Below are 57,671 nucleotides of genomic sequence, written 5' to 3'. Positions count from 1 at the left end.
CGGATACCCAGTTCTGTATGTCGTATACGGATGAAGAGATTGCTTTTGTACTGGAAAACCGGAATATTCCACGCGAGCAGATGCCTGCTCTTATTCATCGATACCTGGAAAAGATCGGGTTATGCTTTGAGCATAATCGCACACTCATTCAATCCATGTCACAGGGTATGAAGCAGCGTCTTGCGATGGCCTCGATTCTGGCCATGGAGCCAGACGTACTCTTTTTGGATGAACCAACGGCACTGCTGGATGACGAAGGAACCTCTCAGGTGTGGGATACGGTGAAACAGATTGCACAGGACAAAACACTTATTATCGTGGAACATAAAATTAATGAAATCGTCGAGTGGGTGGACCGAATCATCGTATTGTCGCCTGAAGGAAAGATTGTGGCAGATGGTCCGGCGAATCAGGTGTTTACAGATGAGCGGAATATGCTCAGGGAATACGGAATCTGGTATCCAGGGGTTTGGGAAGAACGAGGGCAGACGAAAGCACAGACGTTGGTCACAGGAGAGTTTATTCGTTATGGGGCAACAGAAACTGAAAGTATAGATTATAAGGAGAGGGAAACCTCTGCGCTGCCCCAACCAGCACTGGAAATGCAGCAATTCACCGGATGGCGCGGGAAAACGCCATTCATTCAGGTGGAGCAGGCCAAGGTATGGCACGGAGATTGGGTGGGGATTGTCGGGGCTAACGGGGCAGGTAAAAGTTCATTATTGCTGTCCATGATGAATATTCTAAAAACGACAGGTCATTATGGTGTGGAAGGACAATCGGCCGGAAAAACCGAGCAACTTGCAGATCGTATTGCCTTTGTATTCCAGAATCCTGAATTCCAATTCGTGACGAATACGGTTCGGGATGAAGTGGGATTCTCCTTGCTGAGGGGTAAGTTAACTGCCGCAGAAAGAGGTATTCGAACCGATCACATGCTGGAGCAATTCGGACTGACTGAGCTGTCGGGGAGACATCCATATCAATTGTCGATGGGACAGAAACGACGGCTGAGTGTAGCATCAGCGCTGGTACGGGAACAGCGTATTTTGTTACTGGATGAACCTACCTTTGGACAGGATGCGCGGAATACCTTTGCCATGTTATCACAGCTGGAGCGGCTGCGGCGTGAAGGGACAGCCATCGTGATGGTTACGCATGATCATGAAATCGTAAAACGTTATTGCAACCGAATCTGGAAGGTGGATGAGGGGAGGTTAACGGATGCAGCTCTCGTTTCCTCATCGTGAGACCTGGCTTCACGCGGTGAATCCGGGGTTGAAAATGATTTTCCTGACATTGCTGTTTGTCTTCGTCATCCTTGTTCACAACCTGAATGTAATGGCTAATGTGGCAGTTGTCATGCTGTTACTGCTGGGCTGGACGGGTCACCCATGGCCCAGATTATTGCTGTATGCGTCCCCGTTCATTTTGGTATTTATATCAACTTCCACAGGTATGATCATGTTTGGTAAAGGCGAGACCACCTGGTTTCAGTGGGGATTGATTCATATTACCGAAGAGAGCTTCTATCGCGGGTTGCATCTGGGATTTCGTTCCCTAAGTATGGCGGCAGCTGGATTGTTGTTCGGCCTGACCACGAAGCCTGTGCGTCTCTTTTATTCCCTCATGCAGCAGTGGAGGCTCCCACCCAAGTATGCTTATAGCTTTCTGGCGGCGATGCGCATGATTCCGATTTTGCTGGATGAATTCCAGACGTTGCGGTATGCCATCCGCATTCGGGGAACGAGGCAGCGCGGCTCCCGTTGGAATGTGTACGGCATATTGAAACGATATGCGATTCCACTACTTGCACAGAGTATTCGACGTGCGCAGCGTATGGCGGTGGCGATGGAAGCAAAAGGATTCAAGGAAGGTGGGAGCCGAACCTATTACGTTCAGATCGGATATTCCCAAGCGGATGTATGGTTTGTGGGATATTTTATCATCATGTTAACCGCTGCTTATATATTGGGAACCACATTTCCTTATAATTCAACCCTATTGGATGTAAGGTGAGACCTGTAATTATTTGCACCTTGTAAATATATTTGGGAGTAACAGTAACTTTTCCTTGTTCAAAACGTCTTTAATGGAAATAACTTCAAATAGATGAGGTGAACGAGTGTGAAGACAGGGTCGAAGTGGCAAAAGACGGGGTACCTATGGATCACTGTAAGCGGAATATCGGCCGTGCTGTTTACAGGATTCATGCTGATGGATACGAATACGGAAATACAGGCAGGACAGGGCTCTGGTTCGACAACTCAATCCTTATCTGCGCAAACGAAAACGACCTATAAACCGGGTGATACATTGAACTTGGAGGCAGGTATACCCCTATACACCCAAGTTATAGGTAACAAAATGCCCGTTGATTTGATGGGAATACAGTACTACACTTCCAGCAACGAGAAAATCAAAGTACAAGCCGTTCGCGGCGAATGGATCCAATTCCAGGATTACAACAGAGGTGAACTCTGGATTCCCGGCTGGTATGCATCCAAGGAAAGCCGAAGCCTGAAGCCTGTAACTCCCCAGACGTTCAGTCTTCGTCCCGGAAGTAAGCTGTATCTGGCTCCTGGAAGTTCGACAAGTTGGACTCCAAGTCCAACGCTGACAGACCAGGCTTTGATTGTTGCAGCGACGAAAGATTGGTATGGCGTTTCTATTGCCCCGCGCGTCTGGAATAAGGAATCATTCACCTATCGTCCTGCATTGCTGTGGGTTAAAGCACAGGCTGTAGAGCAGCAAGCCATTGTAGCGGATGGTTGGTTTCAAAAGGATGCATCGCAGTCCGCTTTGGCTGTACGTCATTTGACGGATATCACGTTGAACAAAAAAACAACCTCCAAACAAGTCAAACAATGGCTCGGCGAACCGGATTGGAAAGAGAATTCGGCCAATTTGAATGACACCGGTTATACGATGAGTATTGGACAGACTTGGCGATATGAGCGAGCAGACGCGCAATTTTTGGTGACATTCAATAAGAACGGCAAACTTGCCAGAACACGCTGGAATATACCGCAAGATGATCGGAACAATGTGGTGACGGATTGGAGCTTCAGTCGTTCGGATGAATATGAGTTCACAACCAAAATCACAGGCAAGTCATTGCCGATAACGCTACCTTGGAAACCAATATGGACAAATCAAGGCGATATCAACTATACCTTTTTGAAAGCAGCGACAGATGATGTGCTCCTGATGAAAGGGGATGACGGTGGATTCAGTGGTTTTCATTATGAGAGTTCAATGTATGCTCTTGACCGACATTCCGGTAAGAAATTATGGGGGATCAATGGTGGGTTTGGAAGACAGCAGGTAGAAGTGGATGCAGGACGCCAATACGTTACAATGTATACAGACTATGACCCTGACAAGAAAAAATACGTGGATCGTATACGCCACCTCCAATTGGTGAGCGGTGATGTCGTATGGGAGTATGCTCCCAAGCAAAAATTCAGATTGAACGGCATCACTGCCGCAAAGAATGTAGTTGTTGTGAGTAGTCCAGTTGTCGAAGGCTCAAGTAATAGCTGGTTAACCGTGTTGGACAGTGCAAATGGAAAAACATTATGGACAAGAAAACTTAGTACAGGATATCAACTGTTAAACAAAGGTTCAGATGACCCTTATGTGATGTATTGGGAGAAAAACCAACTGGTCGCAGCGGACCCTCTGTCTGGCCGAACCGTATGGAGCATTAAGGTTGGTAAACCGACTGTGGATCATCCTGAGAACAATTCATACTTTGATGGAATATACCGTCTTGATCCCTTTGCGTCAACTCAGCCAGAACGCTGGATGTTGTTGAGAGATCAGTGGGCGTTGCTTGATCTGAATACTGGCAAGAAGCTTGCACAATTCCCTGCTCGGAATGGACAGCAATTTGAGGTGCTGAGCGACGGCAAGCTGCTCATTCGTGAAAACAAGAAAGGGGATATATACGGCGATTACGCAGATTTCACAACCACTCTGTACGATGCCAAGAGCGGCACAAAACGTTGGACGCAAAAGGGCAAGATCGAACGAGGATTTGTGGAGGACGATCAATTATATGTAGTCAAAAACGGTTATCCGGCAGCCCTTGCATATGATACAGGAGAGACACGTTGGAATACACAAAACACGATTTCGTCACTTCGATACCCTACCAATCAGGGGAGTTACGTGGTGATTGAAGATCAGCTTTTGCTGCCGATGGGAGAGGATCTACTGGTTATGGATAAAAATAACGGTACCTTGATTGGCCGTGTGCATGATGTTGTGATGGGCACACCGGAGCACCGGGATCGGGATGCGAAGAATGGAACCATGAATCGATTTGGAAATGAAGTCTATATTGGGTCGTCCAACGGACGGTTTAGTATATATGATGCAAATGATTTGCACACAGATATCTCACGTTAAAGCTTGTTTCATGTGGGATGATGATTTATTATAAATAAACAGGATTGCTCGCGCTCCGGTTATCGGCTGTGCGGGCTTTCTTCATGTGTTCTTGAAGGACCATGTACGATTAATCGCAGGAGGAATCTCCCATGATTTCATTATACGGGGTAAGCAAGCGTTATAACGAGCGTGGGTCCCGTGAAGATCAGGGATTCGAAGCGTTAAGCTCGGTTTCCCTGGAAGTAGGCCAGGGAGAGATCCACGGCATTATCGGCTCTAGTGGTGCAGGGAAATCCACACTTCTGCGCATGCTCAATGGATTGGAGAAGCCGGATGACGGCGAAGTCATTGTGAATGGGCAGCATCTGACCCGGATGAGTGAGAATAGTCTGCGTCAGGCACGGAGGTCCATTGGCATGATTTTTCAGCACTTCAATCTGGTCAGCAATCGGACCGTAAGTGGCAATGTCTGCATGCCTCTGGAACTCGCTGGCGTATCCCGTACCGAGCGGGTTGCACGGGGACTTGAAGTGTTGAGATTTGTCGGACTTGAAGATAAGGCCAACCAGTATCCTGCACAGTTAAGTGGAGGGCAAAAGCAACGTGTTGCCATTGCCAGAGCACTAGCCAGCCGCCCGGATGTGCTGCTCTGTGATGAACCAACATCTTCGCTTGATCCGCAGACCACGAGTGGAATTCTGGATGTGTTGCGTCATGTCAATGAAACGCTGGGGGTAACTATTGTACTCGTTACACATGAGATGGAGGTTGCCCGAAAGCTCTGCAACCGGATATCGGTGATGAAAGAGGGAAGGATCATCAAAACGCTGTCGGAAGCGGAAGTACGCAGCATACCGGCACCGAAGCCTGATCTTCTAACATCCTTGTTGATGGGCGAAGATGTATCCATGAGTGGACGAAATACATCTCTTCATGGCGGTCAGGAGGACCAAAACGATGATACCTGAGTCCGTTGTGAAGTATCAGCATGAAATTTGGCAGGCCATCGGAGAGACGTTTGTCATGGTGGGGATCTCCATCACGGCAGCCGTGTTAATCGGGTTGCCTCTGGGTACACTGCTGTATCTGTTCAGAAAAGGGCAACGTTATCAGAATCGACCTCTGTTCACGATTCTGGGAAGTCTCGTCAACATCATTCGTTCCTTCCCGTTTCTGCTGCTAGTGGTATTTATGATTCCGTTCACACGTCTGCTCGTTGGAACATCCATCGGGACGCTCGCGGCAACCGTGCCGCTCTCGGTCATCGCCATTGCTTATTACGCCAGACTGGTAGAACAGGCATTGCTTGATGTCCCGAAAGGGGTGGTTGAAGCTGCTTCTTCTATGGGTGCATCGACCATACAGCTTGTGGTGAAATTCCTGTATGTGGAGGCTCGCTCAAGTCTTGTACTCGGCTTAACTACGGCAACCATTAGCTTTATCTCTTACTCTACGGTCATGGGTATTGTCGGTGGTGGCGGTGTTGGTGATTTTGCGATTCGTTACGGTTATCAGCGATTCGAGACGGAGATTATGGTATTTACGATTATCATTATGATTATCCTGGTACAGATGATCCAATTTACTGGCAGCAGACTGTCCCGCTGGCTCGATCGCAGATCCTGAAGAAGGACAAGCATTGCAGAAAGATTGAATTACAGCATGAACAATACAGATTACATGATGAAGGGGTTTATATCAGATGAAAGCAAAACTAATGCTCATGCTGCTGGCAGTGACGCTGGTAGCAGCCGGATGCGGCAAAAAAGAAGAAACACCTGCTGCGGAAGGAAATAAGGAAAGCACTCAAGCCGGACAAGAAGTGACGTTGAAAGTAGCTACTTTGATTCCGCCAATGACGGATGTGCTGGATATTGTGAAACCATTGCTGAAAGAAGATGGCGTTAATCTGGAAGTTGTTGTACTTTCCGATAACGTTCAACCGAATACTGCACTGGCGAACAAAGAAGTAGACGCAAACTTCTTCCAGCACGTACCTTACATGAATCAGTACAATGAAGCAAATAACGCTAACTTGGTGGCTGTTCAACCGATCTACAATGCCATCTACGGAGCATATTCCAAGAAGTATAAATCCATTGAAGAATTGCCTGAAGGTGCAACGGTAGCGATTGCCAACGATCCGTCCAACATTGGACGCTCGCTGGTGATGATGGAACAGAACGGCCTGATCAAGCTGAAAGAAGGCGTCGGTTTTAATGCGACGCAAGCAGACATCACGGAAAACACGAAGAACTTCAAGTTCAAAGAAGTGGATCTGTTGATGCTCGCCCGTATGTTGGATGATGCGGATCTGGTTGCCATGACGCCAGCCTATGCGAGTCCGCTTGGACTTACACCGAAGAAGGATGCGCTGTTCACTGAGAAGGATGATTCCCATTTTGCCATTACCTTGGTTGCCCGGGAAGATAACAAGGATTCGGAAGCTATTCAGAAGCTGGCGAAGCGTATGGCTGGTCCAGAAGTGAAAGCCTTCTTTGAAGAGAAGTATGCAGATATTGCAATCCCGGCTTTTAAATAACATCCGTTAATCTGCAACTGAAATGATTGTACAGATAGGATTCAGGACAAACATGAAGACCCAGGCCTCATTGCCTGGGTCTTTTTTTGTTAACTTGTATTACGGAGTAAAGGAGAAGAGCAGCATCAGCTTTTGTCAGAGTCAGGTTCTACCTTTGGCTCCATGAGGCGGATCAATTTACGCTCGGTAGCAGTGTCCGTTGCAGGTGTGTAGATACTGCACCGCAAATCGGCATTTCCCTGAACCTGAAGTGAGGTAAGATCAAAAAGCATTTTGCCAGCTTTGGAATGTCTAAATTCAATCAACACGTCCGGGGCGCTGCTAACACTGCTTTGTTTCCAAAGGGGTTGAAAATCAGGATATCTGTCCATCATGTCATCCAAAAACAAGTTGTACCATTCATCATCGACATATTGACCATAATAAGCACGGAATATAGCCAGAAATCCGCTAACAAAATCCTCCCAATTGACGGCCAGTCTTCGAAATTCTTTTCGTTCAAACAACAAACTGATCATGTTCCGCTGTTCAGCAGGAATCTGTTCAAAGTCCATAAACACATGCCGCGCTGCGTCATTCCAGCCCACAATGTGGCAGCGTCGGTCTGAGATGATTGTGGGACAATTGCGAAGTTCCTGCAATATTTTTTGCAAAGAGGGATGTATTTGGAGTGGCTTCTCATCCAGGATATGAAGTTCCGAATGGTAGTCCAGACCAAGGGAAAACAAATACTTCCGTTCATCCGCTGTCAGCCTGAGAGCTGAGGCGATGTTATCCAATACGGAATGAGATACCTGAATATCCCGGCCCTGTTCAAGCCAGGTGTACCATGTGGTGCTCACACCTGCCAATTGGGATACTTCTTCTCTTCTTAATCCAGGCGTTCTTCTCCGGGAGCCCGCGGGTAATCCGACAGATTCTGGCGAGATTTTGGAGCGCTGGTTTTTCAGAAAAGCGGACAGTGCCTGCAGCCTGACATCATGGTTCATTCCATCACCTTCGTTCCTGAGTTTATCATGGTAGTCATTATACTATTATAATTGACAACTTGTAATAGGATAATACGAATGGCAATATAAGTGCATAACTTAACTAAACAAGTATGGAAAGAGCACTAAAGGAGGATGCATTATGGAGCGTGTTGTTATTACAGGAATGGGGATTATCTCTCCTTTGGGGAATGATGTGCATACATTTTGGAATGGATTGGTGGAAGGCAAATCAGGAGTTTCGCCAATTGAAGCGTTTGATACAACGTCCTATAAAACGAAGATAGCAGGGGTGGTCCGTGATTTTGACGGAGAAGAACGGTTTGGACGGAAGGAAGCACGGCGTATGGACCGGTTCGTGCAATTTGCTGTTGCGGCAGCAGATCAGGCTTTATCTGACTCCGGTCTCGAGATGGACCATGTGGACAGGGAGCGCGTTGGCGTGTATATCGGTTCCGGCATCGGCGGAATCCAGACCCTGATGGAACAAGGCGAACTCCTGTCTGAACGTGGGCCTGCAAGAGTCAGTCCAACACTGGTGCCCATGATGATATCCAATATGGCGGCGGCTATGGTGAGCATGAGATTTGGCTGTTGGGGACCTACTCTCTCGCCAGTGACAGCCTGTTCGATCGGCAACACCGCCATAGGTGAGGCTTTCCGGCTGATCCGTCACGGAGGAGCAGATGTGATTTTTGCTGGAGGGACGGAGGCAGCTGTTACCGAAGTATCACTGGCAAGCTTCGGCAATGCGACGGCGCTATCTACACGAAACGAAGCGTACGAAGGAGCGAGTCGACCATTTGATGCAGGCAGAGATGGTTTTGTCATGGCTGAGGGTGCCGGGGTCTTGGTTGTAGAGTCTTTGTCCCACGCCCTTGCGAGAGGTGCAAACATCCTTGCAGAGATCGTAGGTTATGGTGCCAGTTCAGACGCGTATCATATGGTAGCAACCCATCCGGAAGGACGTGGTGCATACTTGGCCATGAAAGCCGCTCTGGCGGATGCACAGCTTCAGCCGCAAGACATTGATGTCATTAATGCTCATGCTACCAGTACGGAAGCGGGTGATCTTTCCGAGACACGAGCAATCAAGCAGCTGTTTGGTGCGGAAGCCTATTATATTCCGGTAACGGCAAACAAATCGATGACCGGACATATGCTGGGGGCGGCTGGTGGTGCGGAAGCTATATCGCTCATTCAAAGCTTGCGTAGCGGCATCATTCCACCGACAATCAATCAAGAGCAGAGCGATCCGGAATGTGATCTCGATTATGTACCCAACGTTGCAAGAGAAGCTGACCTGAAGATTGGCATGTCCAACTCATTTGGCTTCGGTGGTCATAATGCGGTCATTATTTTACAGAAATATTCATCGTAAACTTACAGAGAGCAGTGACTGCCCGAAGGCGCACTGTTCTCTTTTTATTTGCTGTGCGAAGACTGTTCCGGCTGCGAAAGTGTAATATAGGTCATTAGTTCGCTAGTTGCATGTAAACATGAGAAATGGCCCATGAATATGGTCGGGATATTCGTTAGAATATTCAATAGGGGCACATATGTGCGTATATTTGAATGGATAACGAAATAGGCCGAAGCTTAAGTTTGGTCCATTTTCCATGGTGGTATAGATATAAGGGCTGATAGAGGCTTCTTCTAACATAAAGCTATACATAGGAGGTTAAGCAGTGAACGTATGGATTACGGTGAAAAGTCTGGGTAAACGCAAGCCGGCACTTGCCAAACAAGCTGCCGAACTTCCGGAAACAACCGATACGCTGAGAAAGCTTATTAAGAACATGGTGGCTGAGCAGCTCAAGGCTCTTCAGGACAAGAAGAGTGAAGCGGAATGGCTTGCCTACCTGATGCCCGAAGACATTCAAGAGCAGGGAGCAGCAGGAAAAGTAGGCTTTGGCACAATATATAACGAAGGGGTTCCCGATGTAGAAGGCGCCATGGATACAGCTGTAACCGCATATGAAGATGGGTTATTTAAGGTATTTCTCAATGATGAAGAGTTGCAGGCATTGGATGAGCCGTTGATTATACAGGAAGACGATAATGTGGTGTTTATCCGCTTTACAATGCTTGCCGGACGTATGTGGTAGAGAGTGACGAGGAGGAGAATGGAATGAATCAGGAAGATAAAGTTCAACAGTATCAACAAGAGTTGCAGGAAAAAGTGAAATCGCTGAAGGGTGTGGAGCAGGAACTCGCAGGCTATGTTGCAGAGATGGCTGGATTCACCTATTTGCGCGAAGACGAAAAGGCCTATTTGGATGCAGTGCAGCAATTGCAAGGTATGTCCGCTGAGACGAAAACGCCATTGTTCCGTCCATTGCTGGATGTGCTGGAGCAACTGGTCAGTGGATCCTTCCTGACTCGATTCCGTTACATTGCAGAACGTGCCGTGAATTTTCCTTATAGCAAACATTATGAGCGCAGACCATTTCGTACGACCGATCCCGAACAGCATATAGGACAGGTTCTTCGTAAAATGATTGCCTTGTTCCGTATGGAGATGCATGACTTTTCTCTGAACGAATATGTATCCATGCGGGAGTACAAGTTTGATTATCTTCATGAGGTTAGAGCCGTTATACCGGATTGCATTGCCTTTGAACTGGATCATGAAACCGGGGATATGAAGCAGGCGCTGCATGATATTATTTATGGCGACAATCAGAATGCATTGCTGACCAATGAAATGATCAAGGGTATCTTCATGAGCAATCAGGTGGATGCTTATCAAATGGTTGGGGAATTGCTGGTAGCAGCCAGACTGCAGGAGGGGTTGCGCCAGAGCATTGTAGAACGGATGGATGAAGGAACGCTTGAGGCGTATATATACATATTAAAAATAATCATCGACAACAACCTGATTCGGTTCAGTTCAGTGGTGAGAGCGCTCGCCGTATGGACAGGTATTGGAATTGAAGCGGCGAATCAGCGTGTTGCTGCGCAATTAATTACACAAGCGCATCAAGCATTGACTGATTCTGCGGTGCGAGAGGAATGGCAGCAAAGTGCCAATGCAAACCAATTATTCATTAGTCTTTGGGCAACCGCAGTCATCGAAGAGAATGAATTGGAGCGAAAAGTCATCCAAATCATGGATCACGGGCAAGTATATCAGCAGATTGTTGCACAATACGTACTTGCTAACAGTCAGAACAGAGGGCTGCGCTTAAACATGGCACGTCAGTATCTTGAAGTACAGGATCTGGAGTTGCTGCATTGGGTGATTGAGAATTATGATGCCATGTACATGTTTAACTGGAGCTTTGAAAATGGGGAGAATCAACGTAGTGTTCACGTCTGGCCCCTGCCTGTTTTTCGAGATAAAGCCGTGCGTCGTCGTGACTTTGATCTGTTTAAACAAATGCTGGCCTACATTCCACAGGGAGGGACAGGTGGACCATCCGGTGTTCTTGAATTTGTTCAATATCGGATCGATCCGGATGATGTAGTGAAAAAAATGCTGTACCTTGCTGCATATGACATGGACCCGGAATGGATTGGCGAGGTCATTGCACTCAAGGACAAACTAAGCCCGGATTTGCGAGGAGAATTGTTGTCCCAATTTGTCCATCATCCCGAGAACGAAGTACAAAGACAGTTTATTTTTGATAGTCTGTCGGATAAGAGCATGAACAATCGTGAGAATGCTCTGCTCAAAGCCAAGCTGCTGACGCTTACGCTCGAAGAGATGCTGCAAATGGAGGCGTTACTCAAACTGAAAACGGGATCTTTGCGTCAGAAGACCATTCAGGTGTTACTGCTTCAGCCAACCGATCAGCTGATGGTATCCCTGAAACGACTTGTACAATCCAAAACTGAATTGCAACGATTGGGTGCGCTGGAACTGTTGACCGAGATCTCCGCAGATTCACAACGCATGGAGCAGCAGGAGCAGATGCAGCCAATCATAGCGTTAATCAAGACACCAACAGCCAAGGAGCAGAAGCTGCTGGACAAGCTTACAGAGCAGAGCAGCAGGTATACGGCGGCTAATGGATTCGGTTTGTATGATCCTTCATGGGAAAATCCATTGCTTCAGGAAGAACGTGATCTCGGCAGCTTCAAGCCGAAGGACATGTTTACCCTTTCCCTGGAAAAAGCGAAGCAGTTTCTTGATGGTTTGGATGCGTTGTTACATGAGCACAGAGACCATGAATATGAGGCAGAATATTATGCCGGTTACAAAGAAACCTTGCTTGTAGGTGCGACATTGCGTGCCATGGTCTTCATTCCTTATGATCAGCGGCAGGATATAGCATTATTGGAGCAGTTCCCTCTCCATAACATATGGGGAGAATATGTTCAGAAGAGTGGTCTGGATAGTAAAGAACTGCTGCAAATTTTGTTTGTGATTCGTTTGGAGGATCTGAACAAGAAGCTGGATAGTTATTACCGTTACTATTCCAACATATACGAATATAGTGAATTGGAGAAACAATGGCTGCTGGAAGGATGGCGCAAGGAATTTGCCGAAGAGGTCTATCCGGTTCAGTATATCCAGGACATGAAAAAGATGGTCAGTGAGCTTCGTTACACAGATCAGGTGAAAACGCTGATTGAGGCCGTTTATGAGGACAGTGATAAGTCAGATACATTTGAAATCGCTGAGCGGACATTGTATGCGCTGATGAAAATGATGCCTGAGGAACAAATGGAAAAGGAATCGGGCATACTTGCTCTCTTGTCTGGTCCATGGTTCTATATTGTCCGGGATCGTGTATATGACGATGAGAGTTTCATGCGATACTTCCAGACGATAAGCCAATTCGACCGATTAAATAAGGAAAGTAACCGAGGCTCCTTCCTCACTCTGGACGATTACCTGCGTGCTTATGAATTGGACTTCATTGATGCACAGGAAGTCTACAAGCAGCTGCTTGTGGGAGATTCTCGTGCCCAGTTTATTCGGGAATTGACATCAAGCCGGTCCGACTGGATTACGGAGAAACCGGTATTGGCAGAACTGCGAAGAACAGTTGTTGAACGGATTTTGGAGATTGAGTTAACCCGAGGAGAGCTCTCAACAAAAGTAAGTACGCTGGCCATGAAGCTTGAACGCATTGAAGGTATGGAGCATTGGGTGCATCTTGTTGCAGCCATGGATCAGGATACCTTTGTCCGTGGATATATCTACAGCTACGGTGACAATACGACACGTAAAGAAACGTTCAGCCATCTGATCCAGGTTTGCCATCCACGTGATGGAGAGGACGAAGTACTGTTGGGACAATTGCTGGCGAAGCATCCCATCCAGGAGAAGAAGCTCCTGGAAGCCGCAATGTACGCACCGCAATGGATGGAGATTGTTGCGAAGCATCTCGGATGGGAAGGACTGCGCAGTGCAGCCTGGTACTTCCATGCTCATATCAATGAACGGTTCACTGCTGAAAAGGAAACCATTGTGGCGCATTATTCTCCAATTTCACCTCAGGACTTTAACGAAGGTGCATTTGATATTGCCTGGTTCGAGGAGGCATATGAAGCCGTCGGTGAGGAACGGTTCAGTCTGTTGTACGATTGTGCCAAATATATCTCCGGGGGAGCCAATCATCGCAGATCACAGTTGTTCGCGGATGCGGCACTTGGGAAGCTGAAGCTTGAAGATATGCGTCAGTCCGTGGAAGATAAGCGTAATAAAGATCATTTGTTGACCTACAGTCTGATTCCATTTGCAGAAGAACGGGAACAGGACCTGCGTGAGCGGTACGACTTCATTCAGAAGTTTCTGATGCAGAGCAAACAGTTTGGTGCACAGCGCCGTGCCAGTGAAGGTCTGGTATCCCAGATAGCGCTGGGTAACCTTGCCCGTAATGCAGGATATGCCGATGTTACCCGGCTGATGTGGGATATGGAAGCTCGCAAGCTGGATGAGATGAGATCCTATTTTGAGCCGCATGAACTGGATGAGGCTACTACAGCCCAATTGGTCATTGATGAAGAAGGCCAGCCGGAACTGCTCATCGTAAGCAAAGGGAAAACACTCAAATCTGTACCTGCTCGGTTCAAGAAAGATGGATACATCACCGAATTGAAGGAATTAAAAACAGATCTGGTTGATCAGTATCGCCGGGCAAGACAGGAATTGGAGCGTTCCATGACGGCAGGAACATCCTTTACGAGTGAGGAAGTTTCAAGCCTGCTGCAGAATCCGGTTCTTCGTCCACTGGTTCGCACGCTTGTGTTCCAAGCAGATGACAAGCTTGGAAGATTCGATGTAACGTCCGGTGGGTTGGTTACTCCAGCTTCGGATGATTCGACAAGCACGATACAAACCTTGGCGGCACATGATCGCCTACTGATTGCGCATCCATTGCATCTGTTCCAGAGTGGAAGCTGGAGTGAATTCCAACGGGATCTGTTCAACCGTCAGGAACGTCAGCCATTCAAGCAGGTATTCCGTGAACTCTATCTTCCAAATGAGGATGAGCTGGCTAATGGAACGGTATCCCGTCGGTATGCAGGTTATCAGATTCAGCCGAAAAAAGCAGTTGCTCTGCTTAAAGGACGTCAATGGACCGTCAGCTATGAGGAAGGACTGCAAAAGGTAAGCTATGAGCATAATCTGATTGCCAATCTCTATGCTATGGCAGACTGGTTCTCACCCGCAGATACAGAAGCGCCTACCCTGGAGACGTTGCAGTTCTATGATCGGAAAACTTATAAACCTGTCGCGTTAAAAGATGTACCGCCAGTCTTCTTCTCGGAAGTCATGCGTGACATTGATTTGGTGGTTAGCGTTGCGCATGTTGGCGGAGTAGATCCGGAAGCCAGCTTGACCACGATTGAGATGCGTCATGTGATTGTGAATGAGTCACTGCGTCTGTTGAAGGTCGATAACGTACGGCTCGATGGAAATTACGCTCGAATTAATGGTGAACTGGGCGAGTATGCCGTTCATCTTGGTAGCGGCAATGTGTTCAAACAGGCGACAGGCGCGCTTCATATCGTACCTGTGCACAGTCAGCATCGAGGTAGGATCTTCTTGCCATTCCTTGATGAAGATCCGAGAACGGCTGAGATTTTATCGAAAGTGATGTTATTGGCTGAAGACAAGAAGATCAAGGATCCGCAAATCCTTGCACAATTGCAGCAATGATTAGCAATGTTGAAATGATGCCGTAGCCAAGTGGCATTAGTTGACGAAGCAGAATGAACCTATCGAATATCAGGCAGCTGAAGCACCGGTCCAAGGTGTCTTGGGCTGTCTTTTACTTTCTGTTTTTTGGTAAGGAATCAGCAGTGAGTTGACTCAAGATTGGCAATGGTGGGTACAGATTGAGTGTTGGGCATGGTAAAATATGCGTAGAATGATATAAAAATTGATGTATTAACCAAATCCAATCGCAGGATCGGATGGTTACATAATCGTTATATGGAAAAGGAAAAGGAGAATACATTGGACATGTTAATCGCTTCATATCGTGAACAGGATCATGACAAGTTGGTCGAGATTTGGGAGAGGGCCGTTCGGGCAACACACACGTTTTTGGAAGAACATCACATCCAGTTTTATAAAAAAGTAGTGAGCGATGTGTTGCAGCAAAGACAAGTTGAGGTATGGGAAGCGCTGAATGCTGACAATGAACCTGTCGGGTTTATCGGTTTGGATGATAACTTTATTGAGATGTTGTTTATAGATGTCAGTCAGCACGGACAGGGTCTGGGACGTCTTCTGATCAACCATTCCCTTAACATCAAAGGCCGTAACCTCAAGGTGGATGTCAATGAGCAGAATGCTGGAGCGGCCCGATTCTACGAGAAAATGGGATTTGTACAAATTGGTCGTTCTGAGTTGGATGGTTCCGGTAATCCGTTTCCGCTGCTGCATCTGGAGATTAAGGCAGATCAGGCTGCAAGATAATCATCGATGGACCACGAAACAGGAGGAATATGACGAAGAGGAGTGTGCAGGATGACACAGATTAAGGTCACACCGGAACAACTGGATACAGTTAGTGGGCAATTCGCCCAGGCACATCAGCAATTGTCGGGATTCATGTCCACATTGGATAGCCAGATCCGTGTCATGCGCAGCAATTGGGACGGAATGGAGCGGGAACGCTTTTATAACGATTATGCAACGGCTCAAGGTACAATGAAGTCTGTCCTTGAGCTGGTCTTGTCCATTCAGTCGGAACTCAAGAAAATTGCTGAGCGTTTCCGCACCACAGATGAAGATGTTGTGAACAAGGCTCTTATGGTGGCTTTGGCTGCGGCACAGACTCTTACGTCCCTCGGTAAACATAAAGGTGATGGCCCGGGCAAAACGTCAGGTCCTCCGGAGAATATGGAGGATTGGGATAAGAAGGACGCCGAGGATTACAAAAACTATGAGGAAATGTTAAAGAAAGCCGAGGAGATGGGTGACGAGAAACTTGCGCAGCAGCTTCAGGCCAGCATGAATGTTATTCGGCTTCAATATGAGGACGAAATCTACCAGATTGATCCGAACACGGGCAAGACGGTGAAGATTACCGAGGATTCGATTGTAGGTACGTATCAGGTTAAAAGCGACAAGGGTGAAACGACCAGCATCAGCTTGGATAAACAGGGTAACGTCGTGGATTACAACAAGGATACGAAAAAATACGAGTATTGGGAACAAACCCATACGACCAGTCAAGGGGAGCATCTCTTTGGCAAAGGAGCACAAACGGCTACAGCTTATGGAATTGGCCTGCTGTTGACCAGCAAGAGCGGATCTGCCTTTACAGAACATGCGACAGGGCTCGGTTCCTCCTTTGTTGCGGACAAGTTCCTGTTCTCCGTGCCGGAAGAAGGCGAGACGCGTACGATGATTTACCGAACCAACAAGGATACGGGCAAAATCGAGAATATGATCGTGGTCACGCGTGGCGACAACGATATTGAATATATTCCGTGGCGTGAGTATAACTAAGCCACGGAGCAAGCCTTGTAGCCTCCATTCGGATACAAGGCAGATATAACCGAGGGCAGGCACATAGTGAGCCTGCCCATAAACAAACACCCGCACAACCTTCATCACAGGATCGAAAGGTTGCGCGGGTGTTTGTGGTTTGGCTTACCGTCCAGCCAAGGTCAGGTGACCGGGTAGTAAGGAGGATTTTTTTTCCAAATATTAGTGTGTCTCTTCGTCCAGAAACGGTTTGTTCACCGCATAATACATGAAGCCCATCAACAGCACGCCGCCCACTAGATTGCCAAGCGTGACCGGAATCAGGTTGTGAATAACCCCGCCGAATGAGATCGTCCCCGGATGATTCAGTACCAGCGCAATGGCGAATGTACACATATTGGCGACGCTGTGCTCATATCCCGAGATGAAGAAACAGAAGACAAAGAGCATCATGGCGAACATTTTTGCACCATTCTCCTTCATGAACATTGGCACAAAGAACGCCAGACATACGAGCCAGTTACACAGAATGCCCCGGAAGAAAAGCTGCATGGCCGGTGCCTCCATCTTGTGCTCTACGACACTCAGCAGAAAACCATTCACCTGAGATGAATCGAACAGACCCGTCAGGTAGATTAACAAGGCAAATACCGCCGCACCCATCAGATTTCCACTGTAACTTGCAATCCACAGCTTCACCACTTCGAACCATTTCAGTTTCTTGCGTAAGGCGGCATAGGTGTAATAGAACGTATTTCCTGTGAACAAATCACCGCCACCATAGGCGATCAGAATAATTGCCGCGCCGAACGTGAGAGCCGCCATAGGGTATGTAAAAGGGGAATCCTCCATATAAAAGAAGTTACCCGTCTTGAACGCCACGATGACGCCAAACCCGATAAACATGCTGGCGAGCATGGAGCGTGCAAGGTACCTGATCAAGCTTTGTTTGTAAATCTTGTGTTTCTTCAGCGCCAGCTTCTCTACGTTGCGTAAACCTTCCGTTTCCATAATTCGCCTCCAATAGCTAAGTTGAATAATTGCATAAACTTACAAATCTCACCAAGTTCTTTTCATTATAACGAATTTTGAGGCAGATACACGTGATTTCAGAAAAAGAATGTAAGAAAGCGCAATGTGAGTTTTACGTAAATACGTATTATATGAACTGATATTATTTATTTTTTCATAATTTAATTGCACCTATTTCAATCCGATGGACAATCCTTTTTGTATTTAACTTTTTGATCCAATGTTAAGTGAAGTGGGGGTGAAGGGATTATTAGTAAGCACCTTTTAATTGGATAATATGTTAGTTTTTTTGTTCAGAATTTGTTCAGAAAATCTTGATAAACTATGTGCCGAAAACGAAGTTTTTGGGGAGGAACAAGCATGAATCAGGATTGGAAAAAAATACTACTTACTTCAATTGTAGTGGGCATGCTGTGGGGAAATCAGATCGTCAACGCAGCCGATCAAACGGGAGGAGTAGCAAATCATATATCATCGGTGTTCACAGATCAAACCGATATCCGTTCTACTTCCTTGCAAGCGGTTCAGGAAGCGGTAAACCAAGGATTAATTGCGGGATATCCTGATGGCTCCTTTCATCCGAGCCAGCATTTGACTCGGAGAGAAATGGCCGTATTGCTTGCTAAAGCATCCCATTTAACACTTGATGAACCATCGCAATCGGTTCGGAATAATTCGGACTGGGCTACTCCTTATATTGATGCTATTCGAAAAGTAGGCTGGATGACTGGAGATGCATCCGGTAATTTCCGTGCCAACGATCCAATTCGACGGGAAGAACTCGCTTCCATCTTGGTAAGAGTTACAGGAGCACAAGGAATAAAGGGAGGTCAACAACAGACACTTTTAGATGAATCCATGGTGAGTAGTTGGGCCAAAGAGCAGGTACATACTGCATTAAAGCTTGGATTGTTGGAATCCAGTGAAGGAAGGTTCAGTTCCAAGGCTTTGGTGGAGCGGCAAGATATTGCTGGAATTCTAGTAGACGTTTTTCAAACGGGAGAGAGAACAGCTTCTCTGACTAAATTGGATGGAGATGTTGCCTACATCGACGGACGTCCTTTTGTAATTAGTAAAGAGCTTCAAAGTATTTTTAAGGATGGGAATAAAGATGCATTACAGAACGCTGTGATCACTTATGATGCTCGAACACGTAATCTGTCTTCCTTGTCGGAAATTCAGATTGTTCAAGCAGGGACGGTTAAAGATCCAGTGACATTGGATCTGAAAGGTTCATCTTATAAGGGCATGATTTCAGTCTCGGCGGATCATGTTGTTTTGAAAGCCGATACATTGCCACAGGTTGTCTTCAAACCAGGCTCGAGTGAAGTGACAATCGAAGGGGACATCGACGAAGTAATCATAAACACCACTAACAAAGTTAACGTTCAGGGAAGTGGGACGTGGAAACAGATTGTAATGAAAGATGCGAAGTCTGTTATTCAATTACCTGAGACTGTAAAAACGGACAAGGTTATTCTTCCAAAGGGAGGAGCATCAACACAGATTATCCGCAGTACACCGACTGTAACGACACCATCCAGTAATACGTGGACTAGCAACTCTAATTCAGGTTCAGATGGCTCATCGGGCCCATCCACACCAACACCTGAACCAGAACCACCTGTTGTCATTGGACCTCCGTCTCCGGAGAATCAACCGCCGGTTGTTCAATCGACCATCCCCGACAAAATTGTATTTTTGGGAGAGGATGCACAAGAGATTGATCTGAGCACTGTTTTTGCGGATTCGGATGAAGATGAACTCAGTTATGAGATTTCAGAAATCGATCATAACATTGCTACTGTGGATATTCAGGGTTCAACATTGAGAATCCAGTCTATTGCTTTAGGTAATACGACGGTTACGGTGAAAGCTACGGACGGAAAGGGAGGAAGTATAACAACATCCTTTGGCTATTTTGTGAATCCGTTCGTTATAACCCCACCGATACCGCCAGTTATACCACCGATTGTACCGCCGCTACCTCCAATAAACCATGCTCCTGAAGTGGTGAAAACACTGCAAACTGTAGAAATTGAATTGGGTGCTGTAAGTGATCCGATAGATTTAAAAACTATTTTCTCAGACCCGGACGGAGATGAACTGACCTTCGTTGTATCCTCATCCGATAATCAAGTCGCGAGTGCTGATATTACAGACAGTATGATGACACTGAATATTTATTCTGTTGGAAGTGCCAAGTTGACTGTAACTGCCAAGGACAATATCGGTGCAGCAGTGAAGAGCGAGTTCACTGTCGAGGTCAAAGCCCCTGTAGTTATTAATCATAAACCTACGGTAGCAGGGCAGATTTCTAAGTTGAATGTAACTTTGGGAAAGGTTAGCGATACGGTAAACCTGGCTGGCGTGTTCGAAGATTCAGATGGAGACATTCTGACGTATACGGCAGAATCTTCGGATTCCAATGTAGTAGATACCAGTGTGCAAGGAGAAACATTGACATTGGGCTTCAAGAACGTTATTGGTTCAGCTACGGTTACGGTCAAAGCTACCGATCCTGATGGTGAAGAAGCTGAGACCACATTTACGGTTAACGTGGAAGACCCGGATGCAGGAAAGGGATTATTTATTTCTGAGGTAGTCTGGGGTGAGGAATTCAATCAGGCAATTGAGTTGTATAATCCTACATCCAAAACGCTTAACGGAGGGGATATCACAATTGTACGCAGTGATTCCAATACTCCCATAACGCTGGACTCAGGCACAATCATTCCATCGAATAGTACGTTGGTTCTCGCAGAAGAGTTTAGTGAATTTTCAGATGAAGATTATTATTATATGATTTTGGATCTGGTTGAGAATACGGAACCGGTAACGCTGACGCTATATTACAAAGGGGAAATCATGGATACGGCAGTTATTGTACCAACTCAATCTTTGACAAGAAAATGGGATACTGTTCAAGGCGACAAGGTTTCTTATGAGCCATCCGAATGGAGCAATATCGGAGAAAACAATTATGATAACTTGGGCAAATTCGATTCTTTAATTACTCCTTAATTTCGTTTAATTCAACAGAAGATACAGAAGGAGAATACTAATGCGAAAAATGAAAAGAACAGCACAATTAGCCATGATTGCATTGCTCTTAAGTAATACTGTTCCAGTTGCAGCACAGAGTCAGGATTCAGCAGATCAGAAGATAACCCCATCTAGCATATCTTCAGGCCCCAATGCTACAAATCAATTAAATGATTCGATGAATAAGGCTGTAGGCATGGGGTTCATCAAAGGAGATCCGGATGGGAACCTTCGGGCGACCGATCCGATCACCCGTCAGGAACTGGCGGTTGTTCTTGCGCAGGCTCTCGGACTAACAACAAGTAAGAAAGTTTCAGAGCCATTTGTAGATGTGAACTCAGCTAGTTGGTCAGCATCTTCCATTCAAGCGGTGAAGAAGGCTGGTCTTTTGCAGGGAGATACAAAAGGGTATTTCCATCCACGAGCGGAGATTACCGGACAGGAATTGATCACCGTTTTGGTGAGAGCAACGGCTTATGCTACACAAGGCAATCAAATAGAGTCACTTCCTTCGGAATGGAAAGGGGCAAGTGCGTGGGCGGCTCCTTATATCCAAGCTGCTGAGAAGGCTAATCTTCTAAGTGAATATCAGGGAGAGAATAAAGTTAAACAAGGTCTTGTTCGGGGCGAAGCCATAGGTATGATGTTGTCAGCCATCTTCCCAGAAACCCGCCTGTCTGTGGTTCAGTCAATCCATGGAAGCCAAGCTCAGATCAACGGAGTTGTCTATCAGATATCTGAACAAGTGACAGGTCTTCTGAATGAACGCAACAAGGCTGTACTTGATCAGGCTGGTATACAGTTTAAGAGCCAAGATCATACAATTACCGAAATTAACGCCTTGGAAATTAGAAAAGGCGGAAAATCAGCACAGACAGGAGAGGCGGAATTCAGCCGTAATCTGTTATTGAATGCTGAGGAAACCACATTGAATGGAGATCTGACGATTAAGGCGGACTTCACTTCTGTACAAGGGCTTAAGATCAAAGGCAAACTGACGATAGCACCAGAGATGGAACATGATTTCTATGCCAAAAATATAAAAGTAGAACAATCTATTTCAGTTCAGGGTGGCGACAGCAATACCGTTGTGTTCGAAGACTCTGTTCTAAACAATGTGAATATAGATAAAAGTGATGTACATGTGGTGTTCTCGGGCAGTACGAATGCTCAAGAGGTTAGCATTGAATCCGATAGTACTCTTGAAATTGCAAACACAGCTGAGCTGTCTTTGCTGAACATTGTAGATGGCGCAAGTAAGGTGGAATTGCAGGGAACTGTAGATAAAGTCAAGTTGAATACGTCACAGCCTCTGCAACTTAAGGGTAATGTCAGCCTGCAACAAATAACGGTAGAAGGGGTTGGTGCTGTTAATCTTAATGTAGCGGGCACCATTCAACAACTTCAGGTGAATAATGCAGCAGCACAGGTTAATATAACAGGGAATATTAAGGTTGCCGAGGTTTCTCTGGCTGCTGGAGTACCATCTTCGGCCGTAAGTGGAAACACCGGAACAGTAACTTCCAATGCGACATCTTCTTCGTCAGGTGGAACGGGAGGGAGCGAAACAACTCCTGTTGTTGCCAATCGATCACCTGAACTGCTGAAGCCATTTGAAAATCGCAAGTTTACGGCAAATGGTCAGGGTAAGACGTTAAACCTGAACGACTATGTGACTGATCCGGATGGTGATTCAATAACGTATACGGTTGCTTCGTCCAAATCCTCAGTAGCTAAGGTTGTGCTTAGTGGATCAAATCTCGAAATTATACCCTTGGAACATGGTACAGCCACAATAACTGTGTCCTCGAATGATGGTCGCGGCAAAAGGCTGAGGTCCACATTTGACGTCAACGTGAATGCACCACCTCTTCCATCACCGATCCCGGATCAAGAGCTTGTAGCCGGGTCAAGCAGCACAGATGTCCATCTCATGGTCTATGTTATGGATGATGAGAAATATGAATCGGAGCTGCTTTACAGTGTATTGAATAGTGCCCCGGAAATCGTGGATACAGAGATCGTAAAATCGGAATATGGGCAATCTGTATTGAGGTTAACGCCTAAAAAGGCGGGAGAGGTTGTTCTTAAAATCAAAGTGGATGATGGGCAAATCGCAGATGATGGCAGTACGGGTGTTACAGAACTCGACATGAGGGTTGTTGTTCTTCCACCACTAAATCGTGCGCCTATGGGAGAAGCTCCATCGAAAATAGACGTCTATCTGGGTGATGACATCCCTGTAGTGAAACTGAACGAGCTATATACCGATCCAGATGGTGATGCTTTAATGTATTCAGCAGCTTCATCCAATTCAGATGGGGTTACTGTGGAGGAAAATACAGGTGAGTTGAAGTTAACTGCTCTTCAACTTGGAACGTATACCATATCGTATTCCGTAAATGACGGCAAGGGTGGAGTAACAAGTGGAACATTTGATATTAATGTAGATCCTATACCGAATTTGAATCCGGTAGGACAGTCACCTAGTTCGATTAACGTATACTTGGGTTTCCTACCAGATCGAATTCCATCTGTTAACTTAAATGATTATTATAGTGATCCGGACGGTGACCCACTTACATTCAGCGCCAGTTCATCTGATCCGGATGGATTAATAGTGGAGGAAGTTTCCGGAGTACTGAATTTGACTGCTTTGAAATTTGGAGAATATACCATTAACTATTCGGTGGAAGATGGTAGGGGAGGTTTCGTTTCTACTGGATTTCCAATAAGCGTTAATCCTAAGCCTAATGCTTCTCCAGTTCTTACGAGTGATCTACCTGCTCAAACGTTGTTTCTGGGTAAGGAGGATATTGTCATTGATCTCTCACAATATTTTAGTGATCCTGACGGAGATGTGTTAGAGTTTCAAACGCCAATTGACTTTAATAATTTCCTGATAGCAGAGATGAGCATTCAAGAAAACAAGCTGATTATTCATCCCAAGCGGGTTGGTCAATTTGAAGCTAACATTATAGCAAAAGATGTATATGGAAAAGAGGCAACAGCCTCTATTGATGTGGAGGTCTTAGAATCAGGAAGTATTGGTTCTATCCCAGATCAAACAATCATGTGGCCTTGGTCGACTTTGGATATAGATCTTACTCCTTACCTGTTAAATTTTGATATAAGTACTTTAACGGTTGATGCCTCTTCTGGAGACGTCAATATTGCGGAGGTTTCTACCACTGGTCCAAAGGTATCTGTCGCTCCAGTTGCGGAAGGACAGACCACCGTGACGTTGTCGGTTTATGATCAGTCTGGACGAAGGGAGAAAGTATCCTTTGGCATGACCATACAAGGCGAGCCTGCTGGCCCTAATATATCACCAGAGGTTGTAAGCAGCATTTACGAACAAGTGTTAACGCCAACGGTAACGAATGATCGTACGTTTGATCTGAGTCAATTGTTTAGTGATCCCGATGGAGATTCGTTACAATTTGCAATTAGCAGTAGTTCGAGCGAAGCAGTTAATGCAAGCATTAATGGTAGCCTATTAACCTTGAAGCCGGGGACAGGTAATGCAGTAGCCCCATTAACCCTGACGGCGAAGGATGGAAAAGGTGGAGAGGCAGAGTATTCCTTTAATGTTCGTACCGCTTCTCTGGTGAATGCTGGAGTGATGCAGATCAATACAAAATCAGGGGTGCAGGATGCTCTAACCTATTCAACCTCGAATTTGTTCCCGGGACAGACAAGTTTCAAACTATACAGTGGCACACCAGATTCGACATTTACGGGACCGGATACGATGAATACGACTCAAATTCCTTTAACCGCATCTCCGTTGTACTTCTGGATTATTGGAAATGATGGTAGAGCCGTGGTCGTTCAGGTCAATTCGCTTCCACAAGGCTCACCCGAGTTGTTTTTCTCTCAATACATGGATGCAGGAGATGGACGTAGTGTTGTCCAACTGTACTATACTGGTGACGGAAATCCGTCTCACAAGGCAACAGGTTATCAAGTGGATGTGTATCAGTGGATGAAAAAGACGTCAACAATGAAGGTGACGACGAAAAATGTATTCGATGTTGTTCCAGGAATGCCTTTCATTTATATAAATTATATATTTTATGATTTTTTTGACATCACTTCAGCCACGTACTACAATGATGAACTGGAATTGTATAACCCGAATGAGTATAACGTCGTTGCTTTGGTTCTCAAAAAGGACGGAAGAATTGTCGATGTACTGGGAGACCCATCCTCGCATGATCAATTTATGCCTGCTGGTGGGACATTTATTCGCAAACGTGGGATTTACACGGGTTCACAACAGTTCTCATTAACAGGTGAGTGGAACGAGTTCCCTAAAGGAACTTTACAGTACGTGGGTAAACATACACCGTAGAGTTGAGGGTAATAAACCAAGAAATACAGTTTACTAGGTAGTATGTTTCATTAACGATATTAAAAATCCTTCATGCTCTGAACTTGAGTATGGAGGATTTTAATATTTAACCGGAGATGGATACATACGGGGTCTGAGAATTTCAATCTTCGGTTCCTCTGTTCGTTCGGACAGATTTCGTAGCAGCTTCTCCTGGTTTTGATTCAGTTTTCGTAAAATTCGTGTTTATTTGAAGTGACTCTAATGCGGACTTTGCACCAGAAACATGTTGATGTGCAACAAGAATAGCAAAGGCCGCTTCTTTCACCAAAATATACGCATCCCCCTCCAAAACCTCCTGAGCCAACTTGATCTCGGTTTCTGTAATGGGCAGAAGAGCGAGAGTTTGCAAGACATATATCTGTACATCCTCATCTTCTTCTGGATTACGAACAAGTTGCGCGGCAACATGAAGGATTTCACCCAGAAGAGCAGAGGAGCCTGCCATACCAAGAGCACGCCACGCTTCGATGCGTACCAGATCTTCTTCGTTCGTATCCATGCCAATAGCAAGAACTTGCTGAGTAAGGTGGTTATCCGTCAGCTCGATCAGATCACGAAGTGCTTGTAGTTTTTCTTCTCCACATACAGCGTTAAAATCAGGCTGTTCATTGTTGTTATGATTCAAATCAGACATATCCAATCATTCACCTCCTAAAGTATGTTAGGGCTGGGGCGGAAGAATGATCGGACGAGCAGCCAAGGCCTCCTCCACAATCTGTTCGGGGGTCAGGTCTCGGTCATCCCAGAAAATCAGATTACTGATCTCAGCATAAGGCATCTGTTGCTGTAGCTCGTTTAGCATCTCATCCAGTTCATTTTCTGTTCCTTCGGCATTCATCAACTTTCGAACTAATTCTACCAAGTGCAAATGGCTGGACATGTTGATACCTCCTGAATGATTCATAGAGTGAATAATTTAGTCTTTCATGGGTTGATCCAATGGATCATACGTAACGATCACCGGTAAAAATTTGGGCTCTAGCATCAGGCTAATGAGTTGTCCGTTTTGATCAGCATAAGAAACGAGATAGCTTCCAAAATGAGATTCATAGATGAAATCCCTGTATTGAAAGGATCGTTCGGGGTACTTTATGTTCACATATAGCGTAGTTACCCCGCGGGCAAAGGTTGCTTTCAACATCGGAATTTGGGCCAAAAGTATAATCGCGACAAGAACAATTGCTGTACGTTTAGCGAGACGGGTCAGATGGATTCACCCCATTATCGTAAAATGATTTTACCTAATTAATGAAGGTCCATCTAAAACCAGATGTCACTCCACGAGTATAGCAAGATTGCCAAACTGCTCTCCCTTTTCCATACGTTCGAATGCTTTCACTGTGTCCTGTAGCGGATATATACCATCGATCACAGGATGTATATCATGTTTCTCTACCCATTGCAGCATCTGAATAAACTCTTCACGGCTGCCCATGGAGGTGCCAATCAGGCTAACTTGCGGGAAAAAGATCGAGCGGATTGGAACAGCCAGATCATCTCCCGAGCTTGCGCCATACATCACGATACGGCCACCTGGTCTGATTATATCAAAATATTTGGGGAACATGGCTTGTCCGATGCTATCCAAGATGAAGTCAACAGGATCAAGATCATTCTGCAGACTCCAGTCTGCATGACTGTCTAGAGCTTGGAAAGCGCCCAGACGCAGGGCCTCATGTCTCTTGGCTTCACTTCTGGATGTAACGGTTACCTTGGCACCCGCAGCTACGGCCATGAGCAGGGCATAGGTCGCTACACCGCCGCCAATACCGGGAATGAGGATATGTTCACCCTGCTTAAGTCCGCCACGAGTGAATAAGGCGCGGTATGCTGTCAAAGCCGAAAGGGACAACACCCCTGCTTCCACCCATGATAGATGAGAGGGTTTGGGCAAGGCATTTCTAGCAGGCAGCGTAATATATTGTGCGAGAGTTCCATCCGTAGGGCCTCCTACAATATCGGGCACAATAGGTACTTCAACAGCGTGGTCCCAACCGAGAGTAGGGTGAATAATGACCTCATCACCTACAAATAAGTCCTCTACATCATCTCCAATTGCTATGATTACACCTGCTCCATCGGAACCAAGAATGAGTGGTGTGTCCTGGGATGTACGACCTGCCATGATGAACAGATCACGATGATTAATTCCAGCAGATTTTAGTTGGATCTGTACTTCACCGGCTTCGGGTGCTCGAGATGTTGACTCTGTATATTGAAGACCTTCAAGGCCGCTATGGCCGGAATGTATAATAGCTTTCATTTTCAAAATTCCTCCTTGTGTATATAAAAACTTCACTACTGAGCCTCATTGTACAGATGGGGCAGATTCACGTAAAATGAACAAAAATGAATGTCAGTATCAATTCAGATAATAGATAACAAGCAGGTGATCAGGGCATGGATGCAGGAGATTTAAAAATATTTCAGGCGGTTGCCCGCGAAGGCAGTATCAGCAAAGCAGCATTAGCGCTGAATTATGTGCAATCCAATGTAACAACACGAATTAAACAGTTGGAAGATCAGCTGCAAGTACCGCTGTTTCATCGCTCCAACCGGGGCATGTTGCTCACACCAGCGGGTGAGAATTTGCTGGGATATGCGGATAAAATATTACATTTATTATATGAAGCGGAGCAGGCAACGCAGATCGGAAATCCACCTGCAGGGATGCTTCGTCTTGGTGCGATTGAGACCGCTGCCTCCAGTTATCTGACGCCGCTGCTCGCTGAATATCGTTTATGTTACCCCGAGGTTCAGCATTCGTTAATTACAGGGGGGACACATGAACTCAATCAGAAGGTCATTCAACATGAGCTGCATGGAGCTTTGGTATATGGCCCGATCGACCACCCTGAGCTGAACTATATGAAAGTGTACGACGAAGAGTTGGTACTGATTGCAGAACCCGGAACCCATGAAATGCATGCTCTATTGTGCAAACCGATGTTGTTTTTTGAAGTAGGCTGTACCCATCGCGCGCAGGCAGAAGCCTTTTTGAAAGATCAAGGCGTGCACACCCTCAACGTTACGGAATATGGAACACTGGACACCATTATGAATGGCGTATCTGCGGGAATAGGTGTGTCATTGCTCCCACGATCCTCGGTTACGAAAGCCGAAAGGAGAGGCGAGGTTACAGTGTTATCTTTGCCTGATCCGTATCGCAGGTTGGAAGTAGGATTTGTGCATTCCCGGAGTGAGCATCAATACGGAGCGCTGGGTGCACTGGTGCAGATGATAACGAACCAAAAAACCAGAACAATAAAGGAGTAAATAACCTTGAAGAATACAGAGTTAACATTAGCGGAAGCTTTTAATCAGGCAGAGTTTATTATAGGCGGCCACGGAAGTCGTAAAGTCAAAGTACTTCAGGAAGCGCTGGAGCAGGTGGATGGGGAACAATATAGTGATCATTATGGCAACGGCAAAATCATTGATCAATTCCAGCAGCAGATGGCTGACGTTCTGGGCAAGGAATCCGCTGTATTTTTCCCCAGTGGTACGATGGCGCAGCAAATTGCGCTACGTATCTGGTGTGACCGCAAAGGCATCAAGCGGGTAGCTTATCATCCTTTATCTCATCTGGAAATTCATGAAGAGGACGGACTGAAGGAACTACATCACATTGAATCCATTTTGCTGGCGGATAAGGACCGATTGATTCGATTGGAAGATGTGGAGGGGATGAATGAAGAGATTTCCTGCCTGCTGCTTGAACTGCCCCAACGCGAGATTGGTGGACAATTGCCTGCCTATGAAGAGTTGGAAGCAATCTCGGCTTATTGCCGTGAACGTGGAATCAAGCTTCATCTGGACGGGGCACGTTTGTTCGAAATCACGCCATACTATCAGAAGACACCAGCCGAGATTTGCAGTCTGTTCGATAGTGTCTACGTGTCTTTTTACAAAGGCATTGGAGGAATCGCTGGGGCTATATTGGCAGGAGATACGGATGTTATGCAAGAATCGAAAATATGGAAGCGTCGGCACGGCGGCGATCTGATCGGCCTATATCCATATATTCTTAGTTCTCAATATTATTTCAATGAACGGATTGGCAAAATGGGGCTTTATTATGAGCAGGCGAAGGAACTTGCTTCCTTGTTAAATGCGTGTCACGGTATACGTACATTGCCAGAAGTACCCGTCTCCAATATGTTTCACGTACATTTTCCCTTGGCCCAAGCCGAGGTGGAGCGTATTCTGGCATCCATGACTCAGCAATTTGGCCTAGGGATTACTTCATACTTGCAGCTGACCAGTGCGCATAGCTGTGCCTTTGAATTGTCAACGGGGGATCGTTATCAGAATGTACCCAAGGACAAGCTGCGTTCAGCGCTGGAATGGCTGGATGAAGAACTGCGGAAACATGTGAACTAAAATATGCCATGGTTATTATGTTTTATTCTGCCTTATCCACTTGCTGGATAGGGTATTTTTGTTGCAGGAAAAGAAAGATAGGTGACGAAAGGTACTTTAATGCAGCAATAACAGTAATAATGTAGCTTCTGGTATCATCGTGTCGTTAATAGTGAACATATTTTTGGACCACAATTTCATTGATTTTCATTTATAGAGGAGGAGTTCAAGTGGAGTCGAAAGAATTGGAACCCATTCGTGATCTTTTGGTTGAAGCTTACAATACAACAATGGGAGAAGGGTGTACTCCTGAAACGCAACAGAGCATTGAGGATTTTGAGCAAAAGTATAACGTGAAATTGCCCGCAGTGTATCGTGAGCTCTTGCTTGAATTTGGTGCATGCAACTTCGGCGATCCTGCCTTGTATTCGGTGAAAGAATTGAACTGGGCATATCCCGAGTTCCTGGATGTATATCGTGAATATGAGAAGGAATACGAGTTGCCCGCTGATCTGCAACCATTTCCAATTGGTGGGTTTGGCGAAGGAAGCATTGCTATACTGGATCAAAATTCTGGCAAGGTCCTGATGTTAATCCACGATGCGGGAGAACTGCCTCTTCGTGAGATTGCCGTGGACTTTAATGAATTAATGACGATGCTGGCTGAATCAGCTGTTTGGGTTCAGGAACAGATGAAGTAACAGGCTAGTCGGAAGGGAAGTACACCAGACGTATGGATATTCGAAAACTACGATACTTTATCACCGTGGCGGAGGAGCTTCATTTCCACCGTGCGGCTGAGAAATTAAATATGACGCAGCCGCCGCTGAGCCAGCAGATTCAGAATCTGGAAGAAGAGCTCGGGGTGAAGCTGCTGGAACGCACGAAAAAAATGGTTCGTCTCACGGCAGCCGGTGCCGTATTTCTGGAACAGGCGAGGCTGATCATGGCCCAACTTGAGCGATCCATCCAGCTTACGCAGAAGGCTGACCAGGGCATCATTGGACATTTAACGGTTGCTTTTGTGGATTCGGCTTCAGGGAGTATTATGGTCGATGTGTTGAGAAAATTCCGTGCGGCGTACCCGCAGATTGAACTTACGTTGCACGAGATGACCTCGTCCGAACAATTGCAGGCACTAGCAGATGGACAGATCCATATTGGATTTTTGCGGTATCAGGATCATACCGGACATTTGTCGTTCCGGGTCTGTCAGACGGAAACATTAATCGCAGTGCTGCCAGACCATCACCCTTTAGCTTCACAGACTCAGGTGTCAATAACAGAACTAGCGGACGAAGATTTTATTTTATTCCCACGGCATCTGGGTTCTCCGTTCCATCGTCTCGTTCTGGATTATTGCAGGGAGCATGGTGTAGATCCTCGTATTACACAGGAAGCCATTCAGATGTACACGATTGTGAATCTCGTGGCAGCGGGTATGGGTATATCCATCGTTCCTTCTTCAGTAGATGTGTTCGAGCGGAGGGGTGTGGTATTTCTACCATTAGCAGAAAGTCCGCCCTCCGTACCGTTGTACACGGCATGGCGGACGGACATGAATCAGGAAGTGATTTCCCGTTTTATGAATATTGTAGATGAAATCGTTGATGGGAATATAAGTTGAGCTAAAGATTATTACACTTGCACTACGATGACCGAACAACCTGTTCTAACCCGTCTTGGCAGGGTTTCTCTCAATCCATTCACCTAATATTTCATCAATGCGGGACAGGATGTCCCGATCCAGTTGAACACCAGAGGCTTTCACATTCTCAAGGACTTGCTCTGGGCGCGATGCACCAATAATGACGGATGACACATACGGATGCTGGAGAACCCAGGCAACGGCGAGTTGAGGGAGTGTCAGTCCGATCTCTTTCGCCAATGGAACAAGCTGTTGCACAGCAGTTAGAACATCGTCACGTAACCACCGACCAGCCAGATTGTTGAAAAAGGGTGCTCCAGCATCGGCCGCTGCACGTGATCCGGCTGGCAGCGCTTCGTGCGGAATATATTTACCAGATAGTATGCCCTGGGCCAGGGGAGACCATGTAATGTGGCCAAGGCCTGCTTGTGTACTTGCTGGTACAACTTTCTGCTCAATAACCCGCCATAACATCGAATACTGTGGTTGGCTCGCAATAAAAGGCACGCGAAGCTCCCGAGCTAATGCGGAACCTTCTTCAATCTGAGCAGCAGTCCATTCGCTAACTCCAATATAGTGAACCTTGCCCTGACGAACCAGATCGGCAAACGCAAGGAATGTTTCCTCCAGCGGCGTATTTGGATCATAACGGTGAGCATAATAGACGTCGATATAATCCGTTTGCAATCTTCGCAATGAAGCGTTGCAGGCCTCCATGATATGTTTGCGGGAAAGTCCTCTGTCATTGCGACCCGAGCCGGTTGGATGACAGACTTTGGTGCACAGTTCAATACTTTCTCTTCGGATCTCCTTTAGAGAATGTCCTAACACCGTTTCTGCCTTGGTGTTGGAATAAACGTCTGCCGTATCAAATGTCGTGATGCCAGCCTCCAAAGCAGCCCGGACACAGGCTTTTGCAGTTCCATCATCCACTTGTGCTCCATGTGTAATCCAGTTGCCCAGTGAAATCTCACTGACGGTTAAACCGCTGTTTCCCAATTTGCGATATTCCATTCGTGACGCCTCCCTAAGTAATCTGGACTCCATTGTAGCAATGGCAGATTAATAGGTGAAATATCTTTTAACCCCATCTTTGATACGAAAAAGATATCAATGGATCTTCCTCTGGTAACAAAAACGTATAGTTAAGCTTGCTCATTGTTCCTGCATGTATTTGCGATAGAGGGCAGGCGTAATCTCCTCGAATTTCTTAAATATTTTGATAAAATACCCCGATTCATTGAAACCCAGTTCATCACTGATCTGTGACACGGGCATGTCCGTAACCTCCAGCAATTGCTTGGCCCATTTGATTTTGAGTCGTGCAATATAAGTCGTGAAGTTCTCACCCGTTTCCTTGGCAAACAGCCTGCTGAAATAACTTGAGCTCAGGTGGCATAGATCGGCCATTTGTTTAAGAGAGACTTGCTCACTCTTGTGACTGTGAATATATTCAAAAGCAGGTTGGAGCACCGGGCTGGAGCTCTCTGTATCACTTGGACTATTTTTAAGATAGGCATCCGCAATCGCATTGGTCATTTCTTTTTTGATCGATTCAATATTACGGATGGAGTATCCAGGTAGAATCGTGGACAGATTCAGAGACTCCTGATGCCCCGAAGCTTTCTCGAACATTTCCACCAGCAAATTTTTGTTTAGTGCTTCCTCCACGATGTAGTTACAGAGTAAAGAAAGCATGTTGGAAATTTTCACAACCTCTTCATAGGTCATGACAGGCAACTGGTCATAATCGTCCTGTAATTCCTTTAGCTTCGCAGCATGCATAGGCACGTTCTTGGACGTGACGATCTGTTCCAGTTCCGTCCCTTTCTCCGGGTCAGTGAGCTTCACCTGTCCTGCCATTACCGCACCGATATATTTTCCATCAATGGTGATTGGAATCGCGATATCCACGATATTAAAATGACACAGATATACATAAGGTTCGTTCAATCGAACGGCTTCCAGACCACCACGAGAATCACATTTCTGGCAGTAGGGGAGCAGTTCGGGATCTTTGCGAACATTTTGGCAAAAGGCCTGACAGCTGCTATGGCTGGTTACGGGAATTCCTTTATAATCAACGGTTAGAATAGCCAGCTTGGTCACAGTGGCAAGAGAATCCTGTAGACGCTTCCATTTATTCAGGTCGAGGATTTTATTGATGTGCAGATATTCTTTAATCATGGGTGGAACCCTCCATAGCTAACCTGATGAATGATTTCGTTCGTTAAAAGTTAGCAAGTTGTACATATTAAGATGAGTTAATGACGGGTAATGTATAGATGATGTCAAAAATTAACCTATCGCATGACAATAAGATACCATGATTCCATTGAAAAGCAAAAAATTACGATTGCAAATTATAATAATTTGTTATCAAAGTCCACTGTAAACCTCATATGCATGGTATATATTTAGGTTAATTGTGAGTATTTAATGTTGAAGGTATGCAGGACATTTATGCAGTAAACGAAAACGAACTTATATCATCCATAGGAGGTTTATATCATTATGAGAAAAGCATTTATTAGTCCAACGAAATATGTGCAAGGCGAAGACGAATTGTTGAACCTCGGTTACTTTGTGAAATCCTTTGGTGAATCTGCATTGCTGATCGCACATCCGGATGATGTACAGCGTGTAAAGGCGAAGCTCGATGAAACGGCACAAAAATTCAATATTACGTTTGTTGAAAGCGGTTTTAGAGGGGAATGTTCCCGCGAGGAAGTTGCTCGTCTCCAGGAAATTGCGAAAGAAAAAGGATGCACATGTACAATTGGCCTCGGTGGCGGTAAAGCGATCGATGCAGCCAAATGTGTGGCAGAAGGCGAAGCGCTAATCATCTGTCCTACCATCGCAGCAACGGATGCGCCAACAAGTCACTCTGCTGTGTTGTATACGCCGGAAGGTGCTTTTGATGACTATGCGTATTTCAAACAAAGCCCTAGTGTTGTTCTCGTGGACACAACGGTTATTGCAAACGCACCAACACGTTTCCTTGTATCGGGTATGGGTGACGCGTTGTCTACGTACTTCGAAGCAAGAGCTACAGCAAAGTCGTACTCTCGTGTTAACGCAAGTCTGCCGATGGGTTCCCGTGAAGGATACACGCCATCCGCAGTAGGTACGAATGCAGCACTTGCTCTTGCAAAACTGTGTTATGAAATGCTGCTGACGGATGGATTAAAAGCGAAAGTAGCCAGTGACAGCAACGTCGTGACTCAAGCGCTGGAAAACATCGTTGAGACAAACATTCTGTTGTCTGGTCTTGGATTTGAGAGTGGCGGTCTGGCTGCAGCCCATGCGATCCACAATGGTTTGACTGTTCTGGAGGGTACACATCACTTCTTCCACGGTGAAAAAGTATCATTCGGTACGATTGCACAACTCGTCCTTGAAAATGCACCAACCGAAGAGCTGCATGAAGTCATGGACTTCTGTCTCGCAGTGGGACTGCCTGTAAGCTTGGCGGATATCGGTGTAGATACCATTACTCAGGAAGAGTTGTTGAAGGTGGCCGAGATCGCATGTATTCCGGAAGAATCCATTCACGCCATGCCGTTCCCGATTACTGTTCCTGAAGTGGCTGCTGCCATTGCGGCTGCTGACCGTATGGGACGGGACTACAAAAAAGCTCGCCGGGAGGCGAAATAAATGAAAAAAATTATCAATCAGGCTGAAAATGTTGTCATGGAAATGTGCAACGGGATTGCGCTGGCGCACCCGGAGCTTGAATTTTTGAAAAAATATAAGGTCATTAAACGCAGAGAGATTAATGGGGACAAAGTCAGCCTCATCAGCGGAGGCGGCAGTGGTCATGAACCTGCTCATGCGGGTTACGTTGGCAAAGGTATGCTGGATGCTGCGGTCTGCGGAGATGTATTCGCATCCCCTTCCCAGATTCAGGTATACCAGGCGATCAAGGCCACAGCCAGCAATAAGGGTACGCTGCTAATCATCAAGAACTATAGCGGCGACATGATGAACTTCAAGAATGCGGCGCATCTTGCAGAGGAAGATGGCATTGACGTGCAATATGTGCGGGTTGAGGACGACATTGCTGTTCAAGACAGTCTGTATACGGTAGGACGCCGCGGCGTTGCCGGAACTGTACTGGTGCACAAAATCGCTGGAGCCGCAGCCGAAGAAGGCCGCAGTCTGGCAGAGGTGAAATCCGTAGCCGAGAAAGCAGCCCAGAACGTTCGCAGCATCGGATTTGGATTCACTTCCTGCACCGTGCCCGCCAAAGGAACACCGACATTTGAAATCGCTGAAGATGAGATGGAATTCGGTGTGGGAATTCATGGTGAACCAGGCATTCGCCGCGAGAAATTAGTATCTGCGGATGAGCTTGCAGGACGTATGGTTGAAGCACTGCTTGCAGACATGAAGCTGGACAACGATACATCCGATGAGATTGCTGTGCTTGTCAATGGCTTTGGCGCTACACCGTTGCAGGAGCTCTATCTGCTCAACAACTCGGTTCAGCGTGAGCTGGCAAAGCATTCAGGTCTGGGTGTAGCCACTACGTTTGTTGGCAATTACATGACGAGCATCGATATGGCAGGCGCATCGGTAACCATCCTGAAACTGGACGATGAACTGAAAACGTTGTTGTTTAAGGAAAGTGATACACCTGCTTTCAAAGTGTCTGGTCCTCCAGTAGCACAAGTGACATATTCCGAAGCACTGGAAGCCGTCGTGACTGAAGATGCGCCAGTATCCTATGAAGTGGAGACACCTGCAACGTCTGCGGTGATCAACAACAATCAATTCTCCGTGGATAATATCGTCTACCTGATCGATAAGATGAGTGAGATCATCATCAAGAACGAAGTACCATTCTGTGAACTGGATTCCCATGCAGGTGACGGCGATTTTGGCATGAGCGTAGCGAAGGGCTTTAGACAGCTCAAACGCGAATGGAACCATATCGTGAACGAAGAGAAAAAGAATATCGGTTCATTCCTCGATGCATGCTCTCTTGTCATTATGGAATACTGCGGTGGTGCATCCGGCCCAATCTGGGGTTCGGCATTCCGGGCAGCAGGCAAAGCCGTTGGTGACAAGCAGCAATTGAACGTTGCAGAGTTCGCTGATATGATGCAGGCGGCAGTGCAGGGGATTCAGTCTACTGGCGAACGTTCCTTCGGACGTGGTGCCGTTGTAGGTGACAAGACATTAATTGACGCACTTGTCCCTTGTGCAGACGCATGGACGCAAAGTGCGAAGTCTGGAGATGACTTCAAAACGGCGTTTGCCAAAGGTGCGGAAGCGGCAGTAGAAGGCGCGAAGAAAACAGAAGACATTGTGGCACGCATGGGCCGCGCGGGTGCTGTTGGCGATCGCAGTCTCGGATACCCGGATGCTGGCGCATATGCGCTGGGTGTTATTTTCACAGAGCTATCCGAGTCAATGAAATAAATATGGAGTGCAACGAGATTACACTTGGCCACTCCGATTGCAGACCATGCTTGATTTAGACACTCAGGAACTACACAGACAGAAAACCTTTCGATCTCTCTTACCCCCGGATTTCAATGATTTTCCCCTGAAGGGAGAAATCCGGTGATAAAGGAGCACGCTCCGCTTCTTCAGGTCCTTTCTGTCTGTTTCGCTCTTGTGTCTATACCAAATTAATATGACTGCATCTCGTTTTGGTGTAATCATAGGTACAAACCATTTCCAACGTTTCATTAAACGTGGATAGCGGATATAAGTAAGGAGACCGCTCTGTAGCTTGGCTTGCAGAGCGGTCTTTTTGATATGGAAAACGGAGATGTGAGGCGAGAAATTTGGCTTGGCGGTTCCAGATAGTGTAATCTGGAGAGTATGGATAGCCATTTGAACGAGAAGGGATCGGGATGATTCGATGACGCAAAAAATCTATTATGACTCCGCGTACACACGGGAGTGGCATACACAAATTACAGGCAGAGTGGACAAGGAAGACGGTATATATGTCACGCTGGCAGAGACTGCTTTTTATCCGCATGGGGGTGGACAGCCTTGTGATCTGGGGCAGATCGGCGGCATTGATGTGTTGGATGTGATTAGTGAAGATGGTGAGGTGCTGCACAAGCTGGAGCGTGCGCCGGACCAGAATGACGTGGATTGCCACATCGATTGGCAGCGCAGATTCGATCATATGCAGCAGCATAGCGGGCAGCATTTGCTGTCAGCTATTACGCTGAAGCTGGCAGATGCGATGACGCTCAGCTTTCATCTGGGGACAGATTATATCACGATTGATGTGGCCGCAGCCGAACTGGGAGCGAACCAACTGGCTGCAATTGAAATGGAGGTCAATCAGCAGATTTACCGGAATGCCCAAATCAGCAGTTCCTGGGTCACAGCGGAAGAAGCGGCACGTCTGCCGCTGGTGAAGCAACCTTCCGTAACCGAAGATATTCGAATCGTGGAGATCGAGGGCGTGGAATATAACGCTTGTGGTGGAACACATGTGTCAGCCATAGGAGAGATCGGGATTATTAAACTGTTGAAAACCGAGAAAGTGAAGGGCGGCACCCGGATTTATTTTAAATGCGGATACCGAGCACTGAATGAGTTCAACGCCGCACAAAGCGTGCTGACCGGAATTACAGCCAAATTGAAGACCAGCCGAGAAGAGCTTGCGGATCGGATCGACAAAATGGAAGCAGAACAAAAGCAGCTGCAAGCAGAGCTGAACGCTGCGAAATCTTCCAATGACGCTTATTATGCGCAAGAGCTTTTATCTGCACGGGAAGGGCTTGTCATTGCTCAAATCTTTGAGGACAAATCGCTCAAAGATATGCAGAGTCTGGCGACCAAGCTGACATCAGAACATGAGGGCCTTGTACTCTTTGCGAGCATCTCGGAGGCCAAAGTTGTATTGGCGCAGAACGGGCAGCCGCCGGAGTGGGCTTGTGGACCTTTCTTCAAGGGCAATCTCGGAGCCTACCAGGGCAAAGGTGGCGGCAGCGATAAGATGGCACAGGCGGGTTTTGCCAGCAGCGAAGATGCGATCGCATTTTATGAATTTACGAAGGATCAACTGGGACATCACTAATCTACCTTCCCGCTGATTGATATCGATTGGACTCGATGGATCGTGAAGCGTGATCAATAGCAGAGGAGGTACCCATAGATGACAGAACGTATTCCGTGCATACGAGAGGAGTGCCCAAATACAATTTTGCCAGCAACGGCTGCCAGAACAGGTGGGTACTGCATGCCTTGCAAGCAGGAGATGGAACGCGAGGCACATCAGAGATACATTGAAGCCAATCGACGCGACGTGGACTTGTATGAGGGAATCACGGACCCTGTGGAGATTTTGAAAATTATGTATACACGCCAGGTTCATGATCCGCTAATTCGTTATGTGGCATATGAGTATTCCAAAGAACAGGTATATCTGTCCTTGTCTACGGAGCAGCAAGCCCTCATGATCGATTATGCGATGCAGCTGATTCGCATAGGGGATGACGATACAGGTAAAGATATTTTGGTGTATCTGGTCTGTTACCATGATACGTCGTTGTCTGCACAGATTCCTGAGCTGTTGAAGCGCGAAATCTACTACCCTGTCATTTTGTATAAGAGCGCCTCGGCCGAAGTACGTGATCAACTGTTGCAGCGGGTGAACACCGATGATGAGAATCAGAATAATCTGTTGCTCATGCTCGCCTATATTGGAGATGAAGTGGTTGTACGTCAGTTCCAGCAATGGAGGCAGTCTCCGCCTTGCTGGGCAGATCAGCTGCATGTCGCACCAGAGCACTATACTACCGAAGCGGGTTGGGAGTTAACGAATGAAGGCCAGCGCAGGGATTTATTTATCACCCCAAGTTATTCACTCTATAAAGTAAAAAAGAATGAAGGGGCTGACGACACATCTATTGGCGATCCGATCTCCATGCTGTTGACCGGTGACGATAACTGTGAGTGGTGTGGCAGTCAGTTAACAACCTTAATTGATCTGGATGTACGGCATCCAGCATTGCAGGATGTTGCTTGGAACAGTGAGCGACTTCAAGTGCAGACTTGCGTTAGTTGCAGTTGTTATGGCGTCGTTTATATGGAGATGGATTCAGCAGGTGAACCGTTCTGGAGTGCGCATAATGTGATGCCGATGGGAGCGGATGACCTTGACCCGGACGACAATGTTCAGCTTGCACCGGATGCAGGCCGGCAGTTTCGGATTGCGACTGCTCCACGTCATGCGTTCCATGGCAGTGAGTGGGCGATGGAGCCTTCTACATCCCAGATCGGGGGCCACCCCGGATGGGTTCAGGACGCGGAGTATCCGAACTGTCCATGCTGCTCTTCTAGGATGAGGGCCGTTGGACAAATGGACTGGAGCGAGGTTGAAGAGTACGGGGATGGCATGTATTACATGTTCATTTGCGAGCCGTGTCAGATGACCGCGGTATCTTATCAACAATCCTGATGAGTGATCTCTAATGATCTGTTATTGCATAGAGCGACTTGTTGTATTGACAGCTGCATACCCAAAAGGGGCTATCCTATATGTATTTAACATTCTAGGAAGCCCCCTCGTATGATTAGGTCAACCAGATATCCTGGTTGGCCTTTTTAATAGTTGCTATAGTCGGTTAGAAAAATCTATGACACGTTATATCCTCGATACCAGCTTAAAGTTCTGCCGATGCCTGTGTCAGAAGTGCAGCCAGCCACTCATAGTCAGGCGTATCTTTTTCCTTGATCTTGATTGTTTTACGTTCCGCTGGGCCTTCAAATATCCCATCTGGCAGCTCAAGTCCGGTTGCATTGAAGATCGTGAAGGATACTGCTGGCTTGGAAGGGGAGATGACTGCTGCATATTTACCGTTTTTCAGGAAATGAGGTTTCTTGTATTGCACACGTTCCTCTACTTCAGTGATGGACTCATGTACCAACTCCCGCAGTTTACTTGCAACCTGGGCTTGCCAGGGAACCGGGATCTGTTCGATAAATTCAGTAACTTCCGCATTCATATTCATGCTTGTCCACCCTCCACATTGATCTGATTGTGTACTTCCCATTCTGGTCTTAGAATTCCCATCAATAAGCGATCATAGCGTTTTCCATCACGATACACGGCTGATCTAGCACGACCTTCCAACTGAAAGCCGACCTTCTCATAGGCACGGATGCCCTTGGCATTATAGGCGATGACATCCAGACCGACCCGGTCCAGATTCAATTCATGGAAGGCATACCGCAAAATAAGGTTCAACGCTTCCGTTCCGTATCCCTTGTTGCGATGCTCTGCGAGTCCAATGCCAATGGCAAGTTGTCCGCAGCGGTTGTTCCATTCAATGCTGTGAATGACAACGAATCCGATCAGTTGTTCATCCTCAAGCGTTCGAAGCCGAAAGTAAACTTCCTTGTCCTTTGTCTCGCCTTCATCTTCAAGCTGCTTTTCCGAAAATGGAATGGCAATATCCGTATCCACATTTCGCAAATACTCAGGATCTTCATTCCATTGCAGCATGGTCTGCACGTCTTCAGCACGGGGCGGAGTCATTTTCAAGCGTTTGCTATAAAACAGATTTTCAGTCGATAATGTCATGATGGTCTCCTTTTCACAAATTAAGTTCGCTTCACCTCAGCACGACAATTAGCTATATGGCTGCTACGCAATATTCCTCGCTCCTTTTGGTTTCAGATAGCTTCACTATAATGGAAATTTAAGGGTGTCACAATAGACATTTCATTCGTGTTTCTGAAGTTGTTGTCAGGAAACCTGTCATGGTAGTACTATATAAACAATAGACATGTATTCAGTGATACAACACACAACAAAATGTCGGCAGGAGTGGTAGATATGGAGATCAAAGTAGACGATTTGAGCGGTCATCAAGTCATTGGATTAATTGCAGAACATCTGCAGGGAATGGCAGCAGATTCGCCGCCGGAAAGCATTCATGCCCTGGATCTCGATGGGTTAAAGAAACCTGAGATAACATTCTGGTGTGCATGGGAAGCGGAGGAGCTGCTTGGTTGCGGGGCCATGAAGGAATTGAATTCGGAGCATGCAGAATTGAAATCGATGCGTACAGCATCAGCCTACCTGAGAAAAGGCGTAGCAAGACAAATTCTTGCCCATATTATTGAGGTTGCCAAGAATCGGGGATATAAACGAATCAGTCTGGAGACAGGTTCGATGGATTCTTTTATTCCGGCGCGTAAGCTGTATGAGGACTTTGGGTTTGTATACTGTGAGCCATTCGCAGATTATAGTTTGGACCCGAACAGCGCTTTTATGACGAAGGAATTATAAATTACATGATAGGAAGTAAAACATAGCAGGGACAAAGGAAACCAGTATTCTGTTGCATACAGACGGCTGGTTTTTTACGTTTATTAATTGTTTTGCGAAGTGATGGACTGCAACAAATCATACATATTGGAGATCGCAAGAAGAGTAGAATGTATTCAAATGAACGAATTGGACTGCATACAGATTGCTTTGTCTCACTGTGGGGTATAAAACATAGGTTATGTCAGCATTCGTTTGGGATGAATTGGCCGTACGGAACTGCTGGGCTGAGGCATGGACAATAGGGTATACTGGACATTATGTTTATATAAACATGAAACAGAAATGCAGACGTTTTTTACATCAGGAGGACTTGAATTGGCTCAGACAGAAGGAACATTGCAGAAGAAACTTAAACCAAGGCATATTAGCTTTATGGCTATGGGCGGTGTCATTGGAACCGGAATTTTCAAAGGAAGCGCCGAAACAATTGGACTTGCAGGTCCAGGAGTTATTGTAACGTACATTTTTGCAGGATTATTGTTACTGGTTGTCATGGCTGCGATGGCGGAGATGGCTACGGTATACAAGAATAAAAATATGAAAGACTTTGTGCAGGAAGCGTTCGGCAGCAGAGTCTCCTTTATCATGGGATGGATGTATTGTTTCCTCTGGTTGTCGGTATGTGTGATTGAGGTGATTGCAGCAGGGAGCTTTTTGCAGTATTGGTTCACGGAAGTGCCGCTGTGGGCGTTGAGCCTTGCGTGTGCGGTGTTTATTATACTGATTAATCTGCTGAGTGTGGGCGTATTTGGGGAATTTGAATTTTGGCTGGCGGGCATTAAAATCGCCATGATTATTATTTTTATTATCCTCGGGGCTGGTCTGATCTTCGGGATCATTCCAAGTGATAACACGCCTTATCTGCATAATTACACGCAAGCAGGCGGTTTTTTCCCTAATGGATGGTCATCGATCTTTTCGGCATTATTGGTCGTCATGTTCTCTTATGGAGGATCTGAGCTTATTGGCTTAACCTTAACGGAGACGGAAAATGCGGACAAGGTGATGCCCAAAATTGTAGGGAACTTTATGCTGAGAATCATTTTATTTTTCACGCTGCCGATTCTCATCATCTGTGGGCTCATTCCGTGGAATGAATTAGGGCCCGAGAGTAGTCCTTTTGTACAGGTGCTGGCTTCCACGGGACTTCCGGGTGCAGCACATATTATGAACTTTATTTTGGTGACCGCCGTTCTGTCTGCTGCAAATTCCGGCATTTATGGCGCATCCCGTATGATGCATTCTATGGCGGTAGGTGGTGAAGCTCCCAAGGCTTTATCACATACGAATCGCAACGGCAGTCCGGTAAATACACTGCTGGTATGTGCTGTGATTCTGCTTGGGGGCTCCATGCTGGGGCTATTCGCACAAGATCAGCTCTTCCGCGTGCTGCTGGCGGTTCCGGGGTTTGTCGTGATGCTCGTGTGGATTTGTATCGCCACATCACAGATGAAGCTGCGCAAGAGATATCCGGTACAGCCGACATTTAAGGTTTGGGGATTTCCTTACGTAACTGGAGCTGCTGTGCTCTGTCTCGGTGTCATTGCAGTCATGTTTGTATTTGATGAAGGCAACCGATTCAGCATCAGCATCTGCCTAACTGTACTCGTGTTACTGATTCTCTGGTCACTGATTCGATTCAGGAAGAACCATGGGAAAGAAGTTTAGTGTTTGTAGAAGAATCATAATAGCTATGCAGTATCAAGACATCTCAGCGTTCATGCTGGGGTGTTTTTTTTGAGAAAGAAAAGTTTTAATAGGGACTGATTTGAAGTTGTAATGTTATATGTGGAAAAATAAGGGTAATACGAACTAGATAAAATAAATCGCCAGTAGCTACGAAATGACATGAGCTGCTTTTATAATAAAGGACCAGAAGTACGTTTGAATCTTACATAAATCATACTCCTCCCTTGGATTCAGATAACAACGGATATATTTTAAACGAGGTGCCACATGACGACGATAAAAGTAACCCCGGAACAGCTGTTATCAGTCTCTAGACAGTTTAAAGCAGCCCAAAGCCAGGTTTTTCAGATGAAGCGTTTAAAAGCGGAAGGCCTTTGAACTATATAATCTTGATGATGCAACGTATGCACGAAATTTTGCTTTGGACGAAGCACAAGCCAGCATAAGAGCAGCGAGGTTTGCACCAGAATTAACTTCTGTAGAGAGAATGACACTACTTAGAGATGCAGTAACGAGATTAAAAAACGCAGATCTCCGTGTACAAGATGTGAAGAATGAACTTTATATTCAACACAGATAGAAAGGATGATAAATATGCATAAATTGATGAAGGTTGGAGATGTTTTTGAATCATCCGAATATGGCACTATTTTAGTGGGTATCAATCCTGATCTTGATTACCTAAGCCATGATCAGATCAAAAAGCGAATCCATAATCATATTGTTGTTCGAACACCTGACAATAAGGAATTTCCAATAGATGTGGTTTCAGTACAAATCTCAAGTTCATTAATGAATAAGAAGAGCATTGGTATATGCGTTGGTAAGTCAATAAACCAATCTGAAATCCCTATTAACTCAGTGGTGTATACCGATATCTCTTAATGGGTTTAATTGGAGATGAATCCGTGAGATCACTTACGAAAACCAGGCTTAACCTACCCATGTTGACTAAACTCTGACGCATACGTCGGAGTTTTTCTTTGTATAAAAGCGTAACAGTTTCATCGAAACAAAGATGGATATACTTCTATAAAAATAAAGCTAACACAGTGATGATAGTGTTCTAATCTCTATCCAATATTTTCTTGCCTAATTCGACAACTTCATATACTATTTTCACATTACATAGTGCTTCGAGCATGTAGTTTTTGGATAGGGCGTAGTCGAAAAGGCTTACATACAGGTGTGAGAGGAAGAGGATTGGATGGTCGGTTTTTTCAAGAAACGTTTGGTTGTTCGCATTGTTGCCATTGTTACCTTGGTCATTGTGATTATATCTGCGGGAAGCATGCTGCTTCAGCTGGCGAATATGAAGCTAGCCGCGCAGGAGGCCATATCGAGTTACAATATTCAAATTGCCGAGAGTTATGTGAAACAGCTGGATACAGGACCGTATGTGGAATTTGCCAAAGACCCCAAGGAAAATGACGTGTTCTTGAAGATTCGTGATGAGCTGGATGATTTTCGTGTGAGCATCGGTGCGATGTATGTGTATTTTGTAAAAATAGACGATACAGGCACACCTCTCATTATGGTGGACGGCATGAAAGATGCAGATAAAGCATCACCGATCAATGAAGTGACGGATATCCCAGGTGATGCAGTCCAAAAGCTCTTGCAAGGGAAAACAGCCAGTTCCCCTATCATTAATAATGAGGAGTATGGCGAATATATTTCCTCATACGCTCCGATTCTGGACAGTAATGGGGCCTTAACGGGTGTGTTAGGAATCGATACAGCTGTGTCGGTCATTGGAAGTATTGAGTCAGATATTATGAAATCTAGCATTCCGTTGTATGCCCTGTTGTTGTTCATCACGGTTTCAGGCATCGCAGTTGTATTGTGGTTCATCGTAAGAGGCCTGCGACCGCTGAAACCGTTGAAGGCAAGCGTCGAACAAATGGCGCAAGGTGAGCTGGCGGAAGCCAATCGAATCCTGACCGCGTATCGGCTGCAAAGTGAGGATGAGATTGGCAGCACATTCAAGGCGATGATTCATATGTCTGGGGACTTAAATAAAATGATTGGCGACATGGTCGCGGGTGTTTCGGTAACCACGGATATTCTCGCGGAATCAACGGAGCAATTCAATCGTGATGCAGAAGATATGCTTGAGATGAATAAGAGTGTTGACCAATCCGTGCAGCAGATCAGACAGGGAGCGCATACCCAGAAGCAAGGTGCTAGCGACAGCGCCAATGCGATGGAAGAAATCGCTAAAGGGATTACCGATATTTCAGAGTCATCTACAGCCGTGTCCGACGCTGCAACAACTGCGCTTGCTACGGCACAATCGGGTAAGCAGAGCATGACGCAAATGAAGAAACAGATGGAGAGCATTTCGGCTGTATCTGCTGAAGTTGTAGCCATGGTCCAGGTGCTTAACAACTTCTCACAGCAAATCGGCGGTGCACTTCATACGGTGCGGGATTTTGCGAGTCAGACCAAGCTGCTGGCGCTGAATGCTTCAATTGAAGCCGCTCATGCAGGAGAGCATGGGAAGGGATTTGCCGTTGTAGCGGATGAAGTACGAAAATTGGCTGAGGCTTCAGGCACATCTGTGCAGACGATATCGGATTTGTTGCTCGGTATTCAGAAGGAGTCCCAGCATATCGGATCACAGATGGATGTTACCTCGCAAGAGATCGGCCAGGGGGTGACGAGCACAGCAGAAGCAGAGCTTGCCTTTACGCATATGGTTGAGGCGTTTCGTGTGGTAACACATCGTATCCAGGAGGTATCCGCAGCAGCGGAGGAAATATCGGCGGGTTCCGAGGAAGCGGCAGCATCGGTCAATACGATCTCGCAAATTTCATCCGGCGTTTCAGATCATTCGGATGACATTTATCGTTTGACAGGGGAGCAGTCGAGCATGTTCCAGAAGGTGGCACAAACGTCCACCCTGCTGAGGCGGCATACGATTGAATTGAGCGAAGCTGTAAGAAAAGTAAAGGTATAAAGGAAGCAAGCAGTAAGCAGTAAGTTGAATCCTTATCAAATGTGGAACACTCTGGTGCAAACACCGGAGTGTTTTTTTTGACATCCCAATTATGACTTAGACTCTGGCATCATAACTGATCCAGCTCAATTGCCTGTCTGAAGCGTTGAGCAAATCGCTCTGCGGCCACAGCAACCTCCTTGGATTCGGTCTGTACGAAGCCGATTTGCATTTTAGGTTGGTCGATCGAGGCGATCTCTACCATTTTTGCAATGCCTTCTTTCCATAGCGGATGTTGGTAGAAGGAAAAGTCATGACCAATGGTGGCGGCAATATTGTTTCTTAGAACGGTGCTGATCGCTTCCGAGTTGTTCGTTTTGAACAGGATGGACAGAGGGCCATAATCATACGTGAACTCCTGCAGGAAATCTTCGATAAATCCATCACGATACAGAGCAAGCTTATGTTCTTTTAATTGTTCGGGAGTAACCCGGTTAAGCTTGGCTAGTTCGGATTGGTGATGAGTGCATACAACCAGTTTGCCTGAATACATAGGACTGAAGTGCAGTCCATCGAATTCCCTCAATTGTTTGGCGTAGATGGCGATGAAGCCCAGGTGGGTTCTGTTGTTACGGATGTCCTCGATAATTTCCATGGAACCTTTCTCTTCAATGGCAATATTCAATTGAGGGTGCTCACGTTTCATATCTGCAGCAGTCTGAACAAGGTAAGGCATCACACTTGGAAAAGTAGCAACATGCAGGTCTCCGGTTAACGAGGATGTCTCGGCATTCAGTGATTTCAATTCATCAATTCGCTGCAAAATATCGAGTGCCTTGGCAATAAACTGTTTGCCTTCAGGGGTGGGGAACGTCCCATGGCGCGAGCGTTCGAACAGGATCATACCCAGCTCATTTTCAAGTCGATGTACAGATTGGCTGATTGCCGACTGAGTGACATGCAGGTGCTCCGAGGCAGCCGAGAACGATTGGGTTTTGGCAATTTCAACGACATATTCAAGTTGTTCCAGATTCATGGTTTCATCTCCGTTTTAGCATTAGTACAAGTAATATTAACATTAGTATCTATAAATATGAATAATACATGAACAGCGATATAATTAATAGACAGTAGTTGAATCTCAGGTAGACAAGATAAACCAAAGGGGATGTATCTTATGAAAGCAGCAGTATGGTATGCCAAAAAAGATGTCCGGGTCGAAGAACGGGAAATACCGGTAGCCCAATCAGGACAAGTGAAAATTAAAGTCGAGTACGCAGGAATCTGCGGCAGTGACTTGCACGCTTATCATCATGGCGTAGGCATTCAGGAAGGGCAGAACCACCCGCTTTCAGGACAGAAAGCCCCGCTGACACTTGGTCATGAGTTTGCAGGAACGGTCAGTGAATTGGGAAGTGATGTAAGCGGTATCAGTGTAGGGGACCGTGTTGTTGTTGAACCGTTGTATCATTGCGGACAGTGTGAGTACTGTATTCAGGGGCGTTATAACCAATGTACCGAGTTCGGATTTGTGGGACTGAACGGTGATGGTGGCTTTGCTGAATATGTTGTGGTTGAAGCGTATATGGTGCACAAATTGCCGGATAACGTCTCCTTTGAAGAGGGCGCACTGGTTGAGCCTACAGCGGTAGCTTTCCATGCGGTTCGCCATAGCAAATTAAAAGTGGGTCAGAAGGTTGCCGTATATGGTGCAGGTCCGATTGGACTGCTGACGATCCTTTCAGCCAAAGCTGCTGGAGCTTCCACGATCTATGCAGTCGATGTATTTGAAGAACGCTTGAATTTGGCTGCCAAGCTGGGAGCCATTCCGGTGAATAGTGCCAAAGTTAATGCCACTGAAGTGATTTTGCAGCAGTCTGGCGGAATAGATGTAGCATATGAAGCGGCAGGTGTACAGCCAACCATGGATAGCGCCGTAGCTGTGATCAAAAAAGGTGGAGAAGTTGTTGTCATCGCAGCAATTCCGAATCCACTACAGGTGAATTTCTTCGATCTGTTAGTGAAAGAAGCGAACCTGACAGCAACGCTGGCCTACCGTCATATCTTCCCTGAAGTCATCTCTTTGATTGCTGAGGGAGCACTTGATGTGAAACAGGTGATCACCAGAAAAATCAAGCTGGACGACATCGTTCAGGAAGGACTTGAACTGCTCATGACCGACAAGAGCCATGCGAAAATTCTGGTGGAAATCGGCGGTTAATAGTGTGGAAAATGGAGCGAATAGCATTTGCGGCTCTATTCCGATTCTTTAGCTCAGAATAACCGCTAAAAAGGGATACCCTCTGTCATGTTAATGACTTATGGTATCCCTTTTTGTGTTATCCGCGCTTAGTACCATTTGCGAGAATTATGAATCATATCGGTAGCAAATCGCTTTGCCTCCACCACTCTCGGAACTGAATTCCGGGTCTTCTACAAAACCGAAACGTTCGTATAATCGGATCGCGTTGACCATCTGGCCGCCCGTATATAAATACACCGTATTTTTGCCCATGTCTTTAGCAGACTCAACACATTGTCGAAGCAATTCTCTGGCAATACCGTGACCTCTCCACTTGGGATCAACGCCCAGCAGTCGAATAAACGGATAATCAATAGGCAACTCGAAGCTCGGATAAGCCTTATGCGCAGTCTCAAACAATTGGACCGTTCCAACAATCTGATTATCTATTTTGGCAATCCATAATTGCTTGATATAAGGATTGCTCGGCGATTCCCGAATGTCCTTCAAATAATGTTCCCATTGTTCCTGTGTTTGGAACGTGTCCCGGTACTCGGAGTAACTTTCAATGAGAATATGTACAATTTCTTCATGGTCAGCTTCTGTAGCGGGATGAATCGTTACTGCCGTTGTCATCTCAAGTTCTCCTTCTGATTTAATCTTGGTTTGATAAGAGATATAGTTGACTTGAATTGTATCACACCCAATGGTACTGGATTAATTCAAATTTTCTATATATGACTCATGAAATTCTATGAGTTGGTACTTCCGCACAAGACATCCAAGGTTCGCACGTATAAGGTTCATTATAGGCGATTGAGCTGTGTGGAATACAAATTATTGCGATATTCGGTGGGAGTATTGCCTTCGTATTGTTTGAACATGCGCAGGAAGAGTTTGTAATCCGAAAAACCGCATTGCCCCGCAATTTCTTTCACACTGGCATTGGTATTGAGCAGCATCTGCTTAGCCCGGCGAATCCGTTCCGTGAGGATATAGGTTTTGAGCCCAATGCCTTTCTCACGTTTTACCATTTTGGAGATATAGTCCTTGTTAAAATTAAAAGTCTCGGCAATCTTTCCAACCGTAATGTCGGTATGCAGATGAATATCCACCCACTTGCAGATGTGGTCAACGATCGCATTGTGCGGCCGATAACCCGCCTGTGTGTTGCGTTCCAGTTCTTTGAGCAGCAGCAGCAATGCCGCGTCTGCTTCTTCCGGTGAGAACGATGAACTATGCAGCAATTGCTTGAACAGCTGATTGGCGGTGGACGGAACCTGAATAGTCGCATGGGTGGGATACTGGTCGAACTCTTTCTCAATCGAATCATAATGTACCCAATAAAAGCTGACGGGAGCATCGCTGACCTGATAGCCATAATGGATGTGTCCAGCCCTCAGAAATAGCAGATCATTTGCACGAACCACAAACTGCTCGTCCTCCTCGGCAATGTACATCTCGCCTTCCAACATCAAAATGACCTCGTGAACAGGCATGCTGCGCTTCATATGGCTCCAATTGCCTTCGGTTATGAACTTGCCGCACAAGTAATGTTCCAATGGCTTTTGCATAGGACGGATTTCTCCACCTTTTCTTGGATTATGAGTCTGATGTAGTTGTATTTTATTTGATAATATGAGGATATTCAAGGCCTGTATGAAGAAAGTTCGTAAAGGACACATGAATTTAAAAACGGATTTTACCCTTTGTACACTTATATAAGTACTTCTAAATATCCACTACATACCGAGGAGGAGCGAGCAGAATGATTGAAACCAAAAAGGGATTTCTGGGACCTGAGCATGTAGATCTGTTAAATGGCGTTTTTCAAACGTCACAGGAAGTTGGAGAAAAGTATTTGTTATCACTGGACATTGATCGTTTTCTGGCACCGTGTTTTGAGGCCCATGGGTTACCGGCGAAAAAGGAACGATACGCGGGTTGGGAGGCACGCTCGATTAGCGGGCATTCCCTTGGACACTATCTGTCTGCCCTGGCTGTGACCTATCAGGCGACAGGTAATGAAACGTTAAAGCAAACGCTGGATTATGCCGTCAGTGAGCTTGCAACTATTCAGCTGACAACGGGCAGCGGGTATGTCGGCGGCTTAACCGAAGAAGCTTTCCGCATTGCATTTCGGGCAGAACACATTGGTGGTTTTAACATCGGTGAATATTGGGTTCCATGGTACAGTGTGCACAAGATCTATCGCGGACTAATTGATGCATACAAATTAACGGGCAACGGGCAGGCCCTTGATGTGGTAACACAGTTTGCAGATTGGGCGGTAGAAGGTCTGAGCCCGATGACCGAAGAACAGATGCAGGTCATGCTTCAATGTGAACATGGTGGCATGAATGAAGTGTTTGCCCATTTGTATGGAATCACCGGGAAGTCTGTATACCTTGAGATAGCCAACAAATTCACACATCAATTAATCCTCGAACCGTTGGAGCACAAGCAGGACGATCTTCAGGGCAAACATGCGAATACGCAGATTCCGAAAGTCATCGGTGCAGCTGAAATATACAATCAGGATCATAATCACGAGAGCTACCGGACAGCGGCGGAGTTTTTCTGGGACACTACGATTCATCATCGGTCTTATGTATTTGGTGCTACGAGCATTTCGGAGCATTATGAAGCGAAAGGCATGGAGAGTCTCGGCATCAAAACCGGAGAGAGCTGCTGTACACACAACATGATGCATCTGACGAAGCAGCTCTACACCTGGAATCCCGACAGTGCCTACATGGACTATTATGAAAATGCGATCTTCAACCATATCCTGGGCACACAGGACCCGGACACAGGCAACAAAACGTATTTTGCATCAACACTGCAAGGCCACTACAAAATCTACGGTACTCACGATACTGCCTGGTGGTGCTGCACAGGATCTGGCATGGAGAACCCGGGCAAATACGCCGAGGCAATCTACTTCGAGGATGAGCAGGATCTGTACGTAAATCTATATATCGCTTCCCAATTGGACTGGAAATCCCAAGGCATATCACTGAAGCTCGAAACCGACTTTCCTTATTCGGAAAAGGTAACCCTTACGATCACCGAAGGCAGCGCCTCGGCCAATCTTAGACTACGTGTGCCCTCATGGCTGCAGGAGCCCATGACGGCAACAGTCAACGGGGATACGGCCCATCCGCATACCCGGATGGAAGCCGGATACCTCAACATCGAGCGCACATGGACCGCTGGTGATGTCATCACCATCACGCTGCCGATGTCGCTTCACCAATACACATCCCGGGATGATGCACACAAGGTGGCATTCCTGTACGGCCCGATTGTACTGGCAGGGGCTCTGGGAAGCGAAGGGCTGCCCGAGGATACCATCGTGGACGAAACGGCACTGAATCCCAAAACGGCACCTGTACCTGTGATCTGGACAGAGCAGGAGGATGTACACGAGTGGATCAAGGCCGTAGACGCAAGTACGTTGACGTTTGAGATCAGCAAGGATGTCACATCAGACGGTAACCCTGTGAAATTAATTCCGTTCTATGATGTGCATCATGAGTTCTATACAATCTATTGGCCGTTTAACGATGAAGGGGATGCACTGGAGAAGGAATTGAATGATATCACCATCGACAGGGTGCAGCCTGACGGTCAGCAGGATGAGATTGGACATCATCTGGATAGCAATTGCCGCGCAGAACATCATAACGGTTCATATACAGACAGCCGCAACAAGCTGCATATGTGGCGGGAAGCATTTGGTGTCAGCGGAGCTTACTTCAGCTACCAGCTGGCGGTGGATGGTTCTGCGCCGAACTATGTATGCGTGGCATACTGGGGCGGGGATCATTCTCCTTTTGAACGGGAAGGAACGATGCATGAAAGAATCTTTAGTATCGCCGTCGATGGACATGTGGTCGGTGAACAGCGAATTCATATGAACAAGATCGGTGAAGTATTCTACGTAACCTATGATATCCCCCAGACGGTTACGTCAGGCAAAGACAGTGTGCGAGTTGCATTCCAGGCGTTGGACGATAACGGATGTGCCGGGAAAGTGGTGGAGGTGCGTACAACGCGAAGTAAACCGGAATCCATCTTTTCGTAAAATAAAATGAGCACACACACCATCATCACTCCGGCGCTGGCGTCGGGGTGTTTTTTTTTGATTTTTATCGTATCGAATAAGCCCTATATAAAAAATGACACGCACAGCAAATTTCCACGTATTACCTGATAACATTTCTTTTTCCGCCACCGATTGTTCAAGGGTATCAGGCTCATTTTCCAGAGGTTACAAAATCTTATCCACGTTGTCCCTCTAAAGATGAAATGGGATAAGCCCAAGCCACGTATATTATGAATATCCATATTAATCCACCCGAATGCGGCAACATCATGTACAATGAAATAAAGCTCCAATGGTAAATATCGACATAAAGCTCCAACACATAGCGCGAAAGGAGGTCTGATGATTTACATGATAAAGTACATAAAACTGCTGTGGCTGATCTTCGGCGTTGTGGTCATGAATGTTCTATTGTTCTCACCCGGATTCATCGGACTGGAGTTTGGCGGGGGAGCATTTACAACAGCGCTCTCGGTGACATTTCTGTTCGGTAGCGTGATGGCTCTCTTCTATGGAAGCTACACTTTATTGTTCAGACAGCCGGTAGTCTTGCCTGTGAAGAATATCGAAACCCATGAAGACTATGTGGAAGCGTTATCCTTTTATCGACGCATTAAAGTACTTGAGGAAGATATCACACTGGGATTATCTCAACTAAGCCGCATGAAGAAAAAGAAGGAAACCCTCCTGAACGTGCTGAATCAGCGATTTGATCCGGGAGAACTGAGTTACAAGAAATTTGCTTCGGTCACCCTCGAAGTGGAGAAGCTGTTATACCTCAACATCCGAAGTGTACTTAACCGCCTCAATGTGTTCGATGAAGCGGAGTACGCCAGCCTGATGAAGTCCAAATCCGCAACACTTCCCCAGAAGCTTTTTCAAGAAAAGACCAAAGTATATAACGACTATCTAAGCTATGTGAAAAACTCGCTTCATACCAATGAGGAAATTCTTTTGAAGCTTGACCAATTGATGCTGGAAATCTCCCGCCTGGACAGCTTTGAAGCAGGAGATATTGAACAAATGCCATGTATGCAAGAAATTGACCAATTAATCAAGCACACCAAATTATACAGACAGTGAGGGGTTGTACGTATGGCTAAGAAGGGAAAGTTTTTTTTCATATCGATCGTGATGCTGGTACTCGTGTTTGGCCTCGTATATGCAGGGATTACGCTGACGTCGAACGTTGGTAAATCCAGCACACAGGTAACGACAGAGAATGCAGGCAAAGAGTTAGGCAAGCTGTATGCGGACATTGCGCCGGCAACGGCTGAACCCGTGAAGGGACAGATTGATCTCGACCCGGTGGATGTGGCTGAATCACTGCCGGACATCTCCAAATTTCCGATCACGGTCGAGAATACAACGAATGATTATGTAGAGATCTTTTCTTCCATTGAAAAGGCGGGAACCGGAGCAGATGGCTGGTTGACCGAGGTCACCGAAGAGTTCAACAAGGCTAACATTACCGTTGGCGGCAAACAGGTTTCGGTAAAATTACGTAATATCGCATCCGGTACGGCTGCTGATTATATTAAGTCTGGTAAATATGTGCCTGATGCGTTTACCCCTTCGAATGAGTTATGGGGCGAGATGGTAGCTGCAAGCGGAGTAAAGACAGACCTGGTATCCAAAAGACTGGTGGGGAACGTTCCTGGTATCGTCATCTCGAAAGCCAAATATGATGCGCTGGTCGACACGTACGGATCGGTTAATGTAAAAACCGTGACCGAAGCGATTGCCAACAATGAGCTCGCGATGGGGTACACCGATCCATTTGCCAGTTCCACGGGCCTAAACTTTCTCGTGACGGCACTCAACACATACGACAGCTCCAATCCGCTTGGTGAGAAAGCGATTGAGGGTTTTGAGAAGTTCCAAGCGAACGTACCGTTTACGGCGTCCACAACCATTCAGATGCGTGAGGCAGCCAAGTCAGGCCGACTGGACGCATTTGTACTGGAGTACCAGACTTACGTAAACACCGCAGATCTGAAAAGCGGATACGTCTTTACCCCTTTTGGCGTAAGACATGACAGCCCGCTGTATGCACTGGGGCAACTGCCGCAGAACAAGCAAGAGATCATTAAGAAGTATGCAGAATTCGTAACCCAAGCGAAGTATCAGCAATCGGCTGAGGAATTCGGCTTCAACGGCTTGCAGGACTACAAGTCTGAATTGAACACAGTGGATGGTGGCACCTTGTTGTCCGCTCAGAAAGTATGGAAAGAGAAAAAGAACGGCAGTAAACCGATTGCCGCCGTATTTGTAACCGACGTATCCGGGAGTATGGACGGCGAACCGCTGAACCGACTCAAGGAATCATTGCGCAAAGGCCAGAAGTTCCTTGGCACAGATAACAGCATCGGCCTCGTTTCCTACTCTAGTGGAGTAACGGTGAATCTGCCAATTGCCAAGTATGATACGAATCAGCAGTCGATGTTTGTTGGTACGGTGGATAGCCTGCAAGCGGGTGGCGGTACGGCAACCTTTGATGGGATCGTCGTGGCGATGAAGATGCTTGAAGATTATATGGTTACCAATCCAAATGTGAAACCACTGATCTTTGTCCTAAGTGATGGAGAGACCAATGAGGGGCATACACTGAAGGATATTCGTGATCTGGTTGAGACGTACAAAGTGCCAATCTACACGATCGGATATAACGCGGACATCAAAGCTTTGGAGAGCATCTCCAGCATTAACGAAGCAGCTAGCATTAACGCGGATACCGACGATGTGGTGTACAAAATCGGTAACCTGTTCAACGTGCAGATGTAGCACGGGGACTGCACTTGAAGTGACCTAATGTAAGGTTCATTATTCCATTTTAAATAGCACGTAATTGAAGGGGGAACTTGGATGTCGTTTTCGATGGAGATACCTAGCCAGAAGGAAATTCAGAAGGTAATAGAGGAGGAAATAAAGCCCGTACCTGCCGAGGTGGCGGAACTGCAGCAAGTCGCAAATGCCAATGTGGAGATGATCATGACACTCGATCTCGAATCGTTGGAGAAACGTAAGGAGATTCTGCAATCCATTGACGGCTTTGGCATGAACACGATGAGATCTTCTTCTGAGAAAAACGCGTTGCTTCAAGTCTCCGTTGGACATCTGTCCAAGACGGGAGACGAGGGCGGTCAGGTCGCCAAAGGCTTGACCGAGCTGCATATGCAGCTGAAGGATCTCGACCCTAGCGTGGTCGACTTCGCCAAGACCGGATTCCTCGGCAAATTGTTCAATCCGTTGCGGGCTTATTTTCTAAAATATCAGAAGGCCGACGCGGTTATCGCCGATATCGTGACTTCGCTGGATAAAGGCAGAGCGACCCTGAGAAACGACAATACAACACTAGAGATTGAACAGCAAAATCTGCGGGAACTCACCAAACGACTGCAAAAGGAAATTCAGCTTGGCGTGCTGATGGATGAGTCGATTGACGCACAGATCGAAGCCGCCAAAGTACGGAATGAGGACCCGGAGAAAGTCCGTTTTATCACGGAAGAAGTGCTGTTCCCACTTCGTCAGCGGGTCATGGATTTACAGCAAATGCTGGTGGTGAACCAACAGGGCATCATGGCAATTGAAGTTGTCATCCGCAACAACAAGGAATTGATCCGCGGTGTGGATCGCGCCAAAAATGTAACGATCTCGGCATTGAAAATTGCCGTCACCGTCGCGAGTGCACTTTACAATCAGAAGATTGTATTGCAGAAGATTGAACTGCTTAACCGGACGACCAACGACCTGATCGCAGGTACGTCCAAAATGCTGAAAGATCAGGGCATTGCCATCCAGAAGCAAGCTTATGAGGCCAGCATTTCCGTTGATACGATGAAGCAGGCCTTCACAGATGTGCTTTCCGCGCTCGACTCCATCAGTCTCTATAAGCAGGAGGCCTTGCCACGGATGCGGGAGACGATTAATCAGTTCCGTGAACTGGCGGATACCGGAGAGCAACAGATTCAGCGGTTGGAGAAAGGGCAGAAGCTGGGGCTGTAGTTTGAAAGGCAGTGAGAAGAACACAAGGAAGTTACATGCATGACCTCAAAAAACGGTTGAACTCAGATAAGATCTGGTTCAACCGTTTTTTTTTGCTTTCCTGCTTTTTAGGTCAAATCACGTTGAACATGGAGGACGTAGGGGATCAGCAGAAGAAGCAGAGCCAGTGAAGCTATCAGGGCAAGCAGCAGGCTTCCTTGGGTTAATAACAGTGCTCCCAGAGCTGCACCGATCACAAAAATAACCCAGGACAGGGCGAGTACTGCCCATTCGGAAGCAGGAGCCTTACCCCGAACGGCTTTGGCCAGTGCCTGTCCAATACCGAATAATGTGCCTGTTACAAATCCTTTGCCCACATCAGCATGAGCAACCATCTGGTGCATAGTGTTTTGCATACCCATGGCAACGGCAATCGGGAAAAGCACGCTCTGGGTATGGAGGAACAGCAAGAATGCAATAGCACCGGCAAACAGCAGGGATTCAAAGCCCAAGATGCCCGCCAGGCGCCATTTTCCCGCTCGATCTGTGATTAACGTACCGATAAAGGCGCCTACAACGAATAAAAAGATGACTAGACCTATATTCGTTAATACAGCGAAGTCTCCTTCAAATAGAGCGATACCAAGCTTGGTACTGTTACCACTCATGAAAGACAGATATATTTTCCCTAGCTGCAGATATCCGACCGCATCAATGAAACCGGAGATCAGCACAAGCACACATGACAGTAGAAGCCGGGAAAGACCTGGCTCCAGTCGTTCTACGGTATGCCCCACATGTTTGCGATCACTGGTCGAATCGGAAGCAGAAGCCATGATGTCCAACCCCTTTTCCATGATAATGGATTGGTTCCGTGATATAAGACAGAAGGATTTACTAACTCAGCCCTATGTTTAATAGGTACCGGGTAGTTGAACTATGACTTCGATTTATTCGGGTCAGGTGCGATAAAAAGAGTATCATTCGGAAGCTGTTCTGCTTCCTCTTTGGACATTTCCAGATTCGTGGATAGCACATCATCCGGATTGCCTGCGAGCCACTCGCTTAGATCAAT

The 57,671-nt window shown here is 46.4% G+C and carries 44 protein-coding genes (2 of these 44 cut by a window edge); 30 read left to right on the top strand and 14 right to left on the bottom strand.

Annotation, left to right across the window (positions count from 1 at the left end):
* The 6 genes from ACR1R9_RS22860 to ACR1R9_RS22835 all read left to right on the top strand — a co-directional run.
* Positions 1 to 1,250: the 3' portion of an ABC transporter ATP-binding protein gene (locus ACR1R9_RS22860; RefSeq protein ID WP_433922603.1), read on the top strand. 259 nt of this gene lie to the left of the window's left edge; only the last 1,250 of its 1,509 coding nucleotides appear in the window; its start codon lies beyond the left edge, outside the window; its stop codon occupies positions 1,248 to 1,250.
* A complete protein-coding gene (locus ACR1R9_RS22855; RefSeq protein ID WP_433922604.1) occupies positions 1,225 to 2,019 on the top strand; it encodes an energy-coupling factor transporter transmembrane component T family protein in 795 nt (264 codons plus the stop codon). Before ACR1R9_RS22860 ends, ACR1R9_RS22855 begins: the two co-directional genes overlap by 26 nt.
* Before the next feature lie 108 nt (positions 2,020 to 2,127).
* Positions 2,128 to 4,416 (top strand): PQQ-binding-like beta-propeller repeat protein, encoded by a 2,289-nt coding sequence (locus ACR1R9_RS22850; RefSeq protein ID WP_433922605.1) that lies wholly within the window; start codon positions 2,128 to 2,130, stop codon positions 4,414 to 4,416.
* A gap of 131 nt (positions 4,417 to 4,547) precedes the next feature.
* A complete protein-coding gene (locus tag ACR1R9_RS22845; RefSeq protein WP_076290420.1) occupies positions 4,548 to 5,366 on the top strand; it encodes a methionine ABC transporter ATP-binding protein in 819 nt (272 codons plus the stop codon).
* Positions 5,356 to 6,024 (top strand): methionine ABC transporter permease, encoded by a 669-nt coding sequence (locus ACR1R9_RS22840; protein WP_083678999.1) that lies wholly within the window; start codon positions 5,356 to 5,358, stop codon positions 6,022 to 6,024. The genes ACR1R9_RS22845 and ACR1R9_RS22840 overlap by 11 nt, the downstream gene beginning before the upstream one ends.
* Positions 6,025 to 6,100: 76 nt before the next feature.
* On the top strand, positions 6,101 to 6,940 hold the full coding sequence (locus tag ACR1R9_RS22835; protein ID WP_076290419.1) for a MetQ/NlpA family ABC transporter substrate-binding protein: 840 nt from the start codon (positions 6,101 to 6,103) through the stop codon (positions 6,938 to 6,940).
* 125 nt (positions 6,941 to 7,065) lie between these two features.
* Here the strand turns inward: ACR1R9_RS22835 and ACR1R9_RS22830 are convergent, their stop codons facing one another.
* Positions 7,066 to 7,929 (bottom strand): helix-turn-helix transcriptional regulator, encoded by an 864-nt coding sequence (locus ACR1R9_RS22830; protein ID WP_099855384.1) that lies wholly within the window; start codon positions 7,927 to 7,929, stop codon positions 7,066 to 7,068.
* Positions 7,930 to 8,071: 142 nt separating this feature from the next.
* Between ACR1R9_RS22830 and fabF the strand changes: the two genes are divergently transcribed.
* From fabF to ACR1R9_RS22805, 5 genes are all read left to right on the top strand, one after another.
* The gene (gene fabF, locus ACR1R9_RS22825; protein ID WP_433922606.1) at positions 8,072 to 9,310 is read left to right on the top strand and encodes a beta-ketoacyl-ACP synthase II; all 1,239 of its coding nucleotides are present in this window, start codon (positions 8,072 to 8,074) and stop codon (positions 9,308 to 9,310) included.
* A 307-nt stretch (positions 9,311 to 9,617) separates the two neighbouring features.
* Positions 9,618 to 10,037: a hypothetical protein gene (locus tag ACR1R9_RS22820; protein WP_076290416.1), complete on the top strand. Its 420-nt coding sequence runs from the start codon at positions 9,618 to 9,620 to the stop codon at positions 10,035 to 10,037.
* Positions 10,038 to 10,060: 23 nt separating this feature from the next.
* Positions 10,061 to 15,046 carry a DUF4132 domain-containing protein gene (locus ACR1R9_RS22815; RefSeq protein ID WP_433922607.1) on the top strand — a complete coding sequence of 1,662 codons (4,986 nt, stop codon included), beginning with the start codon at positions 10,061 to 10,063 and terminating at the stop codon, positions 15,044 to 15,046.
* Positions 15,047 to 15,322: 276 nt separating this feature from the next.
* On the top strand, positions 15,323 to 15,811 hold the full coding sequence (locus ACR1R9_RS22810; RefSeq protein ID WP_433948879.1) for an acetyltransferase: 489 nt from the start codon (positions 15,323 to 15,325) through the stop codon (positions 15,809 to 15,811).
* Positions 15,812 to 15,862: 51 nt separating this feature from the next.
* Positions 15,863 to 16,849, top strand: coding sequence for a WXG100 family type VII secretion target (locus ACR1R9_RS22805; protein WP_099855393.1), 987 nt, complete (start codon positions 15,863 to 15,865; stop codon positions 16,847 to 16,849).
* Positions 16,850 to 17,050: 201 nt separating this feature from the next.
* On the opposite strand, the gene ACR1R9_RS22800 is transcribed toward ACR1R9_RS22805, so the two are convergent.
* On the bottom strand, positions 17,051 to 17,839 hold the full coding sequence (locus ACR1R9_RS22800; RefSeq protein ID WP_053784134.1) for a formate/nitrite transporter family protein: 789 nt from the start codon (positions 17,837 to 17,839) through the stop codon (positions 17,051 to 17,053).
* A gap of 381 nt (positions 17,840 to 18,220) precedes the next feature.
* Between ACR1R9_RS22800 and ACR1R9_RS22795 the strand changes: the two genes are divergently transcribed.
* Together ACR1R9_RS22795 and ACR1R9_RS22790 are read left to right on the top strand one after the other, a co-directional pair.
* A complete protein-coding gene (locus ACR1R9_RS22795; RefSeq protein WP_433948880.1) occupies positions 18,221 to 20,884 on the top strand; it encodes an S-layer homology domain-containing protein in 2,664 nt (887 codons plus the stop codon).
* A gap of 40 nt (positions 20,885 to 20,924) precedes the next feature.
* Positions 20,925 to 25,262: an Ig-like domain-containing protein gene (locus ACR1R9_RS22790; protein WP_433922611.1), complete on the top strand. Its 4,338-nt coding sequence runs from the start codon at positions 20,925 to 20,927 to the stop codon at positions 25,260 to 25,262.
* 142 nt (positions 25,263 to 25,404) lie between these two features.
* On the opposite strand, the gene ACR1R9_RS22785 is transcribed toward ACR1R9_RS22790, so the two are convergent.
* From ACR1R9_RS22785 to ACR1R9_RS22775, 3 genes are all read right to left on the bottom strand, one after another.
* A complete protein-coding gene (locus ACR1R9_RS22785) occupies positions 25,405 to 25,944 on the bottom strand; it encodes a hypothetical protein (RefSeq protein ID WP_433922612.1) in 540 nt (179 codons plus the stop codon).
* Positions 25,945 to 25,965: 21 nt separating this feature from the next.
* Entirely contained in the window at positions 25,966 to 26,184 is a 219-nt protein-coding gene (locus ACR1R9_RS22780) for a bacteriocin immunity protein (RefSeq protein ID WP_433922613.1), read from the bottom strand.
* 393 nt (positions 26,185 to 26,577) lie between these two features.
* Positions 26,578 to 27,567 (bottom strand): quinone oxidoreductase family protein, encoded by a 990-nt coding sequence (locus ACR1R9_RS22775; RefSeq protein WP_433922615.1) that lies wholly within the window; start codon positions 27,565 to 27,567, stop codon positions 26,578 to 26,580.
* A 137-nt stretch (positions 27,568 to 27,704) separates the two neighbouring features.
* Between ACR1R9_RS22775 and ACR1R9_RS22770 the strand changes: the two genes are divergently transcribed.
* The 4 genes from ACR1R9_RS22770 (at position 27,705) to ACR1R9_RS22755 (ending at position 31,293) form a co-directional block, all read left to right on the top strand.
* Positions 27,705 to 28,580: a LysR family transcriptional regulator gene (locus tag ACR1R9_RS22770; protein WP_090807651.1), complete on the top strand. Its 876-nt coding sequence runs from the start codon at positions 27,705 to 27,707 to the stop codon at positions 28,578 to 28,580.
* 6 nt (positions 28,581 to 28,586) lie between these two features.
* On the top strand, positions 28,587 to 29,687 hold the full coding sequence (locus ACR1R9_RS22765; RefSeq protein WP_090807653.1) for a threonine aldolase family protein: 1,101 nt from the start codon (positions 28,587 to 28,589) through the stop codon (positions 29,685 to 29,687).
* Positions 29,688 to 29,896: 209 nt separating this feature from the next.
* Entirely contained in the window at positions 29,897 to 30,367 is a 471-nt protein-coding gene (locus ACR1R9_RS22760; RefSeq protein ID WP_072735051.1) for an SMI1/KNR4 family protein, read from the top strand.
* A 32-nt stretch (positions 30,368 to 30,399) separates the two neighbouring features.
* Positions 30,400 to 31,293: a LysR substrate-binding domain-containing protein gene (locus tag ACR1R9_RS22755; RefSeq protein WP_090952737.1), complete on the top strand. Its 894-nt coding sequence runs from the start codon at positions 30,400 to 30,402 to the stop codon at positions 31,291 to 31,293.
* A 45-nt stretch (positions 31,294 to 31,338) separates the two neighbouring features.
* Here the strand turns inward: ACR1R9_RS22755 and ACR1R9_RS22750 are convergent, their stop codons facing one another.
* Complete coding sequence (locus ACR1R9_RS22750) at positions 31,339 to 32,328, bottom strand: aldo/keto reductase family protein (protein ID WP_090952739.1); 990 nt, start codon at positions 32,326 to 32,328, stop codon at positions 31,339 to 31,341.
* A gap of 141 nt (positions 32,329 to 32,469) precedes the next feature.
* The gene (locus ACR1R9_RS22745; protein ID WP_433922616.1) at positions 32,470 to 33,501 is read right to left on the bottom strand and encodes a PocR ligand-binding domain-containing protein; all 1,032 of its coding nucleotides are present in this window, start codon (positions 33,499 to 33,501) and stop codon (positions 32,470 to 32,472) included.
* A gap of 327 nt (positions 33,502 to 33,828) precedes the next feature.
* Here ACR1R9_RS22745 and ACR1R9_RS22740 point away from each other — a divergent pair, with 327 nt between their 5' ends.
* From ACR1R9_RS22740 to ACR1R9_RS22725, 4 genes are all read left to right on the top strand, one after another.
* Positions 33,829 to 34,971, top strand: a complete 1,143-nt coding sequence (locus tag ACR1R9_RS22740; RefSeq protein WP_099855413.1) for a glycerol dehydrogenase — start codon at positions 33,829 to 33,831, stop codon at positions 34,969 to 34,971.
* Positions 34,972 to 36,741 carry a dihydroxyacetone kinase subunit DhaK gene (gene dhaK / locus ACR1R9_RS22735; protein ID WP_433922617.1) on the top strand — a complete coding sequence of 590 codons (1,770 nt, stop codon included), beginning with the start codon at positions 34,972 to 34,974 and terminating at the stop codon, positions 36,739 to 36,741.
* Positions 36,742 to 37,189: 448 nt separating this feature from the next.
* Positions 37,190 to 38,368 (top strand): alanyl-tRNA editing protein, encoded by a 1,179-nt coding sequence (locus ACR1R9_RS22730; protein WP_433922618.1) that lies wholly within the window; start codon positions 37,190 to 37,192, stop codon positions 38,366 to 38,368.
* 78 nt (positions 38,369 to 38,446) lie between these two features.
* On the top strand, positions 38,447 to 39,751 hold the full coding sequence (locus ACR1R9_RS22725; RefSeq protein WP_433922619.1) for a DUF1963 domain-containing protein: 1,305 nt from the start codon (positions 38,447 to 38,449) through the stop codon (positions 39,749 to 39,751).
* Positions 39,752 to 39,956: 205 nt separating this feature from the next.
* Here ACR1R9_RS22725 and ACR1R9_RS22720 read toward each other — a convergent pair whose 3' ends face one another.
* Both ACR1R9_RS22720 and ACR1R9_RS22715 read right to left on the bottom strand, forming a co-directional pair.
* Entirely contained in the window at positions 39,957 to 40,298 is a 342-nt protein-coding gene (locus tag ACR1R9_RS22720) for a DUF1801 domain-containing protein (protein WP_433923664.1), read from the bottom strand.
* Positions 40,299 to 40,300: 2 nt separating this feature from the next.
* Positions 40,301 to 40,876, bottom strand: coding sequence for a GNAT family N-acetyltransferase (locus ACR1R9_RS22715; RefSeq protein WP_083678997.1), 576 nt, complete (start codon positions 40,874 to 40,876; stop codon positions 40,301 to 40,303).
* 255 nt (positions 40,877 to 41,131) lie between these two features.
* Here ACR1R9_RS22715 and ACR1R9_RS22710 point away from each other — a divergent pair, with 255 nt between their 5' ends.
* The 4 genes from ACR1R9_RS22710 (at position 41,132) to ACR1R9_RS22695 (ending at position 46,280) form a co-directional block, all read left to right on the top strand.
* Positions 41,132 to 41,587, top strand: a complete 456-nt coding sequence (locus ACR1R9_RS22710; protein ID WP_433922620.1) for a GNAT family N-acetyltransferase — start codon at positions 41,132 to 41,134, stop codon at positions 41,585 to 41,587.
* Between the two features lie 357 nt (positions 41,588 to 41,944).
* Positions 41,945 to 43,297 (top strand): amino acid permease, encoded by a 1,353-nt coding sequence (locus tag ACR1R9_RS22705; protein WP_433956395.1) that lies wholly within the window; start codon positions 41,945 to 41,947, stop codon positions 43,295 to 43,297.
* A gap of 615 nt (positions 43,298 to 43,912) precedes the next feature.
* Positions 43,913 to 44,203 (top strand): hypothetical protein, encoded by a 291-nt coding sequence (locus ACR1R9_RS22700; protein WP_433922622.1) that lies wholly within the window; start codon positions 43,913 to 43,915, stop codon positions 44,201 to 44,203.
* 322 nt (positions 44,204 to 44,525) lie between these two features.
* Positions 44,526 to 46,280 carry a methyl-accepting chemotaxis protein gene (locus ACR1R9_RS22695; protein WP_433922623.1) on the top strand — a complete coding sequence of 585 codons (1,755 nt, stop codon included), beginning with the start codon at positions 44,526 to 44,528 and terminating at the stop codon, positions 46,278 to 46,280.
* Between the two features lie 109 nt (positions 46,281 to 46,389).
* Here ACR1R9_RS22695 and ACR1R9_RS22690 read toward each other — a convergent pair whose 3' ends face one another.
* Positions 46,390 to 47,295 (bottom strand): LysR family transcriptional regulator, encoded by a 906-nt coding sequence (locus tag ACR1R9_RS22690; protein ID WP_163758656.1) that lies wholly within the window; start codon positions 47,293 to 47,295, stop codon positions 46,390 to 46,392.
* Positions 47,296 to 47,436: 141 nt separating this feature from the next.
* On the opposite strand from ACR1R9_RS22690, the gene ACR1R9_RS22685 reads away from it, so the two are divergent.
* Positions 47,437 to 48,480 (top strand): 2,3-butanediol dehydrogenase, encoded by a 1,044-nt coding sequence (locus ACR1R9_RS22685; RefSeq protein WP_433922624.1) that lies wholly within the window; start codon positions 47,437 to 47,439, stop codon positions 48,478 to 48,480.
* Between the two features lie 147 nt (positions 48,481 to 48,627).
* Here ACR1R9_RS22685 and ACR1R9_RS22680 read toward each other — a convergent pair whose 3' ends face one another.
* Complete coding sequence (locus tag ACR1R9_RS22680) at positions 48,628 to 49,137, bottom strand: GNAT family N-acetyltransferase (RefSeq protein ID WP_433922625.1); 510 nt, start codon at positions 49,135 to 49,137, stop codon at positions 48,628 to 48,630.
* Between the two features lie 170 nt (positions 49,138 to 49,307).
* Positions 49,308 to 50,075, bottom strand: a complete 768-nt coding sequence (locus ACR1R9_RS22675) for a helix-turn-helix transcriptional regulator (RefSeq protein WP_099855429.1) — start codon at positions 50,073 to 50,075, stop codon at positions 49,308 to 49,310.
* A gap of 194 nt (positions 50,076 to 50,269) precedes the next feature.
* Here ACR1R9_RS22675 and ACR1R9_RS22670 point away from each other — a divergent pair, with 194 nt between their 5' ends.
* The 4 genes from ACR1R9_RS22670 (at position 50,270) to ACR1R9_RS22655 (ending at position 56,617) form a co-directional block, all read left to right on the top strand.
* Positions 50,270 to 52,591, top strand: a complete 2,322-nt coding sequence (locus tag ACR1R9_RS22670) for a beta-L-arabinofuranosidase domain-containing protein (protein WP_433922626.1) — start codon at positions 50,270 to 50,272, stop codon at positions 52,589 to 52,591.
* A 372-nt stretch (positions 52,592 to 52,963) separates the two neighbouring features.
* A complete protein-coding gene (locus ACR1R9_RS22665; protein ID WP_433922627.1) occupies positions 52,964 to 53,695 on the top strand; it encodes an NfeD family protein in 732 nt (243 codons plus the stop codon).
* 12 nt (positions 53,696 to 53,707) lie between these two features.
* On the top strand, positions 53,708 to 55,396 hold the full coding sequence (locus ACR1R9_RS22660) for a VWA domain-containing protein (RefSeq protein ID WP_433922628.1): 1,689 nt from the start codon (positions 53,708 to 53,710) through the stop codon (positions 55,394 to 55,396).
* 81 nt (positions 55,397 to 55,477) lie between these two features.
* Positions 55,478 to 56,617, top strand: a complete 1,140-nt coding sequence (locus ACR1R9_RS22655; RefSeq protein WP_063566020.1) for a toxic anion resistance protein — start codon at positions 55,478 to 55,480, stop codon at positions 56,615 to 56,617.
* 107 nt (positions 56,618 to 56,724) lie between these two features.
* Here the strand turns inward: ACR1R9_RS22655 and ACR1R9_RS22650 are convergent, their stop codons facing one another.
* Complete coding sequence (locus ACR1R9_RS22650; RefSeq protein WP_433922629.1) at positions 56,725 to 57,432, bottom strand: YoaK family protein; 708 nt, start codon at positions 57,430 to 57,432, stop codon at positions 56,725 to 56,727.
* 101 nt (positions 57,433 to 57,533) lie between these two features.
* A protein-coding gene (locus ACR1R9_RS22645) for a cupin domain-containing protein (RefSeq protein WP_231952700.1) crosses the window boundary here: on the bottom strand, positions 57,534 to 57,671 show its end. The gene runs 906 nt beyond the window's last position; only the last 138 of its 1,044 coding nucleotides appear in the window; the start codon falls outside the window, past its right edge; it ends in the stop codon at positions 57,534 to 57,536.

The sequence above is a fragment of the Paenibacillus taichungensis genome, assembly GCF_050994985.1.
In the GTDB taxonomy this organism is placed as follows: Bacteria; Bacillota; Bacilli; order Paenibacillales; family Paenibacillaceae; genus Paenibacillus; species Paenibacillus taichungensis.
Note: the sequence above shows the minus strand (reverse complement) of the source record. Positions and strands in the feature narration are given on the sequence as shown.

Bases quoted from the DNA above. Each gene is read 5' to 3' on its own strand.
- ACR1R9_RS22830 (WP_099855384.1), bottom strand. From the start codon at position 7,929: ATGAACCATGATGTCAGGCTGCAGGCACTGTCCGCTTTTCTGAAAAAC.
- ACR1R9_RS22780 (WP_433922613.1), bottom strand. From the start codon at position 26,184: ATGTCCAGCCATTTGCACTTGGTAGAATTAGTTCGAAAGTTGATGAAT.
- ACR1R9_RS22710 (WP_433922620.1), top strand. From the start codon at position 41,132: ATGGAGATCAAAGTAGACGATTTGAGCGGTCATCAAGTCATTGGATTA.
- ACR1R9_RS22810 (WP_433948879.1), top strand. From the start codon at position 15,323: ATGGAAAAGGAAAAGGAGAATACATTGGACATGTTAATCGCTTCATAT.
- ACR1R9_RS22750 (WP_090952739.1), bottom strand. From the start codon at position 32,328: ATGGAATATCGCAAATTGGGAAACAGCGGTTTAACCGTCAGTGAGATT.
- ACR1R9_RS22685 (WP_433922624.1), top strand. From the start codon at position 47,437: ATGAAAGCAGCAGTATGGTATGCCAAAAAAGATGTCCGGGTCGAAGAA.
- ACR1R9_RS22845 (WP_076290420.1), top strand. From the start codon at position 4,548: ATGATTTCATTATACGGGGTAAGCAAGCGTTATAACGAGCGTGGGTCC.
- ACR1R9_RS22690 (WP_163758656.1), bottom strand. From the start codon at position 47,295: ATGAATCTGGAACAACTTGAATATGTCGTTGAAATTGCCAAAACCCAA.
- ACR1R9_RS22815 (WP_433922607.1), top strand. From the start codon at position 10,061: ATGAATCAGGAAGATAAAGTTCAACAGTATCAACAAGAGTTGCAGGAA.
- ACR1R9_RS22725 (WP_433922619.1), top strand. From the start codon at position 38,447: ATGACAGAACGTATTCCGTGCATACGAGAGGAGTGCCCAAATACAATT.
- ACR1R9_RS22790 (WP_433922611.1), top strand. From the start codon at position 20,925: ATGCGAAAAATGAAAAGAACAGCACAATTAGCCATGATTGCATTGCTC.
- ACR1R9_RS22650 (WP_433922629.1), bottom strand. From the start codon at position 57,432: ATGGCTTCTGCTTCCGATTCGACCAGTGATCGCAAACATGTGGGGCAT.
- ACR1R9_RS22805 (WP_099855393.1), top strand. From the start codon at position 15,863: ATGACACAGATTAAGGTCACACCGGAACAACTGGATACAGTTAGTGGG.
- ACR1R9_RS22655 (WP_063566020.1), top strand. From the start codon at position 55,478: ATGTCGTTTTCGATGGAGATACCTAGCCAGAAGGAAATTCAGAAGGTA.
- ACR1R9_RS22800 (WP_053784134.1), bottom strand. From the start codon at position 17,839: ATGGAAACGGAAGGTTTACGCAACGTAGAGAAGCTGGCGCTGAAGAAA.
- ACR1R9_RS22720 (WP_433923664.1), bottom strand. From the start codon at position 40,298: ATGAATGCGGAAGTTACTGAATTTATCGAACAGATCCCGGTTCCCTGG.
- ACR1R9_RS22775 (WP_433922615.1), bottom strand. From the start codon at position 27,567: ATGAAAGCTATTATACATTCCGGCCATAGCGGCCTTGAAGGTCTTCAA.
- ACR1R9_RS22770 (WP_090807651.1), top strand. From the start codon at position 27,705: ATGGATGCAGGAGATTTAAAAATATTTCAGGCGGTTGCCCGCGAAGGC.
- ACR1R9_RS22745 (WP_433922616.1), bottom strand. From the start codon at position 33,501: ATGATTAAAGAATATCTGCACATCAATAAAATCCTCGACCTGAATAAA.
- ACR1R9_RS22855 (WP_433922604.1), top strand. From the start codon at position 1,225: ATGCAGCTCTCGTTTCCTCATCGTGAGACCTGGCTTCACGCGGTGAAT.
- ACR1R9_RS22840 (WP_083678999.1), top strand. From the start codon at position 5,356: ATGATACCTGAGTCCGTTGTGAAGTATCAGCATGAAATTTGGCAGGCC.
- ACR1R9_RS22795 (WP_433948880.1), top strand. From the start codon at position 18,221: ATGAATCAGGATTGGAAAAAAATACTACTTACTTCAATTGTAGTGGGC.
- dhaK (WP_433922617.1), top strand. From the start codon at position 34,972: ATGAAAAAAATTATCAATCAGGCTGAAAATGTTGTCATGGAAATGTGC.
- ACR1R9_RS22835 (WP_076290419.1), top strand. From the start codon at position 6,101: ATGAAAGCAAAACTAATGCTCATGCTGCTGGCAGTGACGCTGGTAGCA.
- ACR1R9_RS22675 (WP_099855429.1), bottom strand. From the start codon at position 50,075: ATGCAAAAGCCATTGGAACATTACTTGTGCGGCAAGTTCATAACCGAA.
- ACR1R9_RS22700 (WP_433922622.1), top strand. From the start codon at position 43,913: ATGCATAAATTGATGAAGGTTGGAGATGTTTTTGAATCATCCGAATAT.
- ACR1R9_RS22680 (WP_433922625.1), bottom strand. From the start codon at position 49,137: ATGACAACGGCAGTAACGATTCATCCCGCTACAGAAGCTGACCATGAA.
- ACR1R9_RS22660 (WP_433922628.1), top strand. From the start codon at position 53,708: ATGGCTAAGAAGGGAAAGTTTTTTTTCATATCGATCGTGATGCTGGTA.
- ACR1R9_RS22740 (WP_099855413.1), top strand. From the start codon at position 33,829: ATGAGAAAAGCATTTATTAGTCCAACGAAATATGTGCAAGGCGAAGAC.
- fabF (WP_433922606.1), top strand. From the start codon at position 8,072: ATGGAGCGTGTTGTTATTACAGGAATGGGGATTATCTCTCCTTTGGGG.
- ACR1R9_RS22730 (WP_433922618.1), top strand. From the start codon at position 37,190: ATGACGCAAAAAATCTATTATGACTCCGCGTACACACGGGAGTGGCAT.
- ACR1R9_RS22670 (WP_433922626.1), top strand. From the start codon at position 50,270: ATGATTGAAACCAAAAAGGGATTTCTGGGACCTGAGCATGTAGATCTG.
- ACR1R9_RS22665 (WP_433922627.1), top strand. From the start codon at position 52,964: ATGATAAAGTACATAAAACTGCTGTGGCTGATCTTCGGCGTTGTGGTC.
- ACR1R9_RS22755 (WP_090952737.1), top strand. From the start codon at position 30,400: ATGGATATTCGAAAACTACGATACTTTATCACCGTGGCGGAGGAGCTT.
- ACR1R9_RS22715 (WP_083678997.1), bottom strand. From the start codon at position 40,876: ATGACATTATCGACTGAAAATCTGTTTTATAGCAAACGCTTGAAAATG.
- ACR1R9_RS22695 (WP_433922623.1), top strand. From the start codon at position 44,526: ATGGTCGGTTTTTTCAAGAAACGTTTGGTTGTTCGCATTGTTGCCATT.